Source organism: Pedobacter cryophilus (assembly GCF_005116455.1).
GTDB lineage: Bacteria > Bacteroidota > Bacteroidia > Sphingobacteriales > Sphingobacteriaceae > Pseudopedobacter > Pseudopedobacter cryophilum.
In genome coordinates this window covers 1-57,671 of the sequence record NZ_SWBP01000003.1, presented here as the reverse complement: position 1 = coordinate 57,671, position 57,671 = coordinate 1, and the positions used below count along the sequence as shown (strand labels likewise).

Sequence of the window (57,671 nt, the reverse complement as noted above, 5' to 3'; positions counted from 1 at the left end):
TATTTATCATTTAAACTTACTGCCAGAAGATGTTGCCGATATAGTGATTACGGTTGGCGATCCTGATCGTGTGGGCGAAGTAAGTAAGCATTTTGATAGCATAGATTTAAAAAAAGGAAAAAGAGAATTTATTACCCATACCGGAAATTTAGGAAATAAACGCATTACGGTGCTATCTACAGGTATTGGAACGGATAATATCGACATTGTTTTAAACGAATTAGATGCGCTGGTAAATATTGATTTTGAAACCAGAACTGTAAAATCTGAATTAAGAAGTTTGGATATCATTAGAATAGGCACTTCGGGTAGTATTAGAGAAGATATCCCGGTAGGCAGTATTTTGGCTTCTACCCATGGTTTAGGTTTAGATGCTTTGATGGATTTTTATGAGCCTAATAACAATATAGAGGATGTTTATTTACAGCAAAAAATCACCAAGCATTTAGGTTTAGAACAGCTTCGCCCTTATTTAACCGCGGGATCGTCAAAATTACTACATCAAATTGGTCATGATCTCTTACAAGGAATTACAGTAACGGCGCCAGGTTTTTATTCGCCGCAAGGCAGAAAAGTAAGAGCAAATAACCGTTTTGAAGGATTAATTGATAAACTTTCATCTTTTGAGCATCAAAATCAAAAATTGACCAATTTAGAAATGGAAACTGCCGGAATTTATGCATTAGCAAATATTTTTGGTCATCAAGCTTTGTCTATCAACGCTATACTCGCACAGCGTAAAAAATTAGAATTTGCCAAAGACCCACAAAAAATAGTAGATAACATGATTAAACTGGTTTTAGAAAGAATTTAAACGTTACTTTAAATATCAATAAACCTCAAATTGCTGAACAATACTTTTCAGCTTTTAAATGTATTTTTAGAAAAATAATATCTGTTTATACTTATGTATGTTGCCCTTTTTAGTGCCAAATCTTACGATAAAGAATTCTTTGACCAATTCAATGATTCTGTTCACCAATTCACTTATTTTGATGCTCCATTAAATAAAGACACGGCTAAACTATGCGATGGTTTTGATGCTGTTTGTGTTTTTGTGAACGATAAAATGGATAAAAAAACCATCACCTTATTGGCGCAATATGGCATCAAATTAATTGTTTTGCGTTGCGCTGGCTTTAATAATGTAGACTTATTAGCTGCAAAAGAACAGCAGATTAAAGTATTTAGGGTCCCTGCATATTCTCCAAATGCAATTGCCGAACATGCTGTAGCATTAATTTTAACCCTTAATAGAAAAACTCATAAAGCTTATAACAGAATTAGAGAGAATAATTTTTCACTCAAAAAACTAACTGGATTTAATTTAAACGGTAAAACTATAGGTGTAATTGGAACAGGTAAAATTGGAGTCGAATTTTGTAAAATCATGCTTGGTTTTGGCTGTAAAGTACTGGCCTATGATATATTCGAAAATGAAGATTTAAAGACAAGAGGCGTTGTTTATCAGACTTTTGAAGAAATATTAGAAGTAGCTGATATCATTTCATTACACTGCCCACTAACTCCAGAAACCCAACATTTAATTGATGGAGAGGCTTTTAAAAAGATGAAAAATGGGGTGATGATTATTAACACCAGTAGAGGCGCTGTTATTGATACCAAGCAAGCTATTAAGGCTTTAAAATCAGGAAAATTAGGCTATTTAGGGATTGACGTTTATGAACAAGAAGAACATTTATTCTTTAAAGATTTATCAGAAAGTATCATTAAAGATGATGTAATTGCAAGATTAATGTCGTTTCCAAACGTATTATTAACTGCACATCAAGGCTTTTTTACTAATGAAGCCCTAGAGCAAATTGTAAAAATTACGGTTCAAAATATTTCTGACTTTGAAAATGGAAAAACCACTGATTGCGAAGTGAAAATTTCATAATAATTAAATGGAAACTCAAAGAAAAGGCTTCTTTAAAGTGATTAAAAGTTTTTCTTACGCTTTTAATGGATTAAAAATATTGTTTAAAGAAGAGCTTAATGCTAAAGTTCATTTTGTAATTGCCATAGCTATTATTATTTGTGGCTTTGTATTTCAAGTTTCGGGTACAGAATGGATTGCCATTATTTTTGCTATTGGTTTAGTACTTTCACTAGAGCTTTTAAATACCGCAATTGAGCAGATTGCTAATTTTATTTCGCCAGAAAAACACGAAAAAATAAAGAGAATTAAAGATTTAGCAGCAGCTTCGGTGGTAATTGGTGTAATTGCAGCGGTTATTATTGGTTTAATAATTTTTCTTCCAAAAATAATAATTTGGGCATTTTAACACGCTGTACGCTGTATCTTCATCCCCCGAAAAAGGAGATAAAGGATGCCGCTTCCATCGTTAATGCAAAACATCAAACACTATTCCCTCAGCTAAATCTTTAATCATAATTAAGGCATAAAAATAAATTCTGAATATTAATTTATTTTTATGATATGTAGCTAAATTTTTTTTGACTATTTTTGTAAAATTATACCGCATATTAAGTGATGGGATTACGCCTACAAACATCACGAAACGTACAGTACAATCATATAATGCTCCAACAAAAAAAATAGGCACTTTAATACATTTAAAATAAAATATGGGTAGCTCACAAGAAACATTTAGTAAAAAAGAAAAAGAAAAGAAAAGATTAAAAAAGAAGCAGGATAAAGAGCAAAAGAAAGAAGAGCGTAAATCTAATTCTGATAAAGGAAAAAGCTTAGATGAGATGATGGCTTATGTAGATGAGTTTGGAAACATTACTTCTACTCCACCAGATCCAACCAAAAAGAAAGCTGTTTATAAAACAGAAGATATTCAAATTGGTATTTCTAGACAAGAAGCTCCAGAACCAGCCGAAATCACAAGAAAAGGAACAGTAACTTTCTTTAATGAATCAAAAGGCTTTGGTTTTATCAAAGATCACGTATCACAGGATAGTATTTTTGTACATGCCAATAATTTAATGCAAGCCATTAAAGAAAATGATAAAGTTACTTTTGAAACTGAAGTAGGTCCTAAAGGCTTAAATGCGATTAAAGTTCAATTGATACCTTAATCTACCTTTTCATTCAAAATATTTAATTAAGATATTTTGCGTCTAAACTTGTAATAAAGTTTGGCGCATTTATTTTTTGGAAGCTATTTTAATTCAATAATTACGCCTTTAGTGTAAAAGTAAAAGTTGTTCCCTTTCCAAGCTCACTATCCACAGAAATCTCGCCTCCCATTGCCCTCACATGAGATTGAACTAAATAAAGCCCCACTCCTTTTCCATCTATATTCTGATGAAAAGTTTGATTTAAGCCAAATATTTTATCTTTTACTTTTTCTAAGTCTAACCCAACTCCGTTATCCGAAAAAACAATTTGTTTTAATCCATTTGTTTCTTTGGTAGAAATATGAATAATTGGGGCTCTATCCGGGCTAGCATATTTAATGGCATTGGTAATTAAATTCAGAAAAATACTTTCTAAGTAAACTCTGTTAAAATTAATTTCATTGAAAACCGTAAAGTCTGCATGTATAGTTGCTCCTGATTTTTTGATTAATGACTCTATCGCATTTAGAACATGAGTAAAAGTAACATCAAGATCTAAATTTTCTATATTTTGATCACCTAAATTATCTTTTTTAATTAAATCATCTATATAATGCTCTAATGTTTGATACAATTGTTGAGTGGTTGTATTGAGCATTTCAATCATTCTTACTGTTTCAGTATCACTTATTTTTGAAACATCTAGAAGCTCTAAAATAGATAGGATATTAATTACCGGTGATCTTAAATCATGAGAAGCAACTCTGGTAAAATGCTGAAGATCTCTATTGTTATTTTGTATATTTTCGATAAGAATATTTTTGTCTTCCTCTAATTTTTTCTTTTCAGTAACGTTTTTGGCTATTGCATAAATTGTACTATCATTTTTTACTGGCATAGATGTCCAAGAAAGCCAAACAATTTCTCCACTTTTAGTCAAATACCTGTTTTCAAAATTAAATAGAGGATCCCCACTTTTTACTTGATTTCTAAATCCTTGTGTAATGTATTTATCTTCATCGTAAACAAAAAATTGTATAGGTTGAGCAAATAATTCTTCTCTGGTATAGCCCAATACATCGCAAACTGATTGATTTATTTTTTTGAAATAACCATTAAAATCTGCTATACAAAATAAATCTAAAGTGAGATCAAAAAAATGTTCTAGGCGCTTAAAGTCATCATATTCATCTTTATGAATAGTGATATATTCATCCCGGCTAATTTCTTTAGGTTCGATTTCATTATTCATCGATACAATTTACATAATTTTAAATAAAAACAAATTGCTGTTTGATTAAAATTAAAAGGAAAATAGGGAATGATCAAATTAAATATTGAAACTATAAATCTTTAATATATTGATGGAATAATTTGAGTGCTTCTTTTTTACTATTGGTTAATTGATAGTCAATTTTATGCATTAAATAATCAACAAGATCAAAATCTTTACGCATTTCTATGTTTTCAAATACTTTTAATCTGTTATCTAAACCAAATTTTAAAGCTTTATTTAATTTGGTTATAAAAACATCATCTAGCTTTTTGTTACTCACCCAAGCGGCAAATACAAATTCTAAGCCTGTAAAAAGTTTCCATTCGGCGGCTAAATCATAAACGTAAGAATGTTTATTTACCTGTCCAAAGGTTCTATCTCCAATTTGAACGTAAGCTGTTGTTGGATGGGAAGATCTTCCGTATTCCTTAGCTTTATAAACCAATTCGGGAGCTACTTTCCAATAATTTTTCATTAAAACTAAAGCTAAATTATTGGAAGTTTTACTTTGAGGATCTAATTGCAAATAACGTACGTCATTTATTGGGCAATTGCTAAAAATAAAAACCGAATCTACCGCTCCATTAGCGCCAATACAATAGTCTGAAATGATATGTGCTTCGGGTAAATTTAAAATAGAAGCTACTGGAATTAAGCCAATATCTACTTTATCATCTATTAATTTTTCTGCACAGGTTGCTGGTATATCTAAACTTAATTCAATTTCTTTAGAGATTAAATCATTTTGTAATCCGTATATAAAAGGGATGGTATTGGTATAGCTTACCGCCGAAATTCTAATCATTTTTATGGGTATGATCTAAGCTGTTAAAAGTTTTAATGCTGTAATCTTTTCCATCGTAATCTAATATATACAAAGAAGTATTTTGATGAGGAAATTCATCCATTTTATCTAATGACTTTTTTAATAATTGGCAAAGTAATAAACGAATAGCCCTACCATGCATACAAATTAGAATAGTATGTTCATCATTTTGCTGCATAATGTGTTGCATTGCTGCTGCCTGCCTGATGTAAACTTCATTAGGACTCTCGCCACCTTCTACTCTTACATCAAAGTGCCCTAAATTCCAAGCTTCTACTAGTTTTTTAAAATCTTCTCTGAGTTTTGGAGTACTAGGCATACCTTCATATTTCCCCCAGGCTAATTCGTCTAATCCTTCTAGCTGCTCCCATTTCAACCCTTTTTCTATAAATTTGGCAACGGTTTGATGGGTACGTTTTAATTTGGAAGTATATAGTTTATCAAAAGCGATGTGTTGATATCGTTCAAAAAAAGCATCTCCTTGAGCTCTCCCAGTCTCATTCAAATCAGAATCTACGCCTCTGCCCTGTACTATTCCGTTTTTATTTAAATCGGTTTCACCATGGCGGATAATGTATAATCTCTTTTTCAATTTTTGATTTTCTGTAGAATCACTCATAATTAATTTAAAACAGGTAAGGCGTAGTATTTGGGTTTAACATCATCGGCAAACTCTATATTTTCGTAATCGGTGATTACGTTGTATAAAGTATCTCTTTCTAAAGGCTTTCTTCCTACTTCTTTAATCAGTTTTACCAATTCTTTGGTGCTCATAGCTGGGTGTTGTTCTTCGGCGCCAGCCATAGCATATATTTTAGTGGTATCGTCTAAAGTACCATCAATATCATCTACCCCAAAATTTAAAGAAAGTTGCGCAGTGCTTCTGCTAATCATAGCCCAATAGGCCTTAATATGATCAAAATTATCTAAATAAATTCTTGAAACAGCATAATTACGTAAGTCTTCTAAAATGGTAGATTCGGCAACGTGAGACATTTGGTTATCCTGATTTCTAAATTTTAAAGGAATAAAAGTTTGAAAACCACCAGTTTTATCTTGCAAATTTCGTAAACGCTCTAAATGATCTATTCTGTGTTTAAATTCCTCAATATGTCCATAAAGCATGGTTGCATTAGAGCGCATTCCTAATTTATGCCATTCCTCATGAATTTGCAGCCATTGATCAGCATTACATTTATCTTTTGCTATTTGCTCTCTTATCTCAGGATGAAAAATTTCGGCACCACCACCAGGCATAGATTCTAAACCAGATTCTTTCATCAATTTCATCCCTGTAGCGTAATCTACCTTGGCTTTTTTGAATATATAATGATATTCTACAGGAGTTAAAGCTTTCACATGCAATTCTGGACGATGTTTTTTAATTTCAGAAAATAAACTCTGATAAAAAGCCATATCATATTGCGGCAAAACACCACCTACAATATGAGCCTCGGTTACAGGCTCGCCATCATAAGATTTCACAATATTCATCATGTCTTCTAAAGTGTATTCCCAACCTTGGGCTTTTTCTTTTATTAAAACAGAGTACGAACAAAACTTACAATCGTACACACAAAGATTAGTAGGTTCTATATGAAAATTACGGTTAAAATAAGTGTTGTTGCCATGGCGCTTCTCGCGAATAAAATTGGCCAAAATACCCAAATAAGGAAGCTCGCCTTTTTCATATAAATAAACGCCTTCATCAAAAGTAATTCTTTCAGAATTTTTAACTTTTTCTGCAATATTACGGTGAGCCTGAGGAAGGTTTTGATCTCCTAAAAGTGTATCTAACTGATGTTCTGAATTCATATGTTTGAATTTTGTGCAAATTAGCAAAAAGCCATCTTTATTTGCTGGTTTTAATGTTAAAACAAGAACGGAATTATTAAGTTTGAGTCATATTTTAAATAAATATTTGTTTACGATTAAATGAAAATTGAAACTATAGCCATCCACTCTGGTAACCAGATGGACAACACCACCAAAGCAGCCATTCAACCTATTACTTTATCTACCACTTTTGAAAGAGGTGAAAGCGGAGATTATCCTGGCGGATATATTTATTCTAGGGCAGATAATCCCAACAGAAAATCTTTAGAAAAAGTAGTTGCAGCTTTAGAAAATGGAGCTGACGCCTGTGCCTTTGCTACTGGAAATGCGGCTGGAATGTCTGTTTTTCAAGCTTTAGCACCCGGCAGCCATATCATTTGTCCTGATGATATGTACCATGGCTTAAGAAATCAATTAAAAATGTTGTTTAACGGTGTGCTCACCTTTGATTTTATTGATTTCACTAATATCGAGCTCATTTTTCAAACCATAAAAAGGGAAACCAAATTAATTTGGGCCGAAACGCCATCAAATCCTTTATTGAAATTGTGTGATATTGCTGCCATTGCGCATATTGCTAAAGAACATCAGCTCATTTTTGCAGTAGATAATACCTTTGCTTCGCCTTGTTGCCAGCAGCCTTTGAGTTTAGGTGCAGATATAGTGATGCATTCTACCACTAAATATTTAAACGGACATAGTGATGTAACTGGTGGGATTTTAATTACCAAAGAGAACAATGAATTTTGGCAAAACATAAAAAATGTACAAAGTTTTGGTGGTGCAGTTCCCTCTCCTTTTGATTGTTATTTAATTACCAGAGGCATTAAAACTTTGCCTTATCGTATGCGTGGACATGTAGCTAACGCACAAGCATTGGCTAATTATTTAGAAAATCACCCGGCTGTTGAAGCAGTTTATTACCCAGGTTTGGCGTCACATCCGCAACATGAATTGGCAAAAAAACAAATGCTGGCTTATGGTGGAATGCTTTCTTTTTTATTAAAAGATGGAGAAGAAAAAGCCCGACAAGTGATTAACGATTTAAAAATATTTACTCAAGCTACAAGTTTAGGCGGAGTAGAAAGTTTAATAGAACATCGTTATTCGGTAGAAGGTCCGGATACTAAAACCCCTAAAAATTTATTAAGAGTTTCTGTTGGATTGGAGCATATTGATGATTTAATTGCCGATTTAGAGGGAGTTTTATAATTTTTTTTAAAAAAATTACGTACTAAATATTTATACTTATGATTTGTAATTATGGATACTAAACTCACTTTAAAGCTAGATAAATCTATCATAGAAGAGGCTAAAAAATATGCCAAAGACAAGAATTTAAGCTTGTCTAGAATGATGGAGAATTATTTACAAATCCTTACTAAAAAACCTACTGAAAACATAGAGATAAGCCCTCTTGTTGAAAGTTTAACAGGTATCATTAAAATAGAGAATGATGACTATAAAAAAGATTATACCCGTTTTCTTATCAAAAAACATGAGTAATAATGGATAAAATTACTTGTAGACACCAATATTATTCTTGATTTATTGGCCAAAAGAATTAGTTTTTTTAAAGAAGCTCAAATGCTCTTTACTCTTGCAGATCAAAAGAAAGTAACACTTTTTGCCTCTGCATTAACTTTTGCAAATACTCACTATATTTTATCACAGTAATTAAAAGAAAATGATTCCAGAAAATCTTTAAGGCAATTGAAATTATTAATCTCTGTTGTCTCTATGGATGACAAAATCATTGATTTAGCCTTAAATTCAGATTTTAAAGATTTTGAGGATGACATACAATACTACAGTGCTATTGAAAATAAGTTGGATATTATTATTACCCGTAATATTAAAGACTTTAAACTCTCCAAAATCCCAGTTCTAACAGCAAAAGATTATCTAAACATTATTTAGTTACAAGTTTTTAATACTTAACCCCTTTAAAAAGAATTTTGTATTTTATTCATTTTCAGTAACTTAAAAATAAAACAGAATTTAATTTGGAATATTACTAAAATCTGTTCTATATTCGCAATATCATTTGGTTGAGATACCAAAATCAATTCCTCTTCAATAACAGGTCTTGATTTATAAAGAAGTGGCGAGAGATTAGGCTCTAAGACCCACTGGCAACCCTTTAAAAAGAAGGTGCCAATTCCTAGCCCGCAAGGGAAATATAAATTTTAAAAGACATGAAAAAACAAACAAAAACATCCGGTTCAACCGTTCATCTTTTTACAAAAGATAACTCTATCATTTGCAACATGCAAAATCTTTGCTTTTGCAATACATGTTATATGTGTTAATATTTCTCGTTTTCAACAAAAACGCACCAAGAAATTCTATTAACCATTTTATAACATCATTACAATATCATCATGAGCATCAAAAAATTTCAATATAAAAAGCAATTCAAATTAGAAAACGGTAAAAAACTAAGAAACCTAGAAATTGCTTATCACACTTACGGCAAATTAAATAAAGATAAAAGCAATGTGGTTTGGGTTTGCCATGCACTTACAGCAAATTCAGATGTAAGCGACTGGTGGGCAGGTTTATTTGGTAAAAACGATTTGTTTAATCCTCAAGATTATTTTGTTGTTTGCGCAAATGTAATAGGTTCACATTATGGTACTACCAATCCCCTATCCATAAATCCTACTACTGGTCAACCTTTTTTTCTTGCCTTTCCAGAATTTACCATCAGAGATTTAGCGGCAGCACATGAAATATTAGCTGATGCACTAGAAATTGAAAATATTGAAATACTAATTGGAGGTTCATTAGGTGGCCAACAAGCCTTAGAATGGTCAATCTCTAATCCAAATAGAATAAAAAACTTAATTGTTTTAGCAGCAAATGCCCAACACTCTCCGTGGGGAATTGCTTTTAACGAATCTCAACGTTTAGCTATTACTTCCGACAGAACTTTTTACGCCAACCATAAAGATGGCGGTTCAAAAGGTTTAAAAACAGCCAGAAGCATTGCATTACTTTCTTATCGTTCTTACGAGAGCTATGATAAAACACAACATGAGATTGATAGTGAAAAGAAAACAGACTTTAACGCATCATCTTACCAACGTTACCAAGGCGAAAAATTAGTAAAACGTTTTAATGCCTATAGCTATTATTATTTAACTAAAGCAATGGACAGTCACCACGTTGGACGTGGTAGAAACTCGGTTAAAGACGCTTTAAACATTATTAAAGCTAATACTTTAGTTGTCGGAATAAAAAATGATTTCCTTTTCCCGGTAGAAGAACAAAAATTCTTAGCTAGAAATATCAACGATGCAGAATTTGCTGAAATCGACTCCTTTTATGGTCATGATGGTTTCCTTTTAGAATTAAGCACATTAGAAAATATCATTGGTGCATTTATCAAAAAAAATGCCGCCAATAAAAATCAGAAAAATTTAAGAATAGCATAAAATGAGTAAGAAATTAAATATAGGTTTATTTGGATTTGGTGTAGTTGGACAAGGATTATATGACATCACCGTAAGCCGACACTTGAATTTAGAATTCAAAAAAATAGCCATTAAAGATCCATCTAAAAAAAGGACTTTACCACAAGAATTGTTCACTACCGATAAATGGGAAATCTTAAATAACCCAGAAATCAATACCATTATAGAACTAATAAATGATGCCGAAGCCGCTTATGAAATAGTAACTTATGCGCTTAAAAACGGTAAAAATGTAGTATCTGCCAATAAAAAAATGATTGCTAATCATTTAGAAGAATTGGTGGCTATACAACATGAATATGGCACTTCTTTACTGTATGAAGGCGCCGTTTGTGGCAGTATTCCTATCATCAGAAACTTAGAGGAATATTATGATAACGAATTATTATATGCCGTAAGCGGAATTTTTAACGGTTCTTCTAACTACATTCTTTCTAAAGTTTTTAATGAAAATCAAACTTATGATGCAGCCTTAAAAAAAGCTCAAGATTTAGGTTTTGCAGAAACAGACCCTCTTTTAGATGTTGGCGGTTATGATTCTAAATACAAAGTAACTATCGCTGCTGCGCATGCTTACGGTTTATTTGTCAATCCAGATGATATTTTAAATATCGGTATACAAAACCTACAAACCAGCGATTTGCAATATGCCAGAGAAAAAGGCCAGAAAATTAAATTGGTTCCCGTTGCTAAAAAGCAAAACGATAATGAAGTGAGTATTTACGTTTTGCCCAAATTAGTTAAAAAAGAAGATTTCCTTTTTAATGTAGAAAACGAGTACAATGGCGTAAGTGTACAAGCTGCCTTTGCAGATCAACAGTTCTTTTTTGGTAAAGGAGCCGGAGGCCACCCTACCGGAGCAGCAGTTTTCTCTGATATTTCTGCTTTAAGATATGATTATCGTTATGAGTATAAGAAAACTCTCATTGAAGAAAAAGTAACTTTTAATAACGAAGAAATATTACAAGTTTATTTACGCTTTAACCAAGAAGATTTAGTAGAAAAACTGCCTTTTATAGACATAGAGGAACGTTATTCTTCTCGCGAATATCATTATGTTATTGGAAGTATAAAATTGAGCGATATTATTGAAGCCAAAGATCTAATCTTAAGTGACGGTGCTTTTATTGCTGATACCGGAAATTTAGTTGCCCCTACTCATATTACAATTGAAGCTTTACTTCAATCAGAAAATATATAAAACTCTTTTTATTTAATGATTTAGCACCTGTTTTATAGCAGGTGCTTTTTTGTTTTTAGAAAAGGTACTCTTATGCAATTTAAATCCCGCTAGTCCGGCTTTTTGTTGCAATCTTTTTGTGAAAAACAAAAAGCCTGCCTCGCCGGACAGGCAGGGATTTTCAATTCAATCCGGTTTAAATTAGAAAGTGCAGTGCTAAGCTAAATCACTATTTATCTTTATGAATTAGTAAAGTAATTTATATCTTACATTATCTAATTATTAAAAAAATGCCTTTTATTAAAGTATATATCCATTTTGTTTGGAGCACTAAAAACAGAGAGCCTTTTCTGATAACTCCATAAATAAGAAAAGCACTTTGGCAACATATTAAAGAAAATGCTAAAGAGAAAGGAATATTCATAGATTTTATAAATGGATACAGCGATCATTGCCATTGTTTAGTTTCTTTAGGTGTAGACCAAAACATTCAAAAAATTATGCAATTAATAAAAGGAGAATCATCTTTTTGGATGAATAAACAAGAGCAATTTCGTGATATTTTAGGTAGTAATAAATTTGAATGGCAAGATGAATATTTTGCTGTTTCAGTTTCAGAGTCTGTTATAGAAAAAATAAGACTTTACATTAAAAATCAAGAAGAGCATCATAAAAAGAAAACATTTAATGAAGAATATGATGAATTTATGGATAAATATAAATTTGAGAGATTCATTGGGTAATATTTGGGCTAAAGCCAATTTTTAACATCTTTTTTGCCTCCAGATAAATCTAAAGGCAATTGAAAACAATTATTAATCTCATTAGTCAACATTAAATCTATTGAAATCTTAGAAGACATTGGGTGATATTTTGGCTAAAGCCAATTTTTAAAATCTTTTATTTATTCTCCAGATAAATCTGGAGGCAATTGAAAATACTTAATTGATATAATTAGTCAATTTTAAATTGATTGAAATCTAAAAATACATTGGTTTTTTTGCTAAAGCCAATTCCTAACATCTTTTATTTGTCCTCCAGATAAATCTGGAGGCAATTAAAATACGAGATTAAATAATATAGCCTATTTCTGAAGATAATTTTCAAACACACCAATAACACAATCACTACAATACTAAGATTAATAGGAATGGTGCTTTAGCCCATTCTATTATAAAAGGAATGCAATTGGCTTTAGCCAAATCTTTTGGAACTAAGGGTGGCTAAACATCATCATTCACCTTCATAAATCATACAAAACTAAAAAGCATTTTTTATTTGTCCTCCAGATAAATCTGGAGGCAATTAAAATACGAGATTAAATAATATAGCCTATTTCTGAAGATAATTTTCAAACACACCTATAACACAATCACTACAATACTAAGATTAATAGGAATGGTGCTTTAGCCCATTCTATTATAAAATGAATGCAATTGGCTTTAGCCAAATCTTTACACATATTAAGCCTTAAAGAAGAGTAAACAAAACATCAACATTCACCTTCATAATTTATGCAAAATTTAAAAAGTGTTAGCTAGGCTAAACCATCTCTTATCCATTTTAACCTTAAAATATATTTTATCTTTGCCGACAATGAATTATTTCCAAAATCTTCTGGAACTCTTAAAAATAGAGAAGGAAGAAGACTTATCCACGTTTCTAAAGCAAACCCAAACCAGTCCTGTTTCAGAACGAAGAGTCAATGGTTTAGCATGGTATCCAATAGCTATTAGAGGGACAGAAATGAGTCGTGGAGATTATTTAACCGTTGAAATTGAACGCACTACGCATCATGATGTAAATCATCAATTTAGATTTGGAATGCCAGTTGCATTATTCTCTAATCACAATCCTCAAACAGATCGTTTAGAAGCTATTGTGAATTTCTACGGAAATAACATCATGAAAATCACCTTGCGTACCGATGAATTGCCTGATTGGTGTAACGATGGGAAATTAGGTATTGATTTGCTTTTTGATAATAACAGCTATCAGGAAATGCAAAATGCCATTAAAAAAGCAGTTCAATTAATAGAAAACAAAGAAAAAGGGCATTTAGTAAGGTTATTATCTGGAGATGGGAATCCCGAATTTTCAACTCAAACAACTCCTTTTACTAGCCAAAAACTGAATGCGGCACAACAATTAGCAGTCAATAAAATTATCAATGCTAAAAATTTAGCCATTGTACATGGCCCTCCCGGAACAGGAAAAACCACCACATTAGTTGAAGCCGTAAAAGCTTTGATAAACAATGGCGATAAACAAATTTTAATTGTTGCCCCAAGCAATACTGCAGTAGATTTATTAAGTACTAAATTGGCTGCCGAAGGGTTAAATGTATTAAGAATTGGCAACCCAGCTAGGGTTTCTTCAGATCTTATTTCACTTACTTTAGATCATAAAATAGCCGAGCATCCCGATAGAAAACAGCTTAAAGACTTAAGAAAGCGAGCCGCCGAATTTAAAAATATGGCTCATAAATATAAGCGAAGTTTTGGACGAGCAGAACGTGAGCAAAAAAATGCGTTGTTAGACGAATCGCGTAAGCTGATGAAAGATGTTGGACGAATTGAGGAATATATTACAGAAAATTTAATAGAAAAAGCCCAAGTCATTACCGCTACTTTGGTAGGTGCAAATCATTATACCATTAGAGATCTCCATTTTAACACTGTAGTTATTGATGAGGCAGGGCAAGCTTTAGAGCCTGCCTGTTGGATTCCTTTATTAAAAGCCAACAAAGTAATTTTTGCCGGAGATCATTGTCAACTGCCGCCAACTGTTAAATCCGCTTTAGCTGCAAAAAAAGGATTAGGTCATACTTTGTTTGAAAAATGTGTGATTTTATATCCTGAAAGTGTGATTTTACTGGAAGAGCAATACCGTATGCATGAGTCTATTATGTCTTATCCATCACAAATTTTCTATAAAAGCAAGCTACAAGCTCATCAAACTGTTGCAACACAAATTTTATTTGAGAATGATTCGCCAATTGAATTTATAGATACTGCAGGATGTGGCTTTAACGAAAAACAAGATGGTACAAGTTTAAACAACATAGAAGAAGCTATTTTTTTGGTGACACATTTAATAAATTACATCGCAAAACTAAGTGAAAATTATTCGGTAGAAAATTTCCCTACAATAGCAGTCATTTCTCCTTATAAAACACAAGTTCACCATTTACGAGAACTCATTTCCCAAGCCGAAGAATTAAAACCATATAATAAGCAAATCTCTATAAACACTATAGATAGTTTTCAAGGGCAAGAAAGAGATGTGGTTTACATTAGTTTAACCAGAAGCAATACACAAAATAATATTGGTTTTTTAGCTGACACCAGAAGAATGAACGTAGCGCTAACCCGAGCAAAGAAAAAGTTGGTGGTGATTGGAGATAGTGCAACCATTGCCCAATCTGATTTTTATAATGGTTTTATCAAGTACACAGAAAACTTGGCGATGTACAAATCTGCTTGGGAATTTGCCCAATGATGCTCAATTAAATATTTACAGATTTTACTCTCCAAGAAAATCGTTAACAAAAAAAGACAGGCTTAACAAAACCTGTCTTTTAATAATTATCACAATAATAAATTAAATTTCTCTGTTTACATCCCAAGCTTCTAGGTAATCAGCAACTTTTCTTACAAAACTTCCACCTAAAGAACCATCTACCACACGGTGATCATAAGAAAGTGAAAGAAACATCATGTGTCTGATAGCAATCACGTCTCCGTATTCGGTTTCAATAACTGCTGGTTTCTTTTTAATAGCGCCAACCGCTAAAACCGCAACTTGTGGTTGGTTAATAATTGGCGTACCCATTACGTTACCAAAAGTACCTACATTGGTTAAAGTAAAAGTCCCCCCTTGTATTTCATCTGGCTGTAACTTATTGATACGAGAGCGGTTAGCCAAATCATTTACAGATTTAGTTAAACCTACTAAGTTGAGTTGATCGGCATTTTTTATCACCGGAACAATTAAATTTCCGCTTGGTAAAGCGGCCGCCATTCCAATATTAATATCCTTTTTCTTGATAATTTGAGTCCCATTTACCGAGACGTTGATCATAGGTAAATCTTTAATGGCCTTGGCAACTGCTTCAATAAATATGGGAGTAAAAGTAATTTTCTCTCCTTCTCTTTTCTCAAAGCTATTTTTAATTTTATTACGCCATTGTACCATATTGGTCACATCTGCTTCTACAAATGAAGTAACATGGGCCGAAATATGCTTACTATTCACCATGTGATCGGCAATTAGTTTACGCATCCTGTCCATTTCTATAATTTCATCTCCACCATTTACTGATACTGTTGGAGCTGGTTTTGGAGCTTCTGTTTTTGTTGCTGCTGGCACTGGGCTTTCTACTTTAGGTGCCGAAGCAACTGGAGCAGAAACTGCTTTCACCTCTTGGGCAGGAGCTGATGCTACAGGTGAAGCTGCTGGTTGTTGTCGGTTTTCTATAAATTGTAAAAGATCATCTTTGGTGACTCTGCCTTCACTTCCTGATCCTTTAATTTGATGTAATTCTTCTATCTTAATTCCTTCTTCTTGAGCGATGCTTTTTACTAATGGAGAATAAAAACGATCTGAAGCTACAAAATCAATTCCTTCTGATTTTGGTTCTTCTTCTGGCACAAAAGGAATTTCTTCAACTTTTTCGGCTACTGCTTCTACTTCAATAACTTCTGGTTGCTCTTCTAACACAATTTCTCCTTCACTACCTTCAATTTCTATGATAGCGATAACATCACCCACTTGGGCAACATCATTTTCATTAAAAAGATGCTTCACCATTTTTCCTGCCACTGGCGAAGGAACTTCAGAATCTACCTTGTCTGTAGCGATCTCTAAAATGGTATCGTCTATTGCTATGCTATCACCTGGATTTTTCTCCCATCTGATAATGGTTGCCTCAGCAACACTTTCCCCCATTTTAGGCAATAAAAGTTCGTATTGAGCCATGAATTATAAAAATTGGTTTGTGCAAAAATAGTAATATAGATTAACTTAAGAATGAAACTCTTTCAACAATCTGAATAAAAGATTTAAGGCTGCCATTGCTGATCTTTCTATATTTTGGGCTCTCTTATTCCCAAAATTATATTTTTTAGCCACTACCTTATTTTTATTGGCAACGGCTATCCAAACTGTACCAACAGGTTTATCGGGCATTCCACCATCAGGACCTGCAATTCCACTTACTGCAACGGCATAATCAGTTTCAAAATTTAATAGGGCGCCAGTTACCATTTCATTAATGGTTTCTTCACTAACGGCACCAAATTGAGCTAAGGTTTCGGGCTTAACCCCTAATAATTTTGATTTTAACTCGTAAGAATAAACAATTCCACCACCTGCAAATACTTTAGAACATCCCGGATGTTGAGTAATCATTTGAGATATGGCGCCTCCTGTGCAACTTTCGGCAACAGATAAAGTTAAATGATTAACCTCCATTAAGTTTAAAATCACTTTCTCTATAGGAATATCTTCCTTAGCAATCCAAACATCTGGAATTCGCTCGATAATTTTATCGGCGTAAGCCAAAACCTCTTTTTTTATTTCATCTGAGGCATGTTGAGTAGTACTCAATCTCAATCTTACCGAACCTAATTTGGGTAAATAAGCTAATTTGATATGCGGCGGCAATGTTTCTTCAATATCCTTAATCTTTTCGGCTAAAAAAGATTCGCCTACACCAGCAGTTAAAATAGTTTGATGATATACTGCCGGAAGTTTAAATTCTTCTTTAATGAGTGGCAAAACAGTACTGGTCATCAAATTCATCATCTCGTAAGGAACGCCTGGCATAGAGATAAATATTTTTTTATCTTTTCTAAACAGCATTCCTGGAGCGGTACCTTGTTGGTTTAACAAAACCTCGCAATTATTAGGCACCATGGCTTGCTGCATGTTTACTTCTAATAATGGCGCTTTGTACTTGGCAAAAATATTAGTTACGATAGCTAAAGTTGGTTGGTGTAAAACCATTTCTTTAGATTGAAAATAGATGGCTAAAGTTTTTTTGGTAATATCATCTTTTGTTGGGCCCAAGCCACCTGTCATAATGATAATATCTGCTCTGTTTTCGGCATTTTTTAAGGCTTCTAAAATATGTTGATCATCATCAGATACAGAAGTGATTTGTTTTACCTTAATGCCTATTTTATTCAATTCGGTGGCCATCCAAGCAGAATTGCTATCTACAATTTGACCAATTAAAATTTCATCACCAATGGTGATTATTTCTGCTAGCATATTTTAGAATTGATTGTAATACTCTCTGCGTTTGCTTAGTTTAAGATCTTGCAAAATAGATGCTTTTACTTTTAAATCTACATTATAGCTTTGGAAAGGGCCAAATGGAATCCATCTGATGGCCATATCCCAGCAATGTAAATCGCGATAGATAGAGAATGAGGTTAAACTGATGGCCTTATTTTGAAAATCGTAACCCGAATTAAATTGTACCTTCCATTTTGGGGTTAAGCTAAAATCGCCATTAGCATTTAAAGTTTGTACCAAAGCTTTGGTTAAGCCTGTATTAGAATAACTAAAATTGTAATAGAAGCTTAAATTCCAAGGCACATTAAAATCAACAAAAGCATTAGAATTTCTGCTAATTTGCCTTAACTGATCTGCCTGCTCTGCATTTACCCTGTTAAATAGATCAGGACTGTTGCCTGTTGGCGGATTATTTGCCTTATTGTTTTTACCTAAAGTATTAGAGTTTAAACTGTAATCAAAAGAAAAACCAAAATTGGTTAATCTGGGTAGTTTACCTTGTTCCCATCTGTATTTATTAATAGTTCTGCCCACTAATTGCCCGCTTACTATTTCTTTTTGAAAAACATAAGGATCTAAATTACCATAGAAACTGATTCCTAATTTTTCGGTAAAAAAGGTTCTTCCACTAAAGCCTAATTGAGAAAGCTTTAAACTATCGGCTACAAAATTATACGAGCCATTTAAGCTTAAGCCTTGTAAAATGGGTATTTTTTTGATTCCGCTATTGGTAGTGTCTTTAGAACTTTTCATCTTTATTTCGATGTTGTTTTCTAAACCAAAGGTGATAGCAGCACTTTTTCCTTGCCCTGGCCCTCCGTATAAACTGTTTTCAAATATAGAATAAGCTTGCCTTCTACCAGATTGATCTAACTGTACGCTATCGTAATAATTATATTTTGGCTGACCAAAATCTGGACGATAAGAGAAACCTACGTTTGGCGTAAAAACATGTCGTATAGCTACCAATTTCCCCTTTTTAAAGTTTACAGTTCCGTATATTTTGGTAGATAACCCACCTCCTAAACTATAATCGCTGGCTCTTCTAAAACCTGGTATAGTATCTATTCCTAAAGAATCTTTGGTACCGGTAGTTGTTGGTCTGGCAATGTAATTTTTTCTTATGGTTTGGAAATACCATTTTTCGCTGTAGTTAAGGTTTTGGCTAAACTGAAAGTATTTTAAAACCTTTGATGACATTGAAATTGGAATATTGTGTTGTATTCCGCTTCTAATTTTACTTAGAGTTTCTTTCTTAAATAATAGCGAATCGGTAGTGTTTAACTGATTATCAGCTTGAAGCGAATAACCCACTGCAATTCTTTGATACCATTTTTGTTCTCCTATCCTATCCTTTTTATCAAATGGGTTTAAAGTAGACATCCCAAAGTTTAAAGAAGGCAAACCTAAAGTAACGGTTCTGGAAGTTAAATTTTGGCTATGTGTTAAAGCAGTACTCAAATTAAAAGGACTATTAGCCCACGTTTTACTGTAAGAAATACTAGAACTCAACTGATTTTGAATAATTGAATTAAAGTTATTACCTGGTACGTTTCTAAAAGCACCGCTAGTACTTGCATTTACCGAAGCGCCAAAAGTAGAACCTGGCCTTGCATTTGGATTTTGTTGATGAGACCACTGAATTCTGAAATCTTTAGTCGGATTCTCAAATTCTGGCGTTCCTTCTACTCCAAATTTTCTGGAAGAATAAGAGAAAAACAAGTTTCCAGAGTATTTATAGCGCTTGGTATACCTACTAGCTGCATTGGCTTCATAAGATCCTTTAGAGTAAATTCCGCCTTTTAAGGTTAAATCCCAATAATCATTTAAGCCAATATAATAACCAAAGTCTCTTAAGAAAAAGCCTAAAGTAGCATCTTCACCCACTTGAGGTAAAATAATACCCGATGCTCTTTTATTAGGTTTGGGAAAAAATCCGAAAGGCAAAACTAACGGAATGGGGACATCTTCTATTACCAAATAAGCCGGACCAGTAATAATTTGATTTTCTGTGGCTATCCCTTTAGTAATCACAATACCAAAATGTTGGTGAGGGTTTGGTAAATTACAAGTTGAATAAGTTACTCCCTTTAAATGTATCTCTTCGTTCTGTTGTTTTTTTATTTTTCCACCAGTGATATAGCCTCCTTCTTGCTCGGTATATACCTGATAAATTTTCCCTTTTGAAGTTTTAAAATTGTAAAAAACAGAATCGGCAGTAAGCGCCCCTTGCTCTGGATCTTTAAAGATTGGCAGACCAGAAAACCTACCTAAAGAATCTATTTTACCTTTAGCAAAAATGGTATTGTCTTTTTGGTTTAGCTTGATAAAACCTGCGTCAACTTCCTTCTCTCCGTAGGTTACACGAGCTTTTCCGTATAAATACCAAACATTATTTTTAGCATCATAAACAGAAGAATCTGCCGCTGTAAACTTAATAACATCGTTGATTTGACTTTGCTTAGAATTTTTCTTTAAAGTATCCGTTCTAATGGAATCTGGAGAAGAAAAGGTTTTTTCAGCACCTATTTTTTTTGTAGTATCTTGTTGAAAAAGCGTTGATGCTTTCGTACCAATGTGTACAAATAATAGAAGATATGTAAAAAATATATAGGTAAATTTCAAAATCAAATAAGAATAATATTTTTGTAAGCAAGAATAACAAAAAACGCCCAAAATTAATGAAAATTACAACATCGAAGAGGTTTATTCACTGTTTAATATTAACAAGTTTTTGTACCATCCTTTTTACTTCGGCAAAAGTAGCTAAAGAAGATAATTATTTATCAACAGGAAGTAAGGTTAAAACTATCATAATAGATGCTGGCCATGGCGGACAAGATGGTTCTACCCATGGTTCTTTCTCTAAAGAAAAAGATGTAGCCTTAACTGTAGCGCTTAAATTAGGTAGAGAGATTGAGGCAAAAATGCCTGGAGTTAGGGTAGTTTATACCAGAACAACTGATGTTTTTGTTAAATTGTATGACAGAATAGGTATTGCTAACAGAGAAAAAGCAGATTTATTTATATCCATACATTGTAATTCTATGCCTCCAATTAAACAACGGTATGTAATTAAGTATTTAAAAGGCAAACCAGTTTATGGTTACAGAAGCATTCCTAATCCTGTAACTAGAGGAACAGAAACTTTTGTAGCCGGTTTTAATCGTTTAGATGAACAAGATGTAGCCATTAGAGAAAATGCTTCTATTTTGTTGGAAAAAGATTATAAAACCAATTATGGTGGATTTGACCCTAACGACCCAGAGAGTTATATTATTTTTTCTTTAATGAAAAACGCCTTTAGAGACCAAAGCATTAAATTGGCATCATTAGTGCAAGATGAATATATTAAAGAAGGTAGAATTAACCGCGGGGTTAAAGAACAAGGCTTAGCAGTATTACAAAGAGCAGGAATGCCTGCAATTTTAACTGAAATTGGCTTTATCAGTAATCCCGAAGAAGAAAAATACATTAACTCAGACGAAGGTCAGGGGGCAATAATTAACAACATACTTAATGCTATTATCAATTATAAGAAGCAAATTGAATCTTAATTGGAGTAATTGTCTAAGTTTGTTTAAACCCATAATAATTTGAAAATCTCTAACGAAACCAAAGTAGGAATTTTAGCAGCTTTTGCTATTGCAATATTTATAATAGGATACAACTTTTTAAAAGGAAACGACATTTTTGTGAGTGAAAATGAGTTTTATGCAAAATATGACAAAGTAGAAGGTTTGGCCATTTCTAAACCTGTATTAGTAAATGGCTATCAAATAGGACGAGTATCTGCGCTTACGCTTCAACCTAACGGACAAATTATAGCTCAGTTTAAAATTAATCCTAAATACTCCATTCCAAAAAACACCATAGCCAGATTAGAGAGTACCGATTTACTAGGCAGTAAAGCAGTTATTTTTGATTTAGGAAACAGCCTGCAATATGCCCTTGATGGTGATACTTTAAATGCAAATGTGCAAATGAATTTAATGGAACAGGTTGAACCTGTACAAAAGAAAGCACAAATGATTGTTTCTCGTTTAGATTCTATTTTAACTTCCGTTAATCTTATTATGAATCCTACATTTCAAAAAAATGTAAACAAAAGCTTTGAAAGTATTGCTAAAACTTTAGAAACCTTAGAATCTACTTCTAAAAAGGTTGACGGAGCTGTAGGTATTCAGGCAGTTAGAATAGATAACATATTATCTAATGCAGAATCTATTTCTTCAAATTTGAAAAACAATAATGAAAAAATAAACTCCATATTAACTAATTTTAATAGTCTATCTGATCAAATGGCAAAGACTAATTTTAAAGAAACTATGGATAATGCCAATAAGGCTGTCGCCGATTTACAAGCCTCTATTGCTAAAATAAATAATGGTACTGGTTCTTTAAGTTTATTGTTGAATGATGAAAAATTATATAACAACTTAAACAATGCCGCAGAAAACTTAGATAAATTAATGGTCGACTTTAAGGCGAATCCTAAACGTTATGTAAGTTTCTCTATTATTGGTGGTAGAAAAGATTAAAAAAATTTAAACACAGTTTTTTAAAGTCCAAGCATTATGTTTGGACTTTTTAGTTTAACAACTTATTTCGTAAGCAAAATAAGTATGATTAGGGTAAATATATTGGAAACAGCCCTAAATGTTTTCTTAAGTACAATGCTCCGTTTATGGCTGTATCGTGTTGTTTTCAGCTTAAGTATAAGCGTTTAAAACCTTAAATTTCTTTATTGTTTATGTGGGTTAAACCCTACTTGTGACTATAAATAGGTACAAGAATGTCTACCTTCCGCTAATTTTAATATTCATAATTCCTCAACTAATAATATTAATGAGATGAGAGCATCTTAAAAGATATTTTCAAAATAAATGTCATAAAAAAAGTCCCGAAATTATTCGGGACTCTTTTCTTATAAAGTAGCGTGATTTACAATTGCTCTAGGGCTTTCTTTACTTCAGCTGCCTTCTCTAATTTGTTAGTCTTTACATAAACCTCTCTTAAGGTAGTAAGTGTATTTACATCCTTAGGATTTAATTCTCTTGCTTTTTCTAATAAAGGTATAGCATTGCTTAATTCTGTTTCAAACTTCTTCTTAAGATCATTATACTTTGCTTCAGATGCTTTATTATTTGGCAATTTGTTAGCTTCAATAATATAGTTATTACCTCTATCTATGTAAATAATAGCTAGGTTGTAAATAGCATCAGCATAATTAGGATCTAATTCTAAAGCTTTTTTGTAAGATGCCTCTGCTTTATCTCTCTGCTTAGCTGCAGAATAAGCTACACCAGCAACAAACAATAATGTTTTGTTTTTTGGATCTTTAGCTATCGCATTTTCAATTTTTGCAATTTGCTTAGATGCTTCTCCTTTGTTTAAATAGATATTTAATTCATCGTAAACTAAACCCATATATTCAGGATGTGCCGCTCTTCCTGCTTCTATCACTTTTAATGCAGCCGCTGTATCAGATTTAACTAAATAAACTCTACCTAGTTCTTGATACAAAGAAGGATTTTTTGGATTAATTTCAATAGTTTTTGCATAGTACTTAATAGCCTCATCATATAGTTGAGCACTATTGGCAGCAATTGCAGTGTACATACTAAATAAAGAATCTGTAGGCATTACCTCAGAAATAAACTTAAACGAGGTATAAGCTTCTTTATAATCCTTTTTGGCAAATGCTGCTACGCCTTTGTTTTGCATCATAATAGCTAAATTCTTTTCAGCATTTTCTATTTGTTGCTTAAACTCACTTTTAGCATCTAAAGATTTTGCTTTTACGATAGCTTCTTGAGCTGTTTTAAAAGCTGACTCAGCATTACTTTTGTTCAAAGTGTCTGTTACTGCTATTGAAGAGTAAATAACACCACGGTAAGCCCAAAGTTCGGCCAAGTCTTTGGTTTTTTCATTAAGAATAGCTTTGTCTGTATTTGCTTTAGCCAATTCTAAAGTCTCCAATTGTTTTTTAATTGGAGTTTTAGTTTGTAAGCCAATTTCAAACAAAGCATAATTGTTCTTTGCAGCGGTTATCTCGCTTTTTTGTGCCATAGCTACAAAAAAGAAAGATAGCATGATTAAGCTTAAAATTGATTTTTTCATTCTTGAACTTTTTTTTAGTTTTTAAATTGATTTATTCTTCTTTATCGTCCTCAGAGGCATCTTCGTCTGTTTCATCTTCCTCTTCTTCGGTGTCTTCATCTTCTTCTGTAGTATCACTAGCTGGAATAATATCGTTTTCATCTGGGTTTAAAACCAAATTCTCAACGTCAACTTCTTCCTCTTCATCATGTTCTACTTTAGCTACTGAAGCAATAGAATCGTCACCTTTAAGTTTAATTAATCTTACTCCCTGAGTTGCTCTACCCATTGATCTAAGATTACTCATAGCAATTCTAATAACTATGCCAGAGCGGTTGATGATCATTAAATCGTCTTTATCTGTTACGTCTTTAATAGAAACCAACTCACCTGTTTTTTCTGTAACGTTAATGGTCTTCACTCCTTTTCCGCCTCTGTTGGTCACACGGTAATCATCTACATCAGTACGTTTTCCATAACCATTTTCAGATACTACTAAAATAGTACTTTCAGATGATTCTATACTAATCATACCCACAACCTCATCTTTTGGTCCAGAAAGTCTAATTCCTCTTACTCCGGTTGCGGTTCTACCCATTGGCCTAACTGTAGATTCATTAAATCTAATTGCTCTACCAGAACGTAAAGCCATAACAATTTCAGAACCACCTGAAGTTAAGTTTGCTTCTAATAACTCATCTCCTTCATTAATGTTAATGGCGTTTATACCATTAGATCTAGGGCGACTGTAAGCTTGTAAATTGGTTTTCTTTATGGTACCTTTTTTAGTACACATAATGATAAAGTTATTTTCTAGATACTCTTGATCTTTTAAGTTTACAACTTTAATGTAAGCTCTTATTTTCTCATCTTTCTCTATGTTAATGATATTTTGAAGTGCTCTTCCTTTACTAGTTCTGCTGCCTTCTGGTATTTCAAATACCCTCATCCAATAACATTTTCCTTTATCGGTAAAGAAAAGTAAGTAATTATGGTTTGATGCAATAAAAATGTGTTCAATAAAATCGGCATCTCTAGAGTTAGAACCTATAGCGCCTTTTCCGCCTCTTCCTTGAGTACGGTATTCTGTTAAAGGTGTTCTTTTGATATAACCTTCTCTAGAAATGGTAATCACAACTGATTCATCTTCAATGAAATCTTCAGTCATCATTTCTGCTGCAGAATGAACAATGATAGTTCTTCTTGCATCACCATATTTGTCTCTCATTTCCTGCAACTCATCTTTAATGATTTGCATTCTAAGACCTTCGTCTGCTAAAATTGAGTTTAAATAATCAATCAATTTCATCAATTCGGCATACTCATCTTTAATTTTATCACGCTCTAATCCGGTTAAACGACGAAGCGTCATATCCAAAATAGCTCTTGCCTGAATATCAGATAAACCAAATTGTGCAATTAAACCTTCACGAGCCTCATCTGGTGTTTGTGAAGCTCTAATCAGTTTAATTACTTCGTCTATATGATCTAAAGCAATTAATAAACCTTCTAAAATATGAGCTCTTTTTTGTGCCTCTGATAATTCAAATTTAGTTCTTCTAACCACTACCTCATGTCTATGATCAACAAAATGTCTGATCATATCTTTCAGGTTCAACATCATTGGCCTGCCTTTTACTAAGGCAATGTTGTTTACACTAAATGAAGTTTGTAAGGCTGTGTATTTGTAAAGGTTATTTAAAACGATAGCGGCGTTTGCGTCTCTTTTGATTTCGTAAACCACACGCATTCCCTCTCTATCAGATTCATCTCTGATTTCAGAAATACCTTCAATTTTTTTCTCATTCACCAATTCAGCAGTACGCTCAATCATCATGGCTTTATTTACCTGATAAGGTATTTCGGTCACAATAATTCTTTCTCTATCATTTGGCAAGGTTTCTATTTCTGCGGTTCCACGCATCATTATTCTACCTCTACCGGTTTCAAAAGCATCTTTAACACCCTCATAACCGTAAATAATACCTCCAGTAGGGAAATCTGGCGCTTTCACAAACTGCATCAATTCAGAAATTTCAATATCATTGTTGCCTATGTAAGCAACAATTCCATCAATTACTTCTGTAAGGTTATGCGGTGGCATATTGGTTGCCATACCTACAGCAATACCCGAAGCACCATTTACTAAAAGATTAGGAAATTTTGCTGGTAAAACCGTTGGTTCTTGTAAAGAATCATCAAAATTTAAACGGTAATCAATGGTGTCTTTATTAATATCGGCTAACATTTCTTCGGCCATTTTTTTGAAACGGGCCTCCGTATAACGCATTGCTGCCGGTGAATCTCCATCAATAGAACCAAAGTTACCTTGGCCATCTACTAAAGGATATCTTAAACTCCAGGGTTGCGCCATACGCACCATAGTGTCATAAACAGAACTATCACCATGTGGGTGATACTTTCCTAAAACCTCCCCTACAATACGGGCCGATTTTTTATAAGGTTTATTACTGGCTAAACCTAAGTCTAACATACCGTATAAAACCCTGCGATGTACAGGCTTTAATCCATCTCTAACATCAGGCAAAGCCCTTGAAACAATCACCGACATTGAATAATCAATGTAGGCCGATTTCATTTCATCTTCTATGTTTATACGAATTATTTTATCGTGTTGTTCTGCATTCGGATTGTCTGTTTCTTCAGCCATATTTTGTTTAATTCTATATTGGAAAACACTTTAAAAAAGAGTTGTGCGAAGTTAATAAAATCGCTGTAATTGGTATCTTCTTTAGTTAAAATTTTCGTTGCTATAAATTGGTCTAATTTTTTCTTTTTTTGAAAGCGAATGTCAGTAAAATATAATTTCTTTAGCCCCCGCTTTTCACTAAATGCTCCATTGCATTTCGCATATCGCTTCAATCGGGCTTAGGTACAAAGGTTCTTCCTGTTAATTCAAATCCAAATCAAACGTATTCATACAATTATTAATAAATTAAGAGTAATGTAGGCAAAACAAGATTGTTGAAGGGAACAAAATTTGAGTTGAATTTCAACATCTATCATTCAGTAAGAGATTTTATCTTTTCGATAAAAAGGAACTCCCACTCTTTTAATATGATCTATTAAATCGGGATTAGAAATTTGCTTAAAAATAGACAAGTCTAATTGATAAGGGAGTAATAAATCATCAATTTCACCTTCAATTTTCTGCAATTCTTGAAGTGTAAGTTCATCTGTTACTATAGTTAAATCTATATCAGATGATGTTTTATAATTCCCCTTTGCTCTTGAACCATATAATATCACTTCTTCTATTTTTTCATTTTTAGAAAAAATTTGCTGAATAGCCTCAATATCTTCTTCTTTTAAACCAAACATATTTTTAAAACAATTTTGTTTGAGCACCAGAAAGTAGCGTTTCCATCTTTAATTGGAACTGGTGAAAAGCAGTATGATAATGATCTATAATATTTTGAAAAATTTCTGATGCTGTAACCTCGTTATAAGTATGTGAAGTTTTATTTCTGCTTTTAATCATGTCCATCCAAACCTCACCGTCTTTTACTAAATTCATTAAAAAAGCCTCTCTACTAGCATCTCTAGAACCTGTAATATTGGTATTTCCTTGGTATTCGGCGTAATCCTTCATTACATTCCATGCTAACTCATGTGTATATTCAAAGCGTTGAATAAGGCCTTCTCTTATAATTTCATCTAATACTAAATTGGTGTTTTCTAAATCTTTAGGCATGTTGATAACATGAAGTTTGATATAATCAACAGCTTCATCTAATTTGTATAATGCCTTTTTGTAATTAGAAAATCTTTGCTCCCAACGTATATCTTGTTCCATCTTTAATTTTGATGTTATAGTATTTTATAAATTTAGCCAATATATAATCTAAACCCAATCTACACCTTTTTTTAACCAGTTTAACGTTTCTTCTTCTAAACTATTGGGTTGAGCTTTATAATCATAAACCCAAGATGCAACTGGTGGCATACTCATTAATATAGATTCTATTCTACCATCGGTTTCTAAGCCAAATTTTGTCCCAGAATCATACACCAAATTAAACTCGGCATAACGGCTACGGCGTTGTAATTGCCATTGTTTTTCATCTAATGTAAAGTGTTTCTCTCTGTTTGCATTGGCTAATTGCGTATAAATAGGAACAAATGAATTTCCCACCGCTTTAGAAAAATCAAATAATTGCTGCCAGTTTAATTCAGTATTCATCGGCGTAAGCCTATCATAAAAAATACCTCCAATACCTCGGGTTTCATTTCTATGTTTGATAAAGAAATAATCGTCGGCCCATTTTTTGAACTTAGGGTAAAAATTAACATGGGATTGATCACATACCCCTTTTAAATGTTGATGAAATGCTTGAGCTTGTTTTGGAATTACATAATGCGGCGTAACGTCTATTCCACCACCAAACCATTGCAGGGTTTCATGTTCTGCCTGCATTTCAAAGTACCTGATATTCATGTGAATAATAGGCACCCAAGGATTGTGAGGATGTAAAACTATAGACACTCCGGTTGCAAAAAACTCTTCCTGATCTGTTTTAAAAGCTTTTTTAACCGCATCGGGTAGTTTGCCATATACAGCAGAAAAGTTAACACCGCCTTTTTCTATTAAGGCACCGTTTAATAATACTTTGCTTCTGCCACCGCCGCCGCCTGGGCGCTCCCAGTTTTCTTCTTCAAATAAAGCTCCTCCATCTAAAGCAGTTAAACTGTTAACTATATTTTCTTGGATTTTCTTGTAATCCTGTGCTATTGTATTTTTATCGAGCATCAGCTTAAAGTTAATTTTAATTTGTTTCTATAGGCAGATAGTAATTGTGTTTTAGAAATAAAACCCACAAAATCATCATTATCAAAGGCTGGCAAATACCATAAATCTGATTCTTCAAATTTATTTAAAATTAAATCTATTGATTGGTGAATTTCTACTCTATAGGTAGTGGTAGAAATGAGCTCTTTAATATTGGTATGTTGATGCATTTCTGGATTAAACAACAACTTTCTAACTTGGTTAAATAGAATAAAACCTACATATTCTTCTTGTTCATTTTTGCAAACAATAATGTTTTTAGTAGATTTTTTTAAAACCGTTAATAAATCGGCAAAAGAATTATTTTCATAAATTATATCATACTCTGTATTTAAAATCTCGTGAGGTTTGATCATGGTTAAAATATTCTGATCATAATCTTCAGTAAATATTTTTTTACCCGCCATTAAATGTTTCACATCCATGGCGTAGGGTTCAAACACTTTGGCAATGGCAAAAGAAACCGTTGCAACAATCATTAACGGAATCATTAATTCATAACCTCCGGTAACTTCGGCAATTAAAAAAATACCTGTTAAGGGTGCATACATTACTCCGCTGAGTATGCCGCACATGCCTACCAAAATAAAATTATTAACGGGTAAATTAATAAAATCAAGTTTATTGATCAGATTGGAAAAGAAAAACCCCATAAAAGCTCCTGTAAACAGGGCTGGCGCAAAGTTTCCTCCACTTCCACCGCTGGCTAAGGTAATAGAGGTTGCGAATACTTTGGTAAGAAATATTAAGCCTACAAATAAAATAAGCATCCAATCATTATAACCATTAAGGTTGAAAAAGCTTCCTTTTAGTATGTTTTGAGGATTTCCAGATGCTAATAGTTTTACACTTCCATAGCCTTCGCCAAAAAGAGGCGGAAATACAAAACAGAGTAAGGCAATAATTAATCCTCCAAATAGCGCTTTAGAATAATTATTCCATTTTAATTTTTTGGTGAAAAAATACTCTACTTTATGGGTTGCTCTTGCATAATAAACAGATACCAAGCCGCTAAAAACACCTAAAAGAAGGTAATATGGAACGTTTCTATGATCAAACTCTTGTAGGTTTTTAAAATCAAACAAAATATCATCATCTAAAATGATTTTGGATAGTAAAGCCCCACTTACAGCAGCTATAATTAGAGGAATAAAATCAGAGAAAACAACGCCAACCAGTATCACCTCAACTGCAAACATAACCCCGGTAATAGGTGCGTTAAATACTGCTGCAATGCCCGCTGCAGAACCACAGCCTAATAATAAAATTCTTTCTTTATAACTGAGGCGATAAGTTCTGGCAAAGTTAGATCCAATGGCGCCTCCTGTTACAGCAATAGGTCCTTCTAAACCAGAAGACCCTCCAAAACCTACTGTAATTGCGCTAGTAAGGAGTTGTGCATACATTTTGTATTTAGGAATTACGCCAGATCTTTGAGAAATATCTTGTAAAATATTAGACACTCCTCTTCCATCTTTACCTTTTAAAAAAACGGTTACTACCCAAACAGTAATTAAAATTCCGACTAGGGGTAAAAAAAGATTGAGATATGGATAATTGAAGATTTCTAATTGATGACCTATAAGTAAATGGATTTTGTGTACGGAGTATTTTAATATAATGGCGGCAAATCCGGCTGATAGCCCTACCAAAATGCCCGAAAGGATAAGGAATTGATTTCTGCTTAAATGTTGATAAACAAACCTTAATACAAGCTGATGATGCTTGAGGTATTTCATGTATTTAATTCTCTATGTAATCTAAATCTTTACCATAAGTTTCTTCTAAATTATATACTGCAAAAAATGCAATTAGAAGTGTGGTAAAACCTACAATTAACGCTGCATTTATGATACCGAACGGTGTTTTAAGCCATTCGAAACTTAAAGTTACTAAAACAACAGAGCCTCTAATAAAATTAGGAACAGTTGTAGTAACGGTAGACCTTAAGTTAGTGCCAAATTGCTCGGCTGCAATGGTAACAAAAATTACCCAGAATCCGGTAGAAACGCCTAAAAGAACACAAATCCAATGATAAGTGGTGGCACTAATTCCTTTAGAGAATAAAAATATTAATATGCTAATTAAGGTTGCAAATAAGAAAACGACGACTATCTTTTTTCTAGTTTTAAAAATTTGACTCAAAAATCCGGTGAGCAAATCTCCAAGTGAGATACCTATATAAGTGTATAAAATTCCTTTGCCTGCACTTAAGGGGTCTGTAGCTCCCATGGCTTTTCCAAACTCTGGAGCAAAAGTGATGAGAACACCCACTACAAACCAAACCGGCAATGCAATTAAAGTACAATTGATGTACTTTTTAAATCGGCTCCATTTATTAAAAAGCATAAAGAAATTCCCCCTAGAAACATTTGAATCTGTTATGTTGATGTACATTCCAGATTCCATTACCCCTAATCTTAATAATAATAAAACAATACCCATGGCGCCTCCAATAAAATAAGCGGTTTGCCATTGAAATCGCTCGCCAACCCAACCCGCCAAAACGGCTCCTAATAAGCCTATTGCTGCCACCAACATGGTGCCATAACCTCTTTTTTCTTTAGTCATACTTTCTGCCACCAAGGTAATTCCAGCACCTAACTCACCAGCAAGCCCCACTCCTGCAATAAACCTGATAATTGCATAACTATTTACATCAGTTACAAAACCATTTACAATGTTGGCTAAAGAATACATTAATATGGAGCCAAATAAGACTTTTAAACGACCCAATTTATCGCCCATAATGCCCCAAATAATTCCTCCAACCAACATCCCTATCATTTGCGCATTTATTAATTTTACGCCAACACTTAAAAGTTGATCTTCTGGAACACCAATAGATTTTAAACTTTGCACCCTAATCACAGAAAACAGTACTAAATCATAGATATCAACAAAATAGCCTAAAGAGGCTACTATAATTAATAAAATAACATTCTTATTACTGCTTACTTTCATAAAATTGGTTACTTATAATTGAGGTATGAAATTACAATTTATAGCACAAAAAAAAAGCGTCTCGAAAAATTTCGAAACGCTTTTTTAATTAATCAAAAAAGAAAATACTTTTACCTATTTTGGTAATAACACTGCATCAATAACGTGAGTTACACCATTGCTAGATACTGCATCTGCGATGGTTACTTTTGCATTGTTAATCATTACTACACCGTCTTTAATGGTTACTTTAAGCTTTCCACCTTGTACAGTTGTTAATTCCATACCGTCTTGCAAATCTGCAGCTTTAACAGCTCCAGCTACTACATGGTAAGTTAATACTTTAGCTAAATCGCCTTTCATTTCTGGCTTCAATAAATTATCAACCGTTCCGGCTGGTAATGCAGTGAAAGCTTCGTTGGTTGGTGCAAAAACTGTGAATGGACCTGTTCCACTTAAAGTTTCTACTAAATCAGCGGCTTTTACGGCAGCAACTAAAGTAGTATGATCTGCAGATCCTAATGCGTTTTCAACAATATTTTTTGATGTAACCATCATGGCTCCACCAACCAATACGCCTTCTTCAGTAGCAGCTGAATCAACCATTGACATGCTATCTACAGCCATAGAATCTGCATCAGCTTCAGCTTGTTTGTTAGAGTTACAAGCAGTAAGAGTTAAACCTAAAATTGCAACTACTGCAAAAGATTTTAAGAAATTTTTTTTCATGTTTTATTTTTTAATGGTTTTAAAATGATAAACGATATTGAGGCTATAACAGTTTTTTTTTGAGAAAGTTTTGATACCCGATTTATTTATGGTTGATAAACTTAGTTTACTATAAGTTTATCCTTCTTTAAAATTGGGTTAACGATAGCAGTGAAAATCCCTTCCTGACCGGCAAGCAGGCTTTTGCTTTTTTGGAGCAAAAGATTGTAACGAATAGCGTGTTAAAACCCCCAAATTAATATTCAATGGTACTTTGTTGATTTTTTTTTACTGAAATGAGCTTATTAAACATTAAAACATTAAACATTTTAAAGTTTTTGTAGTTTAGATGTTGATGGAAAATTTTCAATACTATAATCCGACTAAAATTTTATTTGGTAAAGATGTAATAGATCAACTTTGTACAGAGGCTAGTGTATATGGTAAAAAATGCATTATTATTATAGGACAAGGTTCTGTTAAAAAAAGTGGTTTGTACGCGAGGGTGCTTTCTTTAATGAACATTAGTGGCTTAGAACATGTAACTTTTGAAGGTGTAAAATCTAATCCACTTTACCAGGATGCAGAAGAAGCTATTGAATTAGCCAAAGAAAATAAGGTAGATTTAATTGTGGCTATTGGTGGGGGATCTGTAATTGATACCGCCAAAGCTGTTGCAATGGGCTTTTACGCTGATCATTCTGTTTGGGATTTTTATTTACAAAAAGCACCCCGACCAACAAAAGCACTTCCGCTCTTAAATATTTTGACCCTTGCTGCAACTGGTACTGAAATGAACTCGGCAACGGTACTGCAAGACACGGTTTCTGGAATGAAGAAAGGATATAGCGCCCCTTGTTTGTTTCCTAAAGTTTCTTTTTTGGATCCTACTTTTACGCAAACTGTTCCGCTTAATTATACGGCTTATGGTGTTGCCGATTTAATTTCTCATTCCTTAGAGCAATTTTTTGGAAAAGGTGATGCGCCTTTATCAGATTTGTATACTGCATCTGTTATTAAACTGGCTATTGATTATGGTTTAAAAATTAGGAAAGATCCTGAGAATTTTGAATACCGCTCTCAAATTATGTGGCTGGCTACTAATGCTTTAAACGGAACTTTAAAAGCCGGAAAAAATTCGGGAGATTGGGGCGTACATGGTTTAGAACATACTTTAAGTGTATTATATGATATTCCGCATGGTGCAGGTTTATCTATTGTTTATCCGGCTTGGTTAAAACAACATCAACCTCAAATAAATGCTAAACTGGCTTTTTTAGCAAAACATGTTTTTGAAATACAAGAAACTGATGAAGTTTTAGCAGCAAATATTTTTATTACTCAATTAGAAGCATTTTTCACCCAAATTGAAACTCCAATACGTTTAAACCAGGCTGATATTCATATAAATGATCAGGAAAAGATCATCTCTAATTTTAAACTGAATAAAGTAACCGGCTCTGTTTATCCGTTAGGAGAAAAAGAATATGAAGAGATTTTAGCTAAAATGTGGTAATTTATATATTAGATGATGACAATCATTTGTGAGTTTGATTATGCTTAGCTTCTACACACCTTTGCTGAACGTATATTTGTTGTAACCACCGCAAGAAAGCGTTTCTACGATTGCAGCGAGTTAGATAAGTAGATGATACTGGACGTAAAAGTTCACAATACTACTTTAAAAAACTACCGCAAGGAAGAAATGAAAGATAGCAGTGAGTGAGATGAGTAGAATATAATGAATGTAAAAGTTCATTAAACTACAATCAAAACGGAATCAGTTAGACTGGTTCCGTTTTTTGTTTTAAACAGCTTTTTTTAATTACAAATTCTATAAATTTTTAGGATATAATAGAAAACCAGAATCATGAGTAAAGCTGATTACAATCCTATATACAGGCTTTAAATTAGCCTTATATTTGTATCAGCTACTGCAAGAAGGAAGTAATTCCATTATTACAGCAAGTGAGATTGTAGATAATAATACATGTTAAAATGTATAAAAACTACATCAAACGGAATCGGTTTATACTGGTTCCGTTTTTGTTTTGTTGTATTTAGTATTTATCCCCCATTCCAATCCTAAACAATCTATTCCCTCTTCAATATTTCGTCATTTATCATAAATTGTTTTTTCTTAAGCTTATTAATTAGGATATTTAGCCTAACATGAATGTTTCTGCTAAAACCCTTAAATGGGCATTAAGATTTTATCCTCCTTTATTTTTTCAAAGAATTTGGGTGGTTAAATTTGGAACCGATTTTAAAACTGTAGAAGTTAAAATCAACAAAAGCATTTTAAACATCAATTTCAACAAATCTATTTTTGGTGGAACAATTTTTAGCGCTACCGATCCATTTTATGCCATATTATTTGATCAAGTTTTAAGCTTACGAGGTTTTAAAAGTAGAGTATGGCTAAAAAGTGCCAGCATTCAATATTTAAAACCCGGTAGAGGCAATCTTTACTTCAAAATTGAGATCAGTGATGAAGATATTGCCGAAGCTGAAGTTGCTTTAATAAAAATAGGAAAATTCATAAAAACTTATAAAATAGACTTATTTGATGCCGAGGGCATACTTTGCGCAACCGCCATAAACGAAGTATATATTAGAAATCTTTTCCATGGAGAACAACATACCGTGGCCTATTAAATGAAAGCAAAAGTATTTATAAATGATGCATCTTATTTAGCCAAGGGCTTTTTAATTAGTACTGATAAATCCTTATTAGACTTTGATTTTATCTTTAACTTTTTAAATCATCAATCTTATTGGGCCAAAGGAATTTCAAAAGAAAAGCTACAAATGGCTATTCAAGAGTCTGTTTGTTTTGGCATTTATCATGAGCAGCAACAAATAGGCTTTGCCCGAGTAATAAGTGATAAAAGCACTTTTGCATATTTGGCTGACGTTTTTATTATCCCGGCTTACCGGAAACAAGGCTTATCTAAATGGTTAGTTCAAACTATTTTGGCTTACGCCGATTTTAAAGACCTCAAAAGATGGTTATTAGCTACCGCTGATGCCCATGAATTGTATAAAAAATTTGGTTTCGACTCTTTAAGTCAACCAGATAGATTTATGCAAATATTTACGCCTTACGCTAACACTCCGTAAAGCATGAACAGACTAAAAGCTTATCAGGTAAAACAAATGATTTGGCAAGGTGAAGGGGTAAATTTAGATTTCAAAAAAACCATTACCTCTTGCGAAAAAATAGCCAAAACCATGGTTTCCTTTGCTAACAACAAAGGTGGAAAGCTTTTTATTGGCGTTGCAGATGATGGCACTATTAAAGGTGTAAAATCTGAGGACGAAGAAAAATACATGATAGAAAAAGCAGCCACCTTTTTTGCCAAACCCATGTTAGAGCCTACGTTTGAAGAAATTTACATAGACGATAAAATGGTTTTGGTAGTTGATATTCCAGAAAGCGACATGAAACCTCACTATGCCTTAGCTGATGACCAAAAATGGTGGGTTTACATTAGAGTAAAAGATAAAAGTGTGCTGGCCAGCAAAATAGTGGTAGATGTTTTAAAAAGAGAACATCAACAAGATGGTGTTTTAATAGAGTACTCCTCCAAAGAAAAAGCTTTATTAGAATATTTAGAACAAAACGATAGAATTACGCTTAAAGAATATGCAGCTTTGCTCAATCTTTCTAGAAGAAGAGCTTCCAGAATTTTAGTAACTATGGTATTAGCAGGAGTGGTTAGGGTGCATACTACCGAAAAAGAAGAATTTTACACCGCCAGTTAACGGCGACCTCAATATTATGTTAAAGCCAATTTATCAGAAGTTTAAACCTTATTATAAAGAAAATTTAACCTTAGCCATACCTGTTGTGATTTCACAATTAGGGCATACTTTGGTACATACCGCTGATAGTGTGATTGTAGGGCAATTTGCTGGCACCATTCCGCTGGCGGCAGTTTCTTTAGTGAACAGTATATTTATGGTAGTTATGGTAATAGGTATTGGGATTTCTTATGGCCTCACTCCTCTTATTGCACAAGAAAACGGCAGAAACAACCAAGCAGAATGTGGCCGCTTGTTAACCAACAGCTTGCTGCTCAACGTTATTTTTGGTTTCCTGCTGTACGGTCTTATTTATTTTGGTTCTGTTTTCGCAATGGATCACATGAATCAATCGCCAGAAGTGGTTGTACAATCTAAACCTTACATGGAATTATTAGGCTTTTCTATCATTCCATTAATGGTGTTTCTTACTTTTAAACAATTTGCAGAAGGCTTAGGTTTCACCAAACAAGCCATGATGATTTCTATATGGGGAAACGTCATCAATATTGTTCTCGGAATTATTTTTGTAAAAGGAATGTTTGGCATCCAGCCCATGGGTGTGGTTGGCGTGGGTTACAGTACCCTGATAGACCGAAGCTTAATGGCCGTAGTAATGGTTATTTATATTTTTAAGTCCAAACATTTTAAAGGTTACCTAAGAAATTTCACACACAAACATTTATCAAAACATTACCTTAAAAGAATTTTTAAACTGGGCGCTCCTACCGCTTTACAATATACTTTTGAAATTAGTACGTTTAGTGCCGCAGCCATTTTAATTGGCACTATTGGGGCAGTTGAACAAGCTGCCCACCAAGTAGCTATTAATTTAGCGGCTACCACTTATATGATGGCCAGCGGAGTTTCGGCTGCCGCCACCATACAATCTGGAAATAGTTTCGGGAAAAACAACTTCATTTATTTGCGTTTATCAGCCATTAGCAGTTACCATATTGTTTTAATTTTTATGAGTGTAACGGCAGTACTATTTATTGCATTTCACCAATACTTGCCCATGTTTTATTCTAAAGATGCGGCAGTAATACAAATTGCAGCCGGCTTACTGTTAATAGCAGCTATATTTCAGTTATTTGATGGCGCACAAGTAGTAGGTTTAGGCATACTGCGTGGCCTTGGCGATGTAAATATCCCAACGCTCATCACCTTTGTATCTTATTGGTTGGTGGGTTTACCTGTTGGTTATTTTTTAGGCATAAAGCTAGATTATGGTGTGAGCGGCATTTGGTATGGCTTGTGTTTAGGTCTGTTTACCGCCAGTGTGTTACTTTTTTATCGTTTTCAAAAACTCACCAAGAGAATGATTGTTGTTTAAAAAAAGAAGCCAATGAACCGCGATACACAACTCCAAAGCATAAGACCCCAAATTACTGTAGAAGATTTAACTAATGAACCTATGGAACATTTTCAAAACCATACCTTAAGGCAGGTTTTAAAATTACAAAACGATGCTTTGTTAGCCATCTGTAAGGATTTCCTTCAAACCAAGTACAAAAATTTTGAAGGCAGAGACCAAACTATTAAAAACTCCTTATTACATGAAGCGCTAAAAACAGATCAGGCTTTAAAAAAACTACTATACGGAATGGTGATTGGGCATTTTACTTCCGATGAACTCAATTTCTACATCCTCCATAAATCAGAAATCAATAAAAGATTGGTGGAATTTATATTTAAACGCCTTTCTACACAGCTGAGTTTTTAATCTCCAAAAAAACACATCACAATGGTAAGTTTAGAAACATTTAGGCAATTAGCTTTATCATTTAAAGACGCTACCGAGGAGCCTCACTTTGAAAAAGCGTCTTTTAGAGTGAAGAAAAAAATATTTGCCACCTTGGATGTCTCTCGCAAACAAGCTGTTTTAAAACTATCTGAAATTGATCAATCTGTTTTTTCTTCTTTTGACCAATCAATAATTTATCCGGTTGCAAACAAATGGGGAAAGCAAGGATGGACCGTTATTGAACTTGAAAAAGTTAGAGAAGATATGCTAAAAGATGCCTTAACAGTTTCTTATTTTAATGTTGCAAAATAGTTTCTAAAAGCAATATCTAAATCACACACCTGGCTAATCAAAATCAATCATCTGTATAACCAAGTATTCAATTATTCTTGATAAAAAGAAATAGGTCTGTATTTCTAAATCTCATTTTTATTTCAAAAACAGCCTTTAAACATCCTTAAATAAGGTATTTTATGTTTTGGCACAGTTATAGATTAATGGGTTAAAAATATATATAATCATGAAAAAAATAATCTTATTCTCATTATTGGCAATTTCAATAGGCTTTACAGCTTGTGAAAAAAGCAAATCTGGTACTACACAAATGAATGTGAAAATTACAGATGCACCAGGCGATTACGATGCGATTATATTAAACATTAAAGAAATTAATGTAATCACTTCTGAAGGTTCTTCTATTTTAGATGTGGAGGCAAAACCTTTCGACATTCTTAAATTTAGAAATGGTAGAGATACATTAATTGCTTCTCAAAACATTTCCTCAGGAACGTTAAAAGAAGTAAGATTGGTGTTAGAAGCTACCGGAAACAAAATTGTAGTAGATGGTATAACTTATGATTTAACTACGCCAAGTGGGCAAACTTCTGGTGTAAAATTAAAAGTTCAGGAAGATTTATTAGACGGTGTAGCTTACACGCTTATTTTAGACTTTGATGCTGCAAAATCTATAGTACAAACTGGCAATGGTAAATACATTTTAAAACCAGTAATTAGAGCTATTCCAAACGCAGTTTCAGGTGCAATTGTTGGTACTGTTAGTCCTTTATTATCTGCTCCAAAAATCTATGCTATAAACGGTTTAGATACCGTTGGAACAATAATAGATGCCACTGGTAAATTCTATTTTAACGGAATGGCAACTGGTTCTTACAAAATCAATTTTGAAACATCAGCACCTTACATCAACAAAACATTAACAGATGTTAATGTAACAACAGGTACAGTAACTAATGTAGGTACAGTGAATTTAGCTAACTAATTCATTCTCCAAATACAAAAAAGCCCCGATTTAATAAAATCGGGGCTTTTTTTGTTGCATCCATTGACTATTGACTATCATCCCATCAACCAAAAACTAACTCTCCTCTTTAAAAAACAAAGTATAATACTTCATTCCTTTTTCTGCATCAAACCCCTCTTCCATTAGTTTACGATCACCGTGAATATAAACATGGAAGTTTTTATCCAGTTTCAATACCGTTTTATAATTGCTGTTTTGCTTTTTTACCGCTTGGTTAGAAATATCAAAACCATTGCTTAAAGGCGTTTCAAACTCCTGCTCGTAATTTTGAACCATAGATTTAAAAGAATTTGAAGCCGTTTCATTCCCAATTACCTCATTAGAAAACTCATCAAAATCAAACTTTTCCTTCTCCTTAAAGTACTTCATAGATTTGTTGAGTAAATCTATTTTATCAGGCTTAGAAATGGTAAAATCTTCATCAATCTTCTCATTCACAAAGTTTTTGTATAGCCCTAAAACGTTATTGGTTTGGTTAAAACTGTCGTTTCTAATTTTTAGCTTTAAAAAATCGTCTTTCCAATATACGGCAGCATCTTGAGTTTTATTGGTTTGGTCAATCACCACCACTTTATAACCTTCTTCACTTTCGGTATTGATAATTAAACAGCCTTTATCTAGCTTTTGAATGTTAATGGCTTCTTGCTCATAACTCAGGTTAAAGCCTCCAGCATCTGGATAAACCTTTAAATAAGTTTCTTTAGTTTCTGATTTAAAAATTCCTAATGCCTGGTGTAACTCCCCTTCTATTTGCACATCGTTAAACAACACCACATACACTTCTCCCGATTTAATTTTAGGATGTGTAGATACATCATATAAATGGCGGGTTAACTGCTGACTTAAATCATGAAAATTATTAGTGTTTTCGAAGCATTTCTTTGCATAATGATAAACCTCATTTAATGCTAAATCATTACCAGAGTGCATAAATCGATACACTTCATTCACTTTCTCAAAAGGCTTTAAGAAATATTGCATCAACAGGTTATTCAACAATTCATCATGAAGGGTTAAAGGTGCATCAGACAAAACAAAATAATCGTCCTGAGATTTGTTTCCGGCTTTATGTACTGATAGTTGCTCCAGCGAAGCTTCAAAAGAAGTAATCATGCTGCGAAAATAGTGGAATTATAATTTTTAAGCTGATTTATTTTGTAATGATGGCATCATGCTGTTAGAAGAATTTTATGTGGCTAAAGCCAATTGAATATTTATCTTTTTATCAGTTGCTTAAAAGCAAAGCAATTAACACTATTTCATTTTGCGCTATACAGAGTAATCAATTGCAGTTTGGCTTTAGTATCATCTAAACTTATTTAAAGGAGGAAATACTATTTCATTTTACATAATATAAGAGTGATCAATTGCAGTTTGGCTTTAGCCAACTGAATAAAAAAAATCTTCCTTGTTTCGCTTTAGCATCATCTAAACTTATTTAAGTAAGGAAATACAATTTCATTTTACACTATACAGAGTAATCAATTGCAGTTTGGCTTTAGCCAACTGATTAAAAAAAATCTTCCTTGTTTCGCTTTAGCATCATTATAAACTTATTTAAGTAAGGAAATACTATTTCATTTTACACTATACAGAGTGATCAATTGCAGTTTGGCTTTAGCCATCTGAATAAAAAAATCTTCCTTGTTTCGCTTTAGCATCATTATAAACTTATTTAAAAGAGGAAATACTATTTTCATTTTACACAATATATAGTGATCAATTGCAGTTTGGCTTTAGCCAACTGATTAAAAAAAATCTTCCTTGTTTCGCTTTAGCATCATATAAACTTATTAAAGAAGGGAAACACTATTTCATTTTACACTATACAGCGTGATCAATTGCAGTTTGGCTTTAGCCAACTGATTAAAAAAAATCTTCCTTGTTTCGCTTTAGCATCATTATAAACTTATTAAAGAAGGGAAACACTATTTCATTTTGCACTATACAGAGTAATCAATTGCAGTTTGGCTTTAGCCAACTGATTAAAAAAAATCTTCCTTGTTTCGCTTTAGCATCATTATAAACTTATTTAAGAGAGGCAATGCAATTTTCATTTTACACAATATATAGTGATCAATTGCAGTTTGGCTTTAGCCAACTGATTAAAAAAAATCTTCCTTGTTTCGCTTTAGCATCATATAAACTTATTTAAGTAAGGAAATACTATTTCATTTTGCACAATACAGAGTGATCAATTGCAGTTTCAATTAAATTTAGTATTTCAATTCATATTCTCGCCGCTCATAGCCGCGGTTTGCCTAGTCCTTTTGCTTCAGCGCAAAAGGACCAAAACGCCGCCGCTGCGCCATTAGCTACAAAGTTTCTTCTTTAACCTCTTCATCACAACCGCTAATGCCAAGGCGGGATTTAAACGGTTATGAATGGTTTGTGCTAGATGTTCTGAAGTTAATTTTGAAATTCACTATTCCAATGGAGTTTATGCCTTTGCAAAGCAATACAGCAGAGCAACAAAGCAAGGATGGCCTTTGAAAATTTGGAAAGGAAGGCCAATAAATCTTTTGTAGAAACTTACATAAAAGAAGAACCTCAGCAAACCGACGAGTGTTGCATAAACTTTGTTAATCCACTGACGTTCCCACGGCTTCGGTTTGCCTGCCTGCCGGCAGGCAGGCGGTTAAAGATTTATTGAGGCTTACTGATCAAATATTCATCAAGCCTTGATTTTTTGGTTACTTTTTTATCAAGAAAAAAGGAACTAGGCATGTCCCGCCATTAGGGACGGAGAGGCTTGTGGGTTTGGGCTTAAGTAGCTTAATTGATAAACAGTACTTCAATTCAAATTCTCGCCGCTCATAGCCGCGGTTTGCCTAGTCCTTTTTTCGCAAGTTTATATTGTTTTAATTGCCCTCAAGCATGCTTACGCAGGATGCTTCAGCGCAAAAGGACCAAAACGCCGCCGCTGCCTGCCTGCCGGCAGGCAGGCGCCAATTGCTACAAAGGTTCTACAAATATTTCTTCAATGCTACCCGCAATCGCCAAGGCGGGATTTAAACGGTGTACTTTGGTTTGTCTGGCTACTTCTTTGGTTTGAGTCAAATTCACTATTCCAATTGTGTTGGTGTCTTTGCAAAGCCGATATGTAAAGCGTCAATGTAGGGAATAGTTAAATTCACTATTCCAATTAAGATTGTGTCTTAGCAAAGTTGCTATGCAGAGCGTCAATGTAGGGAATATCAATCAAGATCTATAAATCTAGCTCTGTGAACTTTGTGCTCTCTGTGGTTAAATAAACAACAGTCTTGCAAAACGGTTATACAAAGCTCCAAAGCAAGAATTACCTATAAATAATTAGGAAGCTAATATATTGCAAACGCCAAAGTATGGCTTTCATTAAAGCCTAATCATAAGCTTTACGCCAATAGCGAAATAAATGACCCCCGAAAACTGTATCTTCGCCCCAATATGGGTTACGCAAAAGAAAGAGGAAAGCTTGAAAAACTATCGACAAAGATTAGTGCTTTAACAAATTACGATGACAAAAGTCTCACCATCATCACAGATATATTTGAGCAATATTCTCATTCTATAAGAATATTAAAAAACAAAAATCCGGAGGCATTTACCAACCTCTACGAAAACGAATTACAACAAGTAAAATTGGTTAAACGACAATTAAAACTAAGTGAAGAAGCTGATCGCCAAGACAGTTTCATTAATTACAGAGATGCGCTATTAACTGCACTAAACAGTGCTATTAACGTAACAAAACAAATTGCGTAAAAGGTTAAGATAATTCAGAGTTTTATTGAAACAATCTCTTTCGTTTGTCATGGCGAGATACGAAGCAATCTGTTTATTTATTTGTCATTCCTAGGTACAGCCTGTCCCGATTTCTCGGGAAAGCAATCTGTTTGTAATTATCTTTTATTTGAAAAGGTACTGTTCTGCAAACCACAACCGATAGTCTGGCTTTACACTCATACGCCCTCAGGCATTAGGCGCAAAGGCCGGTAAACGTTGCAATCCAGTTTATTAATTTGGGCTTTTGCTTTTAAATAAAGCGAGTCTGAAGACTCTTTTCCATTATTTAATCCTTAGAGACGCTGCGCTAGAACTCTAAGGACAGAAAGGGGTTACAAGCAATTAAATATTTACTTGCTAAATTGTCTTTTGGTTATTCATTTCTATCAATAATTCAGCAATACGCTGTGTTTCAATAGTTGAAAATATGGGTTTAAAGTAGTTGATGTAACTAAGAAGTTCGTTTAATGTTAAAACCTTTACGTATTGAAACTCTTCTTTTGGTTTTGTATTAGTGAAAACAATGAGGTTCTTAACTGTTATTTTCCTATCACCCCAATGATGGTCGGTTAAACGAAGATGAAAATTGCTTATTTCATTTTTAAGCAAAATATATAATGCAAAATTACTTCTCTTGATTTGACTGACTGGTGAACGTAGGCTTAAATTCTTTAAAGATTTTTCGCTCCAGTTTTTTGTCTCTATTAAGAATATGCCTGATGGCGCAACAAGCAAATGGTCTATTTGAATTGATTTTATATAATCGTCTTCTTGTCTATTGTAAATTGCATTTGAGAAGGAAATGGAAAAGTCATTAATTAAAAAATGCTCATCTGATAGCGATTCTAATGTTTTAACAACTTTTTGTTCTCCTAAAGCACCATAAATGTAACTGTTAGAGTGATCAATAACCGATTTCTTTCTTTCAATTTCCCATAAAGCTGTTTGTGCACTTTCTTTTACTGCTATGTTAAATTGCGAGGTGATAAATTGATAGCGTTTACGCTTAACTTGTTGAATCTTAACATGGTGACGAATTGATTTTGTTACCTCAATATCAAAATTGCGCTCCTTATATATGAGTTGCCTTTTATAATTCCATTGTATAAAGTTCTTTCTTAGTTTTTGAAATAAGTTTGATGAACCGTCATCAGTCACAAAGTTTAACAGCTGTTTCAGTGCGTCAATTTCAGATAACAATATTAGTTCTGTTTGTTGTTTTTGTGCTGCTATAGTGATGTCTAACTGCTGCAAATCTGTATTGAGCGTATCTTTCTCCTGCTCAATAAGTGTTTCATGGTTAGTAATTAATTGTTGGCGGAAAGTTGAATATGAGTTTTGAAAATTAATTACTTCTTTTAAAGATTTGAAGTCATGAATGTGGTTCTCTTCTAAATGTGATTTTAAAGTCGAAAGTGACCCAATCATGTTATATGTCCTGCACATTCTGTCTGCCTATTTTTAAATTTTGTTTTTATTACTGATGCCTGTAAACAAGTTTAATAAATTCCCTCATTTAGCTCAAGTAAGTAGCATTTGCTTGTGAATTGAGTAATGTACTTTTGTCTGCTGTTACATCTTAACTAATTTAAGTTATGGTAAAGGCACAAGTAGTATTTACCCAATTACCCTTTCTTCATACCTGAGCCAAATGACCCAAATGAGGATTATATTAATGTTACTAATTGTGATGTTAAATTAATTTTGTCTAATAGATGACTCAAGCTTACAGCTTCACCTCTACTATCATCTATACTTTTAATAGAATAAATTACACTATCCTCATTAAAATTAGTTTTAAATAATAATTTTTTAGGCTCAATATTTACATCAATTAATTGTTTATGAATATGATTTTCTTCTAAATATTTATTATAGCACACTAAACAAAGTGAAAAAATATATTCTACTTTTAATTCTTTACCGTTGTAATCTTTCAATACTTGTTCAATTTCATTAGCAAACTCAGCTATTTCTAATTTTCTAAGTTCAATTTTATTATAAAGTACTGGTTTATATTGCTTCACATATATGAAAGTCAGCAAAACGGTAGGGAGAACAAAATTATTTTTCTCAAACTGAGTGAGTATTAATCTGGTATATGCAAAAAGTTTTTCTTGTTCTCTTAATGAAAGCTGTTTAGTGTCAATAATTAATGATGCATACTTTTTAAAATATTCATGGTCTCTTTTTAGTTGATCATATTTCAATCTATTCTCATGGCGAAAAAATTCGTCTAAATTGAAATATTCATACAAGTAATCAACAAACTCTTTTACACTTGGTGAAGGTATTTGATACTCAATGTCTATAAATCTTCTTAAATAATTTGCAGAGTCAATACTTTCACTTCCATAAAATCCTTTAATTGCATTGCATAATTGCTCTTTATCTATTGAAAGAACGAATACAATCCCTGGTACAGAAAAGAAATGTTTTACACATTCTAAAACTTGAACAGCATAATCAGGTTTACAACGATCTAATTCGTCAATTATAAATATTAGAGGTTTGCCGTTACATTCTTCTTGTATATACTTACCAAGTTCTATTTTAAATGCGTCTAAACTCTGTTTTTTGTCAGCATATTTTATCACTTCCTCTTCAAATAATTGGGTAGCTTCTTTTGTAATTGTATTAACTGCATCCTTAATTATTTCTGTATTAATGTACTTTTCTGCTAATGATTGAATTAGAATAGGAAACAAATTTTTTGACAATGTAACACTGTTTTTTAGGACTTTTTTAAAAGTAGACGTTGCGTCCTTGGGATTTATGTTTTTTAATTCAGCTAATAGCGCAACCATCGGTTCGCTATCGTAATCATTTTCCCAAGCGTTAAAATATATTGTTTTAAAATCTTTATAATTTAATTTCTGACGCCACATTTTTACAAACGTGGTTTTGCCTGCACCCCATTCATTGTTAATTGCTAAAACGAAACCATCTGCATAGTTATAAACTATTTGCGTAAGTACATCTGCATATTGCTCACGATTTAACTTACAATTTAAGAAGGGATTATTAATGTCAATTTCTAGTTCATGATGCTTTAGTTTCATAGATAAGTTTTGTTTTATTACATGTTTTAAATTAAGGCAATTAAAAAAATAAGTTGATGGGATAAATAAATATTAAAAATGATTTATTTGATTTCTTTGCCTTTTATTTCTAAAAAATAAATAATCGTATCACATCACAAGTTCAGAATAATCATACAAATCATATCAATCACAGTTCAGACAATTACCCCGCTATTCCACTAATAAACGTATCTACAAAAGATATAATCCTTCCAGTTATCCTTTCTGCAATAGAGGCTCTTTCTTTTAAAGCTGGTCGAACTTTCACCAAACTCATTACATCATCACGTAAAGGTGCTTTTTCTGTGAAAAGGTATTGACCAATAATGTCCTGCAACTTTTCTGAATCCAGATTTTCTTCTTCACTCATTTTCTGCAAAGCACTTCTTCGTTCTTCGTTCCAGTACACTTCAAAAGCTTCGGGTATTTCTTCAGAATCTGTAATGTTGGGTAAATTCACTTGAATAAACTTCTCTATTAATTCGCGTTTACTACGCAAACTAACATCTCCGGTCATAATTTCTATTAAAGCTTTGCGCTGTTTCTCTTGTTCTTCTGGCTTGGCATCTTTTAGTTTTGCAAGTAGTTTAAGAATATAGGTAACATTAATATCATCCCTATGTATCAGCTCCAATTCAAAATCTATATCATTTAGAATAGAAGCCTTTTCTTTTGCATCGCCAGTTTTAGTCTTTTGATACAAGTCGAGGTATTTACTTTTATAATCCTCAAATTGTTGAGCAGTCATAGAAAGCTGGTCGAAGCTGAACTCCGTAAAAGTGGTCAATACGTTTTTTAATCGCATTAATTCTCTAAAAGCTTTAATAAATGCCAGCTCTTCTTCTTCACTTCTTAAATCATTTACGCTGTTTACCGTTGGTGCTATTTTAAGCAAATCAATGTATGCAGTGTTAAACTTCTCTACATAATCCTCAAAAGGCTGCATAATGATTTCATCCTTTGCATTAATGTTTGAGAATAAAGTAATGGCATCATCTGTAGCTTCTTTTAAATTTCTAAAGCAAACAATATTACCTTGAGATTTTACTTCATTTAAAATACGGTTGGTACGAGAAAATGCTTGAATTAAACCATGATGTTTTAGGTTTTTATCTACATACAAGGTGTTTAGCATTTTACTATCAAAACCTGTTAAAAACATGTTTACTACCAAAAGCAAATCTATTTGCTTGTTTTTTACCCTTTTGGCAATGTCATTATAGTAATTATAGAATTTCTGACTGTCTTTACTGGTAAAATTAGTGCCGAATTGCTTATTGTAGTGTTGTATAAAATCTTCCAGATCATCTCTGCTGTGTTGTGTAAGGTATTCTTCTTGGTCTTCGGCAGCCATAGAAAACTCCTCATCGGGTACAAAACCAACCGCATCTTTATCATCCTCGTTGGCTTGGTAAGAGAAAATAGTAGCTAATCTTAAGTTGTGCTCACCAGCTTCTTTTTTCTGTATAAATAGCTTATAATAAGCTACTAAAGCATCAATACTTGAAACGCAGAATAAACCTGTAAACTCCTGACCATGTGTTTTACGACTATGGTTATTAATAATGTAATCTGTAATATTATTTAAACGCTGCGGCGCATCCATTACTTCTGCCTCATCAATAGCTTCTACCTCTATATCTAAAATGTGGTCTTTCTTTTTAAACGTACGGATATACTCTACCGAAAACTTTAGAACATTCTCATCTCTAATGGCATCGGTAATTACATATTTATGCAAACAATCGCCAAAAAGCATGGTGGTGGTACGTTTACCAAACTCATTTTTTCCGGCGTTTTCTTCAAATATGGGTGTTCCTGTAAAGCCAAACAGTTGGCAATTGGCAAAGAATTTCTTGATACTTTCATGTGTTTGCCCAAACTGACTGCGGTGGCATTCATCAAAAATAAAAACAATGCGTTTATCTTTTAATGTGTCCATATTATGCAGATACTTAGTTTTACTAATAGCAGTATTCAGTTTCTGAATGGTGGTTACAATTAACTTATGATCGCCAATAAGTTGCTGTACCAAAGTATGAGTATTATTGGTGCTGTCTATGCTGTCTTTTTTAAAGGCATTAAATTCCTGACTGGTTTGATAATCTAAATCTTTCCTATCAACCACAAAAACCACTTTATGCACTTCCTTTAAATTGGTAAGAATTTGTGCTGCTTTAAAAGAAGTTAAGGTTTTACCCGAACCTGTAGTATGCCATATATACCCGTATTTAGTAGTAGTTTTTACCCGCTCAACAATGTTTTCTACTGCATAAAACTGGTACGGACGTAATACCATCAAAACTTTTTGGGTTTCATTAAGTACCACGTACTTGGTAATCATTTTTGCGATATGGCAAGGCTCTAAAAAAATTTCTGAGAAGGCTGCTAATTGCGTAATTAGTCTGTTTTTCTCTGTTGCCCAGTAAAAGGTTTGCTTAAAAGACCTTGCTTTAATAGGACTGTTGGCGTAATATTTAGAATTAACACCATTACTAATTACAAATATTTGGATGAACTGAAATAAGCCCTGCCCTGCTCCGTAGCTGTGTCTTTCGTATCGGTTGGTTTGGTTAAAGGCTTCTTTTAACTCTAAACCCCTGCGTTTTAATTCTATTTGTACCAATGGTAAACCATTGATAAGTATGGTAACATCATAACGGTTTTTGTAGCTGCCCACCATGCTAATTTGTTGGGTAACCTGAAACTCGTTTTGGCACCAATGAATTTGGTTAATGAGTTGTACCGTTTTGGCTTCTCCCTCATCATTTACATAAGGCACACGGTCTCTTAATAGCTTAGCTCTTTCAAATATGTTTCCTTTATTAATGTAATTGAGAATTTGTTTAAAGTCGTTATCGCTTAGGCTGCAATGGTTATGCTTTTCTAACTGAATTTTAAGGTTTTTCAATAATCCCTTTTCATCAGCAATGAGCACATTCTCATAACCCAAATCAACCAATTGGGAAACTAAATTATTCTCTAATATCTGTTCGGGTTGAATGGTCATTATCTTAAAAAGCTATTGTACTTTACTAATTCCCATTCAGCTTTTCCTTCTCCTTTACATAAATCATTAATTACTTCACTATATTTCTTTTCATCACATTTCAAATCAGTCCAATTTACTTGAATATTATTTTCCTGTATTAATCGATCTAATGGGAAATGTGGAGGTGGATATTTTAGCTTATCTGAACACCATAAATATTTTAGGTAAAGATTTAATAGTTTTTGTGCGACACCAAATTTTAATCCTTTCTCTGGTAAAATCGAAATATGTTCTGCGTTTACACATTCTTGTAATTTTTGAATGTTTTTGATGTGTTCTACCTCATTAATATTCCTGTTTAGATACTCGGTTTCAACCAATCCTTCAACACATTTAAATAAGGCCTTTTTAAAATCATTCTTTTGTTTATCAGTTATTTTAACTCCAGATTCTGAGGTATAAACATAAGCCCTAGCAAATGCTGCCGAAATGGTAGCAGCCCAAAACTGGTTTTTTAAAAAGTATTCTTTTTCTTGTTCAATGGTAGATGTTTTAGTCATTTCAGGGTATTGATTTATATTTTTTATTATTTAATCTTTTAAAATTTAAGCTTGTTTCGCCAAAGTTGATTAGTAAACCCACTTCTAAATTATAGGCTTCTAAATAGTTAATAGCCTGTGCCAAATGCACATCTTCCAATTTAATAAGCGCTTTTAATTCTACTGCTATTGCACCTTCAATTAAAAAGTCGACTCTTCTGGTGCCAATTTGTACTTCACGATAAAATATAGGCATTTCAAATTCTCTGCTGTGTTTAATTCCCGCCAAATTCATCTCTAATTCTAACGCTCTTTGATAAATCACTTCCTGAAAACCATTGCCCAACACTTTATGTACAGCCATAGCGCATCCAATTATTTTGGAAGTCAGCTCTGAGTATTTGTATTGTTCGTTTATCATCTTGTCTGAACTATGATTTTTTTGATTTTCTTGACCTTTCTATATGGCTATGATTTATGATTTGCTATTTTTTTTACTATTTCATATAAATTATCAGCAGGAAATTCATCTATAAGCTTTTTAAATAAATTGTTATTATCCCATAAACCAACTTTATTACCATTAACCTCAATTATATAATGTTCGCAGGTAAATTTATTATCATCATCAAGGTTGTTTGAATTTACTCTAGGGAAACCATTTGATATTAACATTTCTTTTAAATTTTTCATTTTGTTTGTTTTCATACCGCAATTAAGCTATTAAAGTGTCTGTCGTCAATAGTCATAAAATAAAATCGTCTGAACCTTGATTCTTGTGATTTTCTTGACTTTGCAATCTGGCTATGATTAGCATTTCCCATGCTATAAGCTCAAAAAAATCATATTAATCATAAAAATCACAGTGCAGACAATTGTCTGAACCTTGATTTTTGTGATTTTTTTGAACTTTCTAAATGGCTATGATTTAAAACTTTCCACTCTAAAAGCTCATTTTTAATCACCCTAATCATATTAATCATAGTTCTGACAATTGTATTTTTGTGATTTACTTAACCTTTCTAAATGGCTATGATTTAAAACTTTCCACTCTAAAAGCTCAAAAAAATCACCCTAATCATATAAATCATAGTTCTGACAATTGTATTCTTTTGATTTACTTAACCTTTCTAAATGGCTATGATTAAACATTTCCATATTATAAGTTCATTTTTAATCACCCTAATCATATAAATCACAGTGCAGACAATTACACAAACATCCTCTGCAACAAACCTTTTTTAAACCCTTGCATTTTCTCTACCTGCAAAGCCACCCTTTCTATCGCCTCATCTATCGAAGATAAAAAAGAAGCTATTTTTTGTTGTTCTATTAATGATGGAAAAGGAATCTTAAATTTCACTAAATCACTACCATTAATAGAATTTATTGTAGCACCAAGATTTTTATGAACCTCTTTTTTATACTCAGTGGTATCAAACCAATGAAATATAAAAAGATTAAATTTCGACCGATAAATACTCATAAACGCACCGAAAGCCTTACCTTCATTCTGTTTATTAATTATTGCATTTTTTCCAATTAATCTATTACTTCCATTCCTAACACATATTAAAATATCATTTTCTTTAACTGGATTAAAATTATTTGTTTTTACAAACACATTATCCTCAAAAACTAATTTTCTATTTTTTACATTTGAAGACCTTAGAACTAATACACCTTCAAGATCTATATCACTAGGACTATAAGTTAAACCATTAATTATCTTACCAACCTCCCCCAATTTCTTCTCCTCCCAATCAGCAAAATCATTCCCATTCTCATCCCTAAACCTCAACTCTTGATTAAATAATTGTTGCATTAACCCATTTTTATAGCTTTCTAAAAGCAATTTCTTTTTTTGTAAAAGTTGAATGCGTTGGTCTAGTGCTGTAAGGAAAGTGGCTATTTTTTTTTGTTCTTTTTGTTTCACTGGTATTTTTACATCCCAATTTTCAATAGTTCCTTTTGTAATATGTAACAATGCAAATCCATTCGATGAATTAGTCTTCATCTTTAAAGTCTGCTCGTCCAATAAATAAAATAAATATTTTTTATCTATATGTTCTGCATTTAACACCTTCCAAATATGATAGTGATAAATTGTTTTATTGCCATCCCATATTTTTGGACCAAAAGAAGCAGACCAAGCATATAAAAGGTCTCCATAATCACAAAATTTATCTTTAGGTAGCTCTAAGTCAGAAAAATACCAACTACTATTGGAAAAAAAATTTCCAACTCTAAGAACAGGATATCTCCCTTTTTCGAGAAGTTCTACCTGTTTATATGCTTTACCATTAATAAAAGTTGCGATTTCTCCTAACTTCTTCTCTTTCCACTCCCCTTCAAACCCCGGAAACCTTAACTCAGGTACTAATTTCTTCCCTTCCATATTTAAAACGGGGTTTCAATGTTTAACTCCTTACAAAACTCTGCTATGCTGGTATTTACTTCCTGCAATTCGGTTTCCAAGGTTTTTAATTCCTCTGAAACAGCTTTTAAGTCAATTTTATCTTCGGCTTCAAAAGTGTCAACATAGCGTGGGATATTCAGGTTAAAATCATTCTCTTCAATCTCTTTTAAACTAGCAACATGGCTATATTTAGCTATACTTTTTCTTTCGGTATAAGTTTTTACAATGAGTTCTACATCTTCATCACGTAAAGCATTTTGGTTGCCTTCTTTTATAAAATGTTCATCGCTACTGGCATCAATAAATATAATATCATCATCTGCTTTGCGGCATTTTTTTAAAACCAAAATACAGGTAGGTATAGAAGTACCGTAAAAAATATTTGCGGGTAAACCAATTACAGCATCAATGGCATTGCGTTCTTTAATCAAGTATTTACGTATATCGCCTTCGGCAGCACTTCTAAACAATACCCCATGTGGGAAAATGCTTGCCATAGTGCCATTATCTGCCAATTGGTAAAACATGTGGGTTAAAAAAGCATAATCGGCTTTGGTTTTTGGGGCTAAACGTCCGTATTCGCTAAAGCGTTCGTCATTATTATATAGTGGGTTGGCATCGCCTTTCCAATGGGCAGAAAACGGAGGATTTGCCACTACGGCTTCAAAACGTTTTTCTAAATGGCGAGGCGTTTCTAAAGTGTCTTCATGTTGGATATTAAACTCCCTAAAATGCACATCATGCAAAATCATGTTCATTCGGGCTAAATTGTAGGTGGTACGGTTTTGTTCTTGTCCGTAAAATTCACTTACTTCTGCTTCCTTAGCAACTCTTAATAATAAAGAACCAGAGCCACAGGTTGGGTCATAAACCGATTTAATTTTACTTTTGCCCACAGTTACCAGTTTAGCTAATATTTTAGAAACAGGTTGCGGGGTATAAAACTCGCCGGCAGATTTACCTGCTCCGGCTGCAAACTTGGCAATCAGGTATTCGTAAGCATCACCCAATACATCAGCATCTAAATCTTTCAACCTAAAATCTATTTTATCTAGGTTTACTAAAATCTTTACAATAATATCATTGCGGGCGGCAACGGTACGTCCTATTTTGGTAGAGTTTAAATCAATATCTTCAAAAAGGGCATTAAAATCTTCTTCAGATTCTGTCCCCATGGTGCTTTGCTCAATATGGTTTAGCACTGCTTTTAAATCCTCTAAAATATAATTGCTTTCATCTTCAGTGTCAGCATTACCACGGGCTGCCAGTACAGAAAATAATTCAGCAGGTTGTAAATAATAACCTAGTTTTAATAAAGATTCTTCTTTAATAGCGGCTAAGGTTTCTTCATCTGTAACCAATTTAAAATCCGTTACTGTTTCGCCTTCTAATAATTCGTTAGCGTATAAATATTGTTTTTCTGAAAGGTATTTGTAGAAGATAAAGCCCAAAATGTAATCTCGGTAATCATCTGCACTAATTTTGCCTCTTAATAAATTGGCAATCCCCCACAACTGGCTCTCTAATTGTTTCTTCTGATCTTCTGACATTTAATGGTTTAGCTATATTATAGAAATTGATGCTGGTTTAACGTATAGATAAACGAATCTAAACATTTCCACCTGATAAACAACAGCCCTCAAAACATAAAAAAATAAACATAAAGTAAATTATTTTACAAAAAGTTTTGATAATCAATTTATTATACATTATTTTTAACTCACCCTAATATCTAAACTTATGAAAACAACTATGAAACGCCTGGTGGTTTACCCTGCCGATATTAAATTATTAACCGGAAAATCTGACAAGGCGGTGTACAAAGAATGCCATAGAATTAGAGAAAAATTTGGCTTGGGCAAAAAAGACAAGCTTACCACTATACATGTAAAAGATTTTTACCACATTACTTTAGAAGAGCTAGAAATGTATTTAATTATACCTAACCGAGAGGATAATTTGGTGCAGGTTGCTAAATAGTAATTCCGTTTAACAATAGGCTTGTTTTAATAATGAGCTTTAAAATTTTATTTCGGTTTTAAATCTCCTCTTTAACCTTTCCTGTTTATTTAGCTTTTATTTTGGTTTTCTTTAAAGGCAAAGGCTTTGGCTTTATGCTATGAGGGTAAATTCTAAAATTTGGTTCAGTTTACTTTACTCCCCCTAAAGATTCCTTTGGTTTTAAATTCAATTTCGTTTCACACCAATTACATTTCGTATCGCCCAAAGCGCATTTCTTTTCACCCGAAGCGTATTTCTTTCCATACAAGGCATTTTTCTTTTCACTCCAAGCGTATTTCTTTAAAGGCGAAGTCTAATTAGTTTCGGCCAAAGCACATTTAGTTTCCCGCTAAGCACATTTCTACGAACACCAAGCCTATTTACTTTCACCCGAAGCGTATTTCTTGTCGCACAAAACGCCATTAGTTTAGCGAAAAACCTTTTTTCTTTTCATTTATGCTTAAAAGTTCGGTCAAAACCGGGCGTTCTTTGTCGGAACTAGCCGCTTTACAGCACAAAAAGCTCATAAACAACTATTTAAAGTAAATTTTAAGCGGTAATGGTTAATACTATTCGTTTGTGTATGGCTTAGGCTTGCTGCTATTGTGATTAGTGATTTAGCCCTTTACATTTAATCCCTACAAAGGAGAATTTACTCTGGCGATTAAAAAAAGACATATGAAACAACAAAAATTAATTACAGATTACTCAAAATTTCCGGATGGGATTTTAAATTTTAAGTCTAAAACGGTGGTTAATTCTTTAACTGGCAATGTGAATTTTATGGTTACTACCCCAACTATTGCCAATTTTACGTTGATACAAACAGCCTTTAGCAATGCTTTAGATAAAACTACTGGTGGCGACAGGCTGTTAATTGCTTTAAAAAACCAAGCTAAAGACGACTTATTAAACGCCATGCGCCAATTGGCAATGGATGTAGATGCGCAGGCTAACGGTGATAAAGCCCTTTTATTGAGTACCGGTTTTGATTTAGGATCGTCGGGAGATATCCCTTCTGTTTTGGGTTTACCCACCGACTTTAAAATTTTAGATGGCATGAATGCCGGTGAGCTAAAGTTTACCTGTAAAAGAGCTGATAATGCAGTTTCTTATATTTTAGAATATACAGATGAGCTGCCTACGCCAGCAACGCAATGGAAAATGCAACCTAGCAGCTCAAGGGAATTAATGGTGCGTGGTTTACGCAGTGGCATTAGGGTTTATGGTAGAATAAAAGCGATTGGCAGAAAAGGGCAAGAAGCAAATACTGATGTATTATCTAGAATTGTACAGTAAGGAAGCTTGGGTTAATTTATTACGATTATCTATTTTTTTTATTTGTTTTTTGATGTTATGGTGTTTAAGGATGGAGGCGGAAGGTTTTCATCCTTTTTATATAGTTTAAATTTAGCATTCCAATTCATTCACATCCGGCTCATGCCGCCGGTAGGGCAAATACTTTTTCCTTTAGCTGAAAAAGTATTCAAAAAAGCCACCGCTTCGCCGATTGCTATGAAAATGCTACCCGCAATCGCCAAGGCGGAATTTAAACGGTGTACTTTGGTTTGTCTGGCTACTTCTTTGGTTTGAGTCAAATTCACTATTCCAATTGTGTTGGTGTCTTTGCAAAGTTGCTATGCAATGCGACGTAGCAGAGCAATACAGCAGAGCGGCAAAGCAAGGATGGCCTTTGAAAATTTGGAAAGGAAGACCAATAAATCTTTTGTAGAAACTTTATGAAAGCAGTACCCTCAGCAAACCGACGAGTGTTGCATAAACTTTGTTAATCCACTGCCGTTCCCACGGCTTCGGTTTGCCTGCCTGCCGGCAGGCAGGCGCTTTAAGATTTATTGAGGCTTACTGATCAAATATTCATCAGCCTTGATTTTTTGGTTACTTTTTTATCAAGAAAAAAGTGACTAGGCTTAGCCCGCCAATGAGGGCTGGAAAGCCTTGTGGGAAAAGGCCATTTAAGTTTTAATTGAACAATAGTATTTCAATTCATAATCTCGCCGGCTCATGCCGCCGGGATGGCAAATACTTTTTTCTTTAGCTGAAAAAGTATTCAAAAAAGCCACCGCTACGCCGATTGCTACAAAGTTTCTGCGAATATTTCTTCATCACAACCGCAAGCGCCAAGGCGGAATGATTTGGTGTACTTTGGTTTGTCTGGCTACTTCTAAGGCTAATTTTGAAATTCACTATTCCTATTTAGATCTTGCCTTTGCAAAGCTGTTATGCAGAGCAACAAAGCAAGGATGGCCTTTGAAAATTTGGAAAGGAAGACCAATAAATCTTTTGCAGAAACTTACCTAAAGCAGTGCCCTCAGCAAACCGACGAGGGTTGCATAAACTTTGTTAATTCACTGCCGTTCCCACGGCTTCGGTTTGCCTGCCTGCCGGCAGGCAGGCGCTTTAAGATTTATTGAGGCTTACTGATCAAATATTCATCAGCCTTGATTTTTTGGTTACTTTTTCATCAAGGAAAAAGTGACTAGGCTTAGCCCGCCAATGAGGGCTGGAAAGCCTTGTGGGAAAAGGCCATTTAAGTTTTAATTGAACAATAGTATTTCAATTCATAATCTCGCCGGCTCATGCCGCCGGGATGGCAAATACTTTTTTCTTTAGCTGAAAAAGTATTCAAAAAAGCCACCGCTACGCCGATTGCTACAAAGTTTCTGCAAATATTTCTTCATCACAACCGCAAGCGCCAAGGCGGAATGATTTGGTGTACTTTGGTTTGTCTGGCTACTTCTAAGGCTAATTTTGAAATTCACTATTCCAATGGAGATGGTGCCTTTGCAAAGTCGTTATGCAGAACGACAAAGCAAGGCCGGCCTTTGAAGATTTGGAAAGGAAGGCCAATAAATCTTTTGTAGAAACTTACCTAAAGCACTACCCTCAGCAAACCGACGAGTGTTGCATAAACTTTATTAATACACTGCCGATCCCACGGCTTCGGTTTGCGATTAAAGATTTATTGAGGCTTACTGATCAAATATTCATCAAGCCTTGATTCTTTGGTTACTTTCTCATCAAGGAGAAAGTGACTAGGCTTGTCCCGCCATTAGGGACGGAAAGCCCTTTGAGCGTTTGGGAAATTATCGTCAAAATTGAAATTTAGTATTTTATTTCATAATCTCGCCGCTCATAGCCGCGGAGGCCTATTACTTTTTCTTTAGCAAAAAAGTAACAAAATGCCACCGCTTCGCCGATTGCTATGAAAGGTTCTGCTTTTACTTCTTCAATGCTACCCGCAATCGCCAAGGCGGAATTTAAACGGTGTACTTTGGTTTGTCTGGCTACTTCTTTGGTTTGAGTCAAATTCACTATTCCAATTGTGTTGGTGTCTTTGCAAAGTTGCTATGCAATGCGACGTAGCAGAGCAATACAGCAGAGCGGCAAAGCAAGGATGGCCTTTGAAAATTTGGAAAGGAAGACCAATAAATCTTTTGTAGAAACTTTATGAAAGCAGTACCCTCAGCAAWCCGACGAGTG

At 33.5% G+C, this 57,671-nt stretch carries 48 protein-coding genes, 1 pseudogene and 1 riboswitch (1 of these 50 running past the window's edge); of the genes and pseudogenes, 24 read left to right on the top strand and 25 right to left on the bottom strand.

The window, feature by feature from the left end; all coding sequences use genetic code 11:
• From FA046_RS09290 to FA046_RS09275, 4 genes are all read left to right on the top strand, one after another.
• Positions 1–814: the 3' portion of a nucleoside phosphorylase gene (locus tag FA046_RS09290; protein WP_136826133.1), read on the top strand. The gene continues 53 nt to the left of window position 1, outside the view; the window shows 814 of its 867 coding nt (coding positions 54–867); its start codon lies beyond the left edge, outside the window; its stop codon occupies positions 812–814.
• 93 nt (positions 815–907) lie between these two features.
• Positions 908–1,900, top strand: coding sequence for a 2-hydroxyacid dehydrogenase (locus FA046_RS09285; protein WP_136826132.1), 993 nt, complete (start codon positions 908–910; stop codon positions 1,898–1,900).
• A gap of 7 nt (positions 1,901–1,907) precedes the next feature.
• Positions 1,908–2,288, top strand: coding sequence for a diacylglycerol kinase family protein (locus tag FA046_RS09280; protein ID WP_136826131.1), 381 nt, complete (start codon positions 1,908–1,910; stop codon positions 2,286–2,288).
• 304 nt (positions 2,289–2,592) lie between these two features.
• Entirely contained in the window at positions 2,593–3,051 is a 459-nt protein-coding gene (locus FA046_RS09275) for a cold-shock protein (protein ID WP_136826130.1), read from the top strand.
• 100 nt (positions 3,052–3,151) lie between these two features.
• On the opposite strand, the gene FA046_RS09270 is transcribed toward FA046_RS09275, so the two are convergent.
• The 4 genes from FA046_RS09270 to mqnE all read right to left on the bottom strand — a co-directional run bounded on the left by FA046_RS09270 (position 3,152) and on the right by mqnE (position 6,950).
• Positions 3,152–4,285 (bottom strand): PAS domain-containing sensor histidine kinase, encoded by a 1,134-nt coding sequence (locus FA046_RS09270; protein ID WP_136826129.1) that lies wholly within the window; start codon positions 4,283–4,285, stop codon positions 3,152–3,154.
• Between the two features lie 91 nt (positions 4,286–4,376).
• Entirely contained in the window at positions 4,377–5,114 is a 738-nt protein-coding gene (locus FA046_RS09265; protein WP_136826128.1) for a menaquinone biosynthetic enzyme MqnA/MqnD family protein, read from the bottom strand.
• Positions 5,107–5,754, bottom strand: coding sequence for a histidine phosphatase family protein (locus FA046_RS09260; protein ID WP_205943631.1), 648 nt, complete (start codon positions 5,752–5,754; stop codon positions 5,107–5,109). The genes FA046_RS09265 and FA046_RS09260 overlap by 8 nt, the downstream gene beginning before the upstream one ends.
• A gap of 2 nt (positions 5,755–5,756) precedes the next feature.
• On the bottom strand, positions 5,757–6,950 hold the full coding sequence (mqnE, locus tag FA046_RS09255; RefSeq protein WP_136826127.1) for an aminofutalosine synthase MqnE: 1,194 nt from the start codon (positions 6,948–6,950) through the stop codon (positions 5,757–5,759).
• A gap of 120 nt (positions 6,951–7,070) precedes the next feature.
• On the opposite strand from mqnE, the gene FA046_RS09250 reads away from it, so the two are divergent.
• The 7 genes and pseudogenes from FA046_RS09250 to FA046_RS09220 all read left to right on the top strand — a co-directional run bounded on the left by FA046_RS09250 (position 7,071) and on the right by FA046_RS09220 (position 15,131).
• Positions 7,071–8,183: a trans-sulfuration enzyme family protein gene (locus tag FA046_RS09250; protein WP_136826126.1), complete on the top strand. Its 1,113-nt coding sequence runs from the start codon at positions 7,071–7,073 to the stop codon at positions 8,181–8,183.
• Positions 8,184–8,234: 51 nt separating this feature from the next.
• A complete protein-coding gene (locus FA046_RS09245) occupies positions 8,235–8,477 on the top strand; it encodes a DUF6364 family protein (protein WP_136826125.1) in 243 nt (80 codons plus the stop codon).
• A gap of 6 nt (positions 8,478–8,483) precedes the next feature.
• A pseudogene (locus tag FA046_RS17615) lies at positions 8,484–8,891 on the top strand (type II toxin-antitoxin system VapC family toxin).
• A gap of 171 nt (positions 8,892–9,062) precedes the next feature.
• A riboswitch (SAM riboswitch) is annotated at positions 9,063–9,160 on the top strand.
• A 195-nt stretch (positions 9,161–9,355) separates the two neighbouring features.
• The gene (metX, locus tag FA046_RS09235) at positions 9,356–10,411 is read left to right on the top strand and encodes a homoserine O-acetyltransferase MetX (protein ID WP_136826124.1); all 1,056 of its coding nucleotides are present in this window, start codon (positions 9,356–9,358) and stop codon (positions 10,409–10,411) included.
• A 1-nt stretch (position 10,412) separates the two neighbouring features.
• A complete protein-coding gene (locus FA046_RS09230; protein ID WP_136826123.1) occupies positions 10,413–11,651 on the top strand; it encodes a homoserine dehydrogenase in 1,239 nt (412 codons plus the stop codon).
• Between the two features lie 344 nt (positions 11,652–11,995).
• Positions 11,996–12,373 carry a transposase gene (locus tag FA046_RS09225; protein ID WP_205943640.1) on the top strand — a complete coding sequence of 126 codons (378 nt, stop codon included), beginning with the start codon at positions 11,996–11,998 and terminating at the stop codon, positions 12,371–12,373.
• Positions 12,374–13,226: 853 nt separating this feature from the next.
• On the top strand, positions 13,227–15,131 hold the full coding sequence (locus tag FA046_RS09220; protein WP_136826122.1) for an AAA domain-containing protein: 1,905 nt from the start codon (positions 13,227–13,229) through the stop codon (positions 15,129–15,131).
• Between the two features lie 102 nt (positions 15,132–15,233).
• On the opposite strand, the gene FA046_RS09215 is transcribed toward FA046_RS09220, so the two are convergent.
• The 3 genes from FA046_RS09215 to FA046_RS09205 are packed head-to-tail and all read right to left on the bottom strand — an operon-like array spanning position 15,234 to position 20,558.
• A complete protein-coding gene (locus FA046_RS09215) occupies positions 15,234–16,610 on the bottom strand; it encodes a dihydrolipoamide acetyltransferase family protein (RefSeq protein ID WP_136826121.1) in 1,377 nt (458 codons plus the stop codon).
• Between the two features lie 45 nt (positions 16,611–16,655).
• Positions 16,656–17,906 (bottom strand): competence/damage-inducible protein A, encoded by a 1,251-nt coding sequence (locus FA046_RS09210; RefSeq protein WP_136826120.1) that lies wholly within the window; start codon positions 17,904–17,906, stop codon positions 16,656–16,658.
• 3 nt (positions 17,907–17,909) lie between these two features.
• Positions 17,910–20,558, bottom strand: coding sequence for a putative LPS assembly protein LptD (locus tag FA046_RS09205; RefSeq protein ID WP_225870905.1), 2,649 nt, complete (start codon positions 20,556–20,558; stop codon positions 17,910–17,912).
• Positions 20,559–20,614: 56 nt separating this feature from the next.
• On the opposite strand from FA046_RS09205, the gene FA046_RS09200 reads away from it, so the two are divergent.
• The gene (locus tag FA046_RS09200; protein ID WP_136826118.1) at positions 20,615–21,490 is read left to right on the top strand and encodes an N-acetylmuramoyl-L-alanine amidase family protein; all 876 of its coding nucleotides are present in this window, start codon (positions 20,615–20,617) and stop codon (positions 21,488–21,490) included.
• 39 nt (positions 21,491–21,529) lie between these two features.
• Entirely contained in the window at positions 21,530–22,474 is a 945-nt protein-coding gene (locus FA046_RS09195; protein ID WP_136826117.1) for an MlaD family protein, read from the top strand.
• A gap of 403 nt (positions 22,475–22,877) precedes the next feature.
• Here the strand turns inward: FA046_RS09195 and FA046_RS09185 are convergent, their stop codons facing one another.
• The 8 genes from FA046_RS09185 to FA046_RS09150 all read right to left on the bottom strand — a co-directional run bounded on the left by FA046_RS09185 (position 22,878) and on the right by FA046_RS09150 (position 32,517).
• The gene (locus FA046_RS09185; RefSeq protein WP_136826116.1) at positions 22,878–24,056 is read right to left on the bottom strand and encodes a tetratricopeptide repeat protein; all 1,179 of its coding nucleotides are present in this window, start codon (positions 24,054–24,056) and stop codon (positions 22,878–22,880) included.
• Positions 24,057–24,087: 31 nt separating this feature from the next.
• Positions 24,088–26,706 (bottom strand): DNA gyrase subunit A, encoded by a 2,619-nt coding sequence (gene gyrA / locus FA046_RS09180; RefSeq protein WP_136826115.1) that lies wholly within the window; start codon positions 26,704–26,706, stop codon positions 24,088–24,090.
• 356 nt (positions 26,707–27,062) lie between these two features.
• Entirely contained in the window at positions 27,063–27,377 is a 315-nt protein-coding gene (locus tag FA046_RS09175) for a nucleotidyltransferase domain-containing protein (RefSeq protein WP_136826114.1), read from the bottom strand.
• 4 nt (positions 27,378–27,381) lie between these two features.
• On the bottom strand, positions 27,382–27,852 hold the full coding sequence (locus tag FA046_RS09170; protein ID WP_136826113.1) for a nucleotidyltransferase substrate binding protein: 471 nt from the start codon (positions 27,850–27,852) through the stop codon (positions 27,382–27,384).
• A gap of 48 nt (positions 27,853–27,900) precedes the next feature.
• Positions 27,901–28,806, bottom strand: coding sequence for an oxygen-dependent coproporphyrinogen oxidase (gene hemF / locus FA046_RS09165; protein WP_136826112.1), 906 nt, complete (start codon positions 28,804–28,806; stop codon positions 27,901–27,903).
• Entirely contained in the window at positions 28,806–30,584 is a 1,779-nt protein-coding gene (locus FA046_RS09160) for a chloride channel protein (protein ID WP_136826111.1), read from the bottom strand. The genes hemF and FA046_RS09160 overlap by 1 nt, the downstream gene beginning before the upstream one ends.
• 4 nt (positions 30,585–30,588) lie before the next feature.
• Complete coding sequence (locus tag FA046_RS09155; protein ID WP_136826110.1) at positions 30,589–31,809, bottom strand: MFS transporter; 1,221 nt, start codon at positions 31,807–31,809, stop codon at positions 30,589–30,591.
• A gap of 114 nt (positions 31,810–31,923) precedes the next feature.
• Positions 31,924–32,517: a fasciclin domain-containing protein gene (locus FA046_RS09150; RefSeq protein WP_136826109.1), complete on the bottom strand. Its 594-nt coding sequence runs from the start codon at positions 32,515–32,517 to the stop codon at positions 31,924–31,926.
• 334 nt (positions 32,518–32,851) lie between these two features.
• Here FA046_RS09150 and FA046_RS09145 point away from each other — a divergent pair, with 334 nt between their 5' ends.
• The 8 genes from FA046_RS09145 to FA046_RS09110 all read left to right on the top strand — a co-directional run bounded on the left by FA046_RS09145 (position 32,852) and on the right by FA046_RS09110 (position 39,329).
• Complete coding sequence (locus tag FA046_RS09145; RefSeq protein WP_169303343.1) at positions 32,852–34,012, top strand: iron-containing alcohol dehydrogenase; 1,161 nt, start codon at positions 32,852–32,854, stop codon at positions 34,010–34,012.
• Between the two features lie 656 nt (positions 34,013–34,668).
• Positions 34,669–35,154 carry a PaaI family thioesterase gene (locus tag FA046_RS09140; protein ID WP_136826107.1) on the top strand — a complete coding sequence of 162 codons (486 nt, stop codon included), beginning with the start codon at positions 34,669–34,671 and terminating at the stop codon, positions 35,152–35,154.
• Entirely contained in the window at positions 35,155–35,619 is a 465-nt protein-coding gene (locus FA046_RS09135) for a GNAT family N-acetyltransferase (RefSeq protein WP_136826106.1), read from the top strand.
• A gap of 3 nt (positions 35,620–35,622) precedes the next feature.
• The gene (locus FA046_RS09130) at positions 35,623–36,264 is read left to right on the top strand and encodes an RNA-binding domain-containing protein (RefSeq protein ID WP_136826105.1); all 642 of its coding nucleotides are present in this window, start codon (positions 35,623–35,625) and stop codon (positions 36,262–36,264) included.
• Positions 36,265–36,280: 16 nt separating this feature from the next.
• Positions 36,281–37,639 carry an MATE family efflux transporter gene (locus FA046_RS09125; protein WP_136826104.1) on the top strand — a complete coding sequence of 453 codons (1,359 nt, stop codon included), beginning with the start codon at positions 36,281–36,283 and terminating at the stop codon, positions 37,637–37,639.
• Between the two features lie 12 nt (positions 37,640–37,651).
• Positions 37,652–38,029 (top strand): hypothetical protein, encoded by a 378-nt coding sequence (locus FA046_RS09120; RefSeq protein WP_136826103.1) that lies wholly within the window; start codon positions 37,652–37,654, stop codon positions 38,027–38,029.
• A gap of 21 nt (positions 38,030–38,050) precedes the next feature.
• Complete coding sequence (locus FA046_RS09115; RefSeq protein ID WP_136826102.1) at positions 38,051–38,362, top strand: MmcQ/YjbR family DNA-binding protein; 312 nt, start codon at positions 38,051–38,053, stop codon at positions 38,360–38,362.
• Positions 38,363–38,570: 208 nt separating this feature from the next.
• Complete coding sequence (locus FA046_RS09110) at positions 38,571–39,329, top strand: DUF4382 domain-containing protein (protein WP_136826101.1); 759 nt, start codon at positions 38,571–38,573, stop codon at positions 39,327–39,329.
• A 96-nt stretch (positions 39,330–39,425) separates the two neighbouring features.
• On the opposite strand, the gene FA046_RS09105 is transcribed toward FA046_RS09110, so the two are convergent.
• Positions 39,426–40,484: a nucleoid-associated protein gene (locus FA046_RS09105; RefSeq protein ID WP_136826100.1), complete on the bottom strand. Its 1,059-nt coding sequence runs from the start codon at positions 40,482–40,484 to the stop codon at positions 39,426–39,428.
• Positions 40,485–42,797: 2,313 nt separating this feature from the next.
• Between FA046_RS09105 and FA046_RS09100 the strand changes: the two genes are divergently transcribed.
• The gene (locus FA046_RS09100; protein ID WP_136826099.1) at positions 42,798–43,115 is read left to right on the top strand and encodes a hypothetical protein; all 318 of its coding nucleotides are present in this window, start codon (positions 42,798–42,800) and stop codon (positions 43,113–43,115) included.
• 378 nt (positions 43,116–43,493) lie between these two features.
• On the opposite strand, the gene FA046_RS09095 is transcribed toward FA046_RS09100, so the two are convergent.
• The 8 genes from FA046_RS09095 to FA046_RS09060 all read right to left on the bottom strand — a co-directional run bounded on the left by FA046_RS09095 (position 43,494) and on the right by FA046_RS09060 (position 53,719).
• Complete coding sequence (locus tag FA046_RS09095) at positions 43,494–44,564, bottom strand: nuclease-related domain-containing protein (RefSeq protein ID WP_169303342.1); 1,071 nt, start codon at positions 44,562–44,564, stop codon at positions 43,494–43,496.
• Between the two features lie 239 nt (positions 44,565–44,803).
• Positions 44,804–46,198, bottom strand: coding sequence for a KAP family P-loop NTPase fold protein (locus tag FA046_RS09090; RefSeq protein WP_136826097.1), 1,395 nt, complete (start codon positions 46,196–46,198; stop codon positions 44,804–44,806).
• Between the two features lie 184 nt (positions 46,199–46,382).
• The gene (locus FA046_RS09085; RefSeq protein WP_136826096.1) at positions 46,383–49,229 is read right to left on the bottom strand and encodes a type I restriction endonuclease subunit R; all 2,847 of its coding nucleotides are present in this window, start codon (positions 49,227–49,229) and stop codon (positions 46,383–46,385) included.
• Complete coding sequence (locus FA046_RS09080) at positions 49,229–49,771, bottom strand: hypothetical protein (protein WP_136826095.1); 543 nt, start codon at positions 49,769–49,771, stop codon at positions 49,229–49,231. Before FA046_RS09080 ends, FA046_RS09085 begins: the two co-directional genes overlap by 1 nt.
• Before the next feature lies 1 nt (position 49,772).
• Entirely contained in the window at positions 49,773–50,171 is a 399-nt protein-coding gene (locus FA046_RS09075; protein WP_136826094.1) for a GxxExxY protein, read from the bottom strand.
• A gap of 47 nt (positions 50,172–50,218) precedes the next feature.
• Positions 50,219–50,458, bottom strand: a complete 240-nt coding sequence (locus tag FA046_RS09070; protein ID WP_136826093.1) for a hypothetical protein — start codon at positions 50,456–50,458, stop codon at positions 50,219–50,221.
• 502 nt (positions 50,459–50,960) lie between these two features.
• On the bottom strand, positions 50,961–52,148 hold the full coding sequence (locus FA046_RS17260; protein WP_169303341.1) for a restriction endonuclease subunit S: 1,188 nt from the start codon (positions 52,146–52,148) through the stop codon (positions 50,961–50,963).
• Between the two features lie 2 nt (positions 52,149–52,150).
• On the bottom strand, positions 52,151–53,719 hold the full coding sequence (locus FA046_RS09060; protein ID WP_136826092.1) for a type I restriction-modification system subunit M: 1,569 nt from the start codon (positions 53,717–53,719) through the stop codon (positions 52,151–52,153).
• A gap of 202 nt (positions 53,720–53,921) precedes the next feature.
• On the opposite strand from FA046_RS09060, the gene FA046_RS09055 reads away from it, so the two are divergent.
• Positions 53,922–54,149 carry a hypothetical protein gene (locus tag FA046_RS09055; protein WP_169303340.1) on the top strand — a complete coding sequence of 76 codons (228 nt, stop codon included), beginning with the start codon at positions 53,922–53,924 and terminating at the stop codon, positions 54,147–54,149.
• A gap of 699 nt (positions 54,150–54,848) precedes the next feature.
• On the top strand, positions 54,849–55,469 hold the full coding sequence (locus FA046_RS09050) for a hypothetical protein (RefSeq protein ID WP_136826090.1): 621 nt from the start codon (positions 54,849–54,851) through the stop codon (positions 55,467–55,469).
• A 1,824-nt stretch (positions 55,470–57,293) separates the two neighbouring features.
• Here the strand turns inward: FA046_RS09050 and FA046_RS09045 are convergent.
• A complete protein-coding gene (locus tag FA046_RS09045; RefSeq protein ID WP_136826089.1) occupies positions 57,294–57,497 on the bottom strand; it encodes a hypothetical protein in 204 nt (67 codons plus the stop codon).
• Positions 57,498–57,671 lie beyond the last annotated feature (174 nt).

Bases quoted from the DNA above. Each gene is read 5' to 3' on its own strand.
- FA046_RS09110 (WP_136826101.1), top strand. From the start codon at position 38,571: ATGAAAAAAATAATCTTATTCTCATTATTGGCAATTTCAATAGGCTTT.
- FA046_RS09075 (WP_136826094.1), bottom strand. From the start codon at position 50,171: ATGATAAACGAACAATACAAATACTCAGAGCTGACTTCCAAAATAATT.
- FA046_RS09285 (WP_136826132.1), top strand. From the start codon at position 908: ATGTATGTTGCCCTTTTTAGTGCCAAATCTTACGATAAAGAATTCTTT.
- FA046_RS09135 (WP_136826106.1), top strand. From the start codon at position 35,155: ATGAAAGCAAAAGTATTTATAAATGATGCATCTTATTTAGCCAAGGGC.
- FA046_RS09060 (WP_136826092.1), bottom strand. From the start codon at position 53,719: ATGTCAGAAGATCAGAAGAAACAATTAGAGAGCCAGTTGTGGGGGATT.
- FA046_RS09210 (WP_136826120.1), bottom strand. From the start codon at position 17,906: ATGCTAGCAGAAATAATCACCATTGGTGATGAAATTTTAATTGGTCAA.
- FA046_RS09105 (WP_136826100.1), bottom strand. From the start codon at position 40,484: ATGATTACTTCTTTTGAAGCTTCGCTGGAGCAACTATCAGTACATAAA.
- FA046_RS09050 (WP_136826090.1), top strand. From the start codon at position 54,849: ATGAAACAACAAAAATTAATTACAGATTACTCAAAATTTCCGGATGGG.
- FA046_RS09140 (WP_136826107.1), top strand. From the start codon at position 34,669: ATGAATGTTTCTGCTAAAACCCTTAAATGGGCATTAAGATTTTATCCT.
- FA046_RS09055 (WP_169303340.1), top strand. From the start codon at position 53,922: ATGAAACGCCTGGTGGTTTACCCTGCCGATATTAAATTATTAACCGGA.
- FA046_RS09100 (WP_136826099.1), top strand. From the start codon at position 42,798: ATGGGTTACGCAAAAGAAAGAGGAAAGCTTGAAAAACTATCGACAAAG.
- FA046_RS09280 (WP_136826131.1), top strand. From the start codon at position 1,908: ATGGAAACTCAAAGAAAAGGCTTCTTTAAAGTGATTAAAAGTTTTTCT.
- FA046_RS09150 (WP_136826109.1), bottom strand. From the start codon at position 32,517: ATGAAAAAAAATTTCTTAAAATCTTTTGCAGTAGTTGCAATTTTAGGT.
- FA046_RS09080 (WP_136826095.1), bottom strand. From the start codon at position 49,771: ATGACTAAAACATCTACCATTGAACAAGAAAAAGAATACTTTTTAAAA.
- FA046_RS09250 (WP_136826126.1), top strand. From the start codon at position 7,071: ATGAAAATTGAAACTATAGCCATCCACTCTGGTAACCAGATGGACAAC.
- FA046_RS17260 (WP_169303341.1), bottom strand. From the start codon at position 52,148: ATGGAAGGGAAGAAATTAGTACCTGAGTTAAGGTTTCCGGGGTTTGAA.
- gyrA (WP_136826115.1), bottom strand. From the start codon at position 26,706: ATGGCTGAAGAAACAGACAATCCGAATGCAGAACAACACGATAAAATA.
- FA046_RS09245 (WP_136826125.1), top strand. From the start codon at position 8,235: ATGGATACTAAACTCACTTTAAAGCTAGATAAATCTATCATAGAAGAG.
- FA046_RS09155 (WP_136826110.1), bottom strand. From the start codon at position 31,809: ATGAAAGTAAGCAGTAATAAGAATGTTATTTTATTAATTATAGTAGCC.
- mqnE (WP_136826127.1), bottom strand. From the start codon at position 6,950: ATGAATTCAGAACATCAGTTAGATACACTTTTAGGAGATCAAAACCTT.
- FA046_RS09270 (WP_136826129.1), bottom strand. From the start codon at position 4,285: ATGAATAATGAAATCGAACCTAAAGAAATTAGCCGGGATGAATATATC.
- FA046_RS09145 (WP_169303343.1), top strand. From the start codon at position 32,852: ATGGAAAATTTTCAATACTATAATCCGACTAAAATTTTATTTGGTAAA.
- FA046_RS09095 (WP_169303342.1), bottom strand. From the start codon at position 44,564: ATGATTGGGTCACTTTCGACTTTAAAATCACATTTAGAAGAGAACCAC.
- metX (WP_136826124.1), top strand. From the start codon at position 9,356: ATGAGCATCAAAAAATTTCAATATAAAAAGCAATTCAAATTAGAAAAC.
- FA046_RS09185 (WP_136826116.1), bottom strand. From the start codon at position 24,056: ATGAAAAAATCAATTTTAAGCTTAATCATGCTATCTTTCTTTTTTGTA.
- FA046_RS09265 (WP_136826128.1), bottom strand. From the start codon at position 5,114: ATGATTAGAATTTCGGCGGTAAGCTATACCAATACCATCCCTTTTATA.
- FA046_RS09160 (WP_136826111.1), bottom strand. From the start codon at position 30,584: ATGAAATACCTCAAGCATCATCAGCTTGTATTAAGGTTTGTTTATCAA.
- FA046_RS09175 (WP_136826114.1), bottom strand. From the start codon at position 27,377: ATGTTTGGTTTAAAAGAAGAAGATATTGAGGCTATTCAGCAAATTTTT.
- FA046_RS09130 (WP_136826105.1), top strand. From the start codon at position 35,623: ATGAACAGACTAAAAGCTTATCAGGTAAAACAAATGATTTGGCAAGGT.
- hemF (WP_136826112.1), bottom strand. From the start codon at position 28,806: ATGCTCGATAAAAATACAATAGCACAGGATTACAAGAAAATCCAAGAA.
- FA046_RS09070 (WP_136826093.1), bottom strand. From the start codon at position 50,458: ATGAAAACAAACAAAATGAAAAATTTAAAAGAAATGTTAATATCAAAT.
- FA046_RS09115 (WP_136826102.1), top strand. From the start codon at position 38,051: ATGGTAAGTTTAGAAACATTTAGGCAATTAGCTTTATCATTTAAAGAC.
- FA046_RS09260 (WP_205943631.1), bottom strand. From the start codon at position 5,754: ATGAGTGATTCTACAGAAAATCAAAAATTGAAAAAGAGATTATACATT.
- FA046_RS09125 (WP_136826104.1), top strand. From the start codon at position 36,281: ATGTTAAAGCCAATTTATCAGAAGTTTAAACCTTATTATAAAGAAAAT.
- FA046_RS09275 (WP_136826130.1), top strand. From the start codon at position 2,593: ATGGGTAGCTCACAAGAAACATTTAGTAAAAAAGAAAAAGAAAAGAAA.
- FA046_RS09230 (WP_136826123.1), top strand. From the start codon at position 10,413: ATGAGTAAGAAATTAAATATAGGTTTATTTGGATTTGGTGTAGTTGGA.
- FA046_RS09170 (WP_136826113.1), bottom strand. From the start codon at position 27,852: ATGGAACAAGATATACGTTGGGAGCAAAGATTTTCTAATTACAAAAAG.
- FA046_RS09200 (WP_136826118.1), top strand. From the start codon at position 20,615: ATGAAAATTACAACATCGAAGAGGTTTATTCACTGTTTAATATTAACA.
- FA046_RS09120 (WP_136826103.1), top strand. From the start codon at position 37,652: ATGAACCGCGATACACAACTCCAAAGCATAAGACCCCAAATTACTGTA.
- FA046_RS09090 (WP_136826097.1), bottom strand. From the start codon at position 46,198: ATGAAACTAAAGCATCATGAACTAGAAATTGACATTAATAATCCCTTC.
- FA046_RS09085 (WP_136826096.1), bottom strand. From the start codon at position 49,229: ATGACCATTCAACCCGAACAGATATTAGAGAATAATTTAGTTTCCCAA.
- FA046_RS09220 (WP_136826122.1), top strand. From the start codon at position 13,227: ATGAATTATTTCCAAAATCTTCTGGAACTCTTAAAAATAGAGAAGGAA.
- FA046_RS09215 (WP_136826121.1), bottom strand. From the start codon at position 16,610: ATGGCTCAATACGAACTTTTATTGCCTAAAATGGGGGAAAGTGTTGCT.